At 35.8% G+C, this 48,798-nt stretch carries 57 protein-coding genes; 55 read left to right on the top strand and 2 right to left on the bottom strand.

The genetic code is table 11. The annotated features are described in order from the left end of the window. Positions 1-552: 552 nt before the first annotated feature. The 30 genes from DVG79_RS15105 to DVG79_RS14965 all read left to right on the top strand — a co-directional run bounded on the left by DVG79_RS15105 (position 553) and on the right by DVG79_RS14965 (position 27,467). Complete coding sequence (locus tag DVG79_RS15105) at positions 553-747, top strand: hypothetical protein (RefSeq protein WP_114597421.1); 195 nt, start codon at positions 553-555, stop codon at positions 745-747. A gap of 262 nt (positions 748-1,009) precedes the next feature. Next, complete coding sequence (locus tag DVG79_RS15100) at positions 1,010-1,399, top strand: ribbon-helix-helix domain-containing protein (RefSeq protein WP_158537543.1); 390 nt, start codon at positions 1,010-1,012, stop codon at positions 1,397-1,399. After that, positions 1,396-3,807 (top strand): MobP3 family relaxase, encoded by a 2,412-nt coding sequence (gene mobP3 / locus DVG79_RS15095; protein ID WP_114597420.1) that lies wholly within the window; start codon positions 1,396-1,398, stop codon positions 3,805-3,807. The genes DVG79_RS15100 and mobP3 overlap by 4 nt, the downstream gene beginning before the upstream one ends. 8 nt (positions 3,808-3,815) lie before the next feature. Beyond that, on the top strand, positions 3,816-5,747 hold the full coding sequence (locus tag DVG79_RS15090; RefSeq protein ID WP_114597419.1) for a VirD4-like conjugal transfer protein, CD1115 family: 1,932 nt from the start codon (positions 3,816-3,818) through the stop codon (positions 5,745-5,747). Then, a complete protein-coding gene (locus DVG79_RS15085; RefSeq protein WP_114597418.1) occupies positions 5,719-6,108 on the top strand; it encodes a pilin in 390 nt (129 codons plus the stop codon). The genes DVG79_RS15090 and DVG79_RS15085 overlap by 29 nt, the downstream gene beginning before the upstream one ends. A 1-nt stretch (position 6,109) precedes the next feature. Continuing rightward, the gene (locus DVG79_RS15080) at positions 6,110-6,982 is read left to right on the top strand and encodes a conjugal transfer protein TrbL family protein (RefSeq protein ID WP_064300999.1); all 873 of its coding nucleotides are present in this window, start codon (positions 6,110-6,112) and stop codon (positions 6,980-6,982) included. 8 nt (positions 6,983-6,990) lie between these two features. Further along, entirely contained in the window at positions 6,991-7,341 is a 351-nt protein-coding gene (locus tag DVG79_RS15075) for a hypothetical protein (RefSeq protein ID WP_114597417.1), read from the top strand. A 56-nt stretch (positions 7,342-7,397) separates the two neighbouring features. Further along, positions 7,398-7,997, top strand: coding sequence for a hypothetical protein (locus tag DVG79_RS15070; RefSeq protein ID WP_114597416.1), 600 nt, complete (start codon positions 7,398-7,400; stop codon positions 7,995-7,997). A 2-nt stretch (positions 7,998-7,999) separates the two neighbouring features. Next, positions 8,000-9,844, top strand: a complete 1,845-nt coding sequence (locus DVG79_RS15065; RefSeq protein WP_114597415.1) for a VirB4 family type IV secretion system protein — start codon at positions 8,000-8,002, stop codon at positions 9,842-9,844. 17 nt (positions 9,845-9,861) lie between these two features. Next, positions 9,862-10,035 (top strand): hypothetical protein, encoded by a 174-nt coding sequence (locus DVG79_RS16115; protein WP_156501877.1) that lies wholly within the window; start codon positions 9,862-9,864, stop codon positions 10,033-10,035. Positions 10,036-10,052: 17 nt separating this feature from the next. Continuing rightward, complete coding sequence (locus DVG79_RS15060) at positions 10,053-11,360, top strand: hypothetical protein (protein ID WP_114597414.1); 1,308 nt, start codon at positions 10,053-10,055, stop codon at positions 11,358-11,360. 117 nt (positions 11,361-11,477) lie between these two features. Continuing rightward, the gene (locus tag DVG79_RS15055) at positions 11,478-12,731 is read left to right on the top strand and encodes an SH3 domain-containing protein (protein ID WP_114597413.1); all 1,254 of its coding nucleotides are present in this window, start codon (positions 11,478-11,480) and stop codon (positions 12,729-12,731) included. 19 nt (positions 12,732-12,750) lie between these two features. After that, on the top strand, positions 12,751-15,603 hold the full coding sequence (locus DVG79_RS15050; RefSeq protein ID WP_114597412.1) for a hypothetical protein: 2,853 nt from the start codon (positions 12,751-12,753) through the stop codon (positions 15,601-15,603). Continuing rightward, positions 15,600-16,052, top strand: a complete 453-nt coding sequence (locus tag DVG79_RS15045; RefSeq protein ID WP_114597411.1) for a hypothetical protein — start codon at positions 15,600-15,602, stop codon at positions 16,050-16,052. Before DVG79_RS15050 ends, DVG79_RS15045 begins: the two co-directional genes overlap by 4 nt. Beyond that, the gene (gene cpaB / locus DVG79_RS15040) at positions 16,049-16,924 is read left to right on the top strand and encodes a Flp pilus assembly protein CpaB (protein ID WP_233494620.1); all 876 of its coding nucleotides are present in this window, start codon (positions 16,049-16,051) and stop codon (positions 16,922-16,924) included. The genes DVG79_RS15045 and cpaB overlap by 4 nt, the downstream gene beginning before the upstream one ends. Before the next feature lie 11 nt (positions 16,925-16,935). After that, positions 16,936-17,736 carry an AAA family ATPase gene (locus DVG79_RS15035; protein ID WP_114597410.1) on the top strand — a complete coding sequence of 267 codons (801 nt, stop codon included), beginning with the start codon at positions 16,936-16,938 and terminating at the stop codon, positions 17,734-17,736. Between the two features lie 90 nt (positions 17,737-17,826). After that, the gene (locus tag DVG79_RS15030; protein ID WP_114597409.1) at positions 17,827-19,194 is read left to right on the top strand and encodes a TadA family conjugal transfer-associated ATPase; all 1,368 of its coding nucleotides are present in this window, start codon (positions 17,827-17,829) and stop codon (positions 19,192-19,194) included. Positions 19,195-19,205: 11 nt separating this feature from the next. Further along, entirely contained in the window at positions 19,206-20,123 is a 918-nt protein-coding gene (locus DVG79_RS15025; protein WP_114597408.1) for a hypothetical protein, read from the top strand. A 12-nt stretch (positions 20,124-20,135) separates the two neighbouring features. Then, positions 20,136-20,975 carry a hypothetical protein gene (locus DVG79_RS15020; protein WP_114597407.1) on the top strand — a complete coding sequence of 280 codons (840 nt, stop codon included), beginning with the start codon at positions 20,136-20,138 and terminating at the stop codon, positions 20,973-20,975. A 20-nt stretch (positions 20,976-20,995) separates the two neighbouring features. Continuing rightward, on the top strand, positions 20,996-21,247 hold the full coding sequence (locus DVG79_RS15015) for a hypothetical protein (RefSeq protein ID WP_114597406.1): 252 nt from the start codon (positions 20,996-20,998) through the stop codon (positions 21,245-21,247). Positions 21,248-21,279: 32 nt separating this feature from the next. Then, positions 21,280-21,531 carry a hypothetical protein gene (locus DVG79_RS15010; protein ID WP_114597405.1) on the top strand — a complete coding sequence of 84 codons (252 nt, stop codon included), beginning with the start codon at positions 21,280-21,282 and terminating at the stop codon, positions 21,529-21,531. A 72-nt stretch (positions 21,532-21,603) separates the two neighbouring features. Next, complete coding sequence (locus tag DVG79_RS15005; protein ID WP_114597404.1) at positions 21,604-21,999, top strand: DUF4320 family protein; 396 nt, start codon at positions 21,604-21,606, stop codon at positions 21,997-21,999. Continuing rightward, the gene (locus DVG79_RS15000; protein WP_114597403.1) at positions 21,996-22,592 is read left to right on the top strand and encodes a hypothetical protein; all 597 of its coding nucleotides are present in this window, start codon (positions 21,996-21,998) and stop codon (positions 22,590-22,592) included. The genes DVG79_RS15005 and DVG79_RS15000 overlap by 4 nt, the downstream gene beginning before the upstream one ends. Further along, on the top strand, positions 22,589-23,299 hold the full coding sequence (locus DVG79_RS14995; RefSeq protein ID WP_114597402.1) for a hypothetical protein: 711 nt from the start codon (positions 22,589-22,591) through the stop codon (positions 23,297-23,299). The genes DVG79_RS15000 and DVG79_RS14995 overlap by 4 nt, the downstream gene beginning before the upstream one ends. 134 nt (positions 23,300-23,433) lie before the next feature. After that, the gene (locus DVG79_RS14990) at positions 23,434-23,826 is read left to right on the top strand and encodes a hypothetical protein (protein ID WP_114597401.1); all 393 of its coding nucleotides are present in this window, start codon (positions 23,434-23,436) and stop codon (positions 23,824-23,826) included. 52 nt (positions 23,827-23,878) lie between these two features. Next, entirely contained in the window at positions 23,879-25,507 is a 1,629-nt protein-coding gene (locus DVG79_RS14985; protein ID WP_114597400.1) for a lysozyme family protein, read from the top strand. After that, positions 25,507-26,016: a hypothetical protein gene (locus DVG79_RS14980; RefSeq protein ID WP_114597399.1), complete on the top strand. Its 510-nt coding sequence runs from the start codon at positions 25,507-25,509 to the stop codon at positions 26,014-26,016. The genes DVG79_RS14985 and DVG79_RS14980 overlap by 1 nt, the downstream gene beginning before the upstream one ends. Before the next feature lie 68 nt (positions 26,017-26,084). Beyond that, positions 26,085-26,282 carry a hypothetical protein gene (locus DVG79_RS14975; protein ID WP_026826968.1) on the top strand — a complete coding sequence of 66 codons (198 nt, stop codon included), beginning with the start codon at positions 26,085-26,087 and terminating at the stop codon, positions 26,280-26,282. Between the two features lie 14 nt (positions 26,283-26,296). Beyond that, complete coding sequence (locus DVG79_RS14970) at positions 26,297-26,968, top strand: Fic/DOC family protein (RefSeq protein ID WP_114597398.1); 672 nt, start codon at positions 26,297-26,299, stop codon at positions 26,966-26,968. A 154-nt stretch (positions 26,969-27,122) separates the two neighbouring features. Beyond that, the gene (locus tag DVG79_RS14965) at positions 27,123-27,467 is read left to right on the top strand and encodes a YolD-like family protein (protein ID WP_114597397.1); all 345 of its coding nucleotides are present in this window, start codon (positions 27,123-27,125) and stop codon (positions 27,465-27,467) included. A 37-nt stretch (positions 27,468-27,504) separates the two neighbouring features. Here the strand turns inward: DVG79_RS14965 and DVG79_RS14960 are convergent, their stop codons facing one another. Further along, the gene (locus tag DVG79_RS14960; RefSeq protein WP_114597396.1) at positions 27,505-27,936 is read right to left on the bottom strand and encodes a hypothetical protein; all 432 of its coding nucleotides are present in this window, start codon (positions 27,934-27,936) and stop codon (positions 27,505-27,507) included. Positions 27,937-28,214: 278 nt separating this feature from the next. Between DVG79_RS14960 and DVG79_RS14955 the strand changes: the two genes are divergently transcribed. From DVG79_RS14955 to DVG79_RS14870, 18 genes are all read left to right on the top strand, one after another. After that, positions 28,215-28,634, top strand: coding sequence for a MerR family transcriptional regulator (locus DVG79_RS14955; protein ID WP_114597395.1), 420 nt, complete (start codon positions 28,215-28,217; stop codon positions 28,632-28,634). Positions 28,635-28,710: 76 nt separating this feature from the next. Further along, a complete protein-coding gene (locus DVG79_RS14950; protein WP_114597394.1) occupies positions 28,711-29,577 on the top strand; it encodes an aldo/keto reductase in 867 nt (288 codons plus the stop codon). Beyond that, positions 29,574-30,197: an NAD(P)H-binding protein gene (locus DVG79_RS14945; protein ID WP_114597393.1), complete on the top strand. Its 624-nt coding sequence runs from the start codon at positions 29,574-29,576 to the stop codon at positions 30,195-30,197. The genes DVG79_RS14950 and DVG79_RS14945 overlap by 4 nt, the downstream gene beginning before the upstream one ends. Positions 30,198-30,559: 362 nt before the next feature. Then, positions 30,560-30,952, top strand: a complete 393-nt coding sequence (locus tag DVG79_RS14940) for a flavodoxin family protein (RefSeq protein WP_199505871.1) — start codon at positions 30,560-30,562, stop codon at positions 30,950-30,952. A 16-nt stretch (positions 30,953-30,968) separates the two neighbouring features. Continuing rightward, positions 30,969-32,270: an MFS transporter gene (locus tag DVG79_RS14935; RefSeq protein ID WP_114597392.1), complete on the top strand. Its 1,302-nt coding sequence runs from the start codon at positions 30,969-30,971 to the stop codon at positions 32,268-32,270. Positions 32,271-32,673: 403 nt separating this feature from the next. Further along, positions 32,674-33,231, top strand: coding sequence for a recombinase family protein (locus DVG79_RS14930; RefSeq protein WP_114597391.1), 558 nt, complete (start codon positions 32,674-32,676; stop codon positions 33,229-33,231). 9 nt (positions 33,232-33,240) lie between these two features. Continuing rightward, positions 33,241-34,041 (top strand): ParA family protein, encoded by an 801-nt coding sequence (locus DVG79_RS14925; protein WP_026826935.1) that lies wholly within the window; start codon positions 33,241-33,243, stop codon positions 34,039-34,041. A 12-nt stretch (positions 34,042-34,053) separates the two neighbouring features. Further along, positions 34,054-34,329 carry a hypothetical protein gene (locus DVG79_RS14920; protein WP_114597390.1) on the top strand — a complete coding sequence of 92 codons (276 nt, stop codon included), beginning with the start codon at positions 34,054-34,056 and terminating at the stop codon, positions 34,327-34,329. Beyond that, positions 34,326-35,330, top strand: a complete 1,005-nt coding sequence (locus DVG79_RS14915; RefSeq protein ID WP_114597389.1) for an AbiJ-NTD4 domain-containing protein — start codon at positions 34,326-34,328, stop codon at positions 35,328-35,330. The genes DVG79_RS14920 and DVG79_RS14915 overlap by 4 nt, the downstream gene beginning before the upstream one ends. Positions 35,331-35,468: 138 nt before the next feature. Next, positions 35,469-36,368: a hypothetical protein gene (locus tag DVG79_RS14910; RefSeq protein ID WP_114597388.1), complete on the top strand. Its 900-nt coding sequence runs from the start codon at positions 35,469-35,471 to the stop codon at positions 36,366-36,368. 392 nt (positions 36,369-36,760) lie between these two features. Further along, positions 36,761-38,293 carry a primase C-terminal domain-containing protein gene (locus DVG79_RS14905; protein WP_114597387.1) on the top strand — a complete coding sequence of 511 codons (1,533 nt, stop codon included), beginning with the start codon at positions 36,761-36,763 and terminating at the stop codon, positions 38,291-38,293. A 61-nt stretch (positions 38,294-38,354) separates the two neighbouring features. After that, on the top strand, positions 38,355-39,527 hold the full coding sequence (locus DVG79_RS14900) for a PIN domain-containing protein (protein WP_114597386.1): 1,173 nt from the start codon (positions 38,355-38,357) through the stop codon (positions 39,525-39,527). A gap of 557 nt (positions 39,528-40,084) precedes the next feature. Then, positions 40,085-40,432: a hypothetical protein gene (locus DVG79_RS14895; protein WP_114597385.1), complete on the top strand. Its 348-nt coding sequence runs from the start codon at positions 40,085-40,087 to the stop codon at positions 40,430-40,432. 29 nt (positions 40,433-40,461) lie between these two features. Next, positions 40,462-40,767, top strand: a complete 306-nt coding sequence (locus DVG79_RS14890) for a hypothetical protein (RefSeq protein ID WP_114597384.1) — start codon at positions 40,462-40,464, stop codon at positions 40,765-40,767. Positions 40,768-40,833: 66 nt separating this feature from the next. Further along, positions 40,834-41,229 carry a hypothetical protein gene (locus DVG79_RS14885; protein ID WP_114597383.1) on the top strand — a complete coding sequence of 132 codons (396 nt, stop codon included), beginning with the start codon at positions 40,834-40,836 and terminating at the stop codon, positions 41,227-41,229. Continuing rightward, entirely contained in the window at positions 41,222-41,602 is a 381-nt protein-coding gene (locus tag DVG79_RS14880) for a hypothetical protein (protein WP_114597382.1), read from the top strand. The genes DVG79_RS14885 and DVG79_RS14880 overlap by 8 nt, the downstream gene beginning before the upstream one ends. A gap of 472 nt (positions 41,603-42,074) precedes the next feature. Further along, on the top strand, positions 42,075-42,392 hold the full coding sequence (locus DVG79_RS14875; RefSeq protein ID WP_114597381.1) for a hypothetical protein: 318 nt from the start codon (positions 42,075-42,077) through the stop codon (positions 42,390-42,392). Between the two features lie 33 nt (positions 42,393-42,425). Further along, on the top strand, positions 42,426-42,719 hold the full coding sequence (locus tag DVG79_RS14870; protein WP_114597380.1) for a hypothetical protein: 294 nt from the start codon (positions 42,426-42,428) through the stop codon (positions 42,717-42,719). A 36-nt stretch (positions 42,720-42,755) separates the two neighbouring features. Here DVG79_RS14870 and DVG79_RS14865 read toward each other — a convergent pair whose 3' ends face one another. Then, positions 42,756-43,781: a DUF4062 domain-containing protein gene (locus tag DVG79_RS14865; RefSeq protein WP_114597379.1), complete on the bottom strand. Its 1,026-nt coding sequence runs from the start codon at positions 43,779-43,781 to the stop codon at positions 42,756-42,758. A gap of 626 nt (positions 43,782-44,407) precedes the next feature. Here DVG79_RS14865 and DVG79_RS14860 point away from each other — a divergent pair. From DVG79_RS14860 to DVG79_RS16110, 7 genes are all read left to right on the top strand, one after another. Beyond that, the gene (locus DVG79_RS14860; RefSeq protein ID WP_114597378.1) at positions 44,408-44,623 is read left to right on the top strand and encodes a hypothetical protein; all 216 of its coding nucleotides are present in this window, start codon (positions 44,408-44,410) and stop codon (positions 44,621-44,623) included. Between the two features lie 134 nt (positions 44,624-44,757). After that, the gene (locus tag DVG79_RS14855; protein ID WP_233494619.1) at positions 44,758-45,207 is read left to right on the top strand and encodes a JAB domain-containing protein; all 450 of its coding nucleotides are present in this window, start codon (positions 44,758-44,760) and stop codon (positions 45,205-45,207) included. A 67-nt stretch (positions 45,208-45,274) separates the two neighbouring features. Beyond that, positions 45,275-45,589 (top strand): hypothetical protein, encoded by a 315-nt coding sequence (locus tag DVG79_RS14850; RefSeq protein ID WP_114597377.1) that lies wholly within the window; start codon positions 45,275-45,277, stop codon positions 45,587-45,589. A gap of 59 nt (positions 45,590-45,648) precedes the next feature. Beyond that, entirely contained in the window at positions 45,649-46,230 is a 582-nt protein-coding gene (locus DVG79_RS14845) for a hypothetical protein (RefSeq protein WP_114597376.1), read from the top strand. Positions 46,231-46,535: 305 nt separating this feature from the next. After that, the gene (locus DVG79_RS14840; RefSeq protein ID WP_114597375.1) at positions 46,536-47,771 is read left to right on the top strand and encodes a ParM/StbA family protein; all 1,236 of its coding nucleotides are present in this window, start codon (positions 46,536-46,538) and stop codon (positions 47,769-47,771) included. 18 nt (positions 47,772-47,789) lie between these two features. Beyond that, positions 47,790-48,350, top strand: coding sequence for a hypothetical protein (locus tag DVG79_RS14835; RefSeq protein WP_114597374.1), 561 nt, complete (start codon positions 47,790-47,792; stop codon positions 48,348-48,350). A gap of 195 nt (positions 48,351-48,545) precedes the next feature. Beyond that, positions 48,546-48,683, top strand: a complete 138-nt coding sequence (locus DVG79_RS16110) for a hypothetical protein (protein WP_158537542.1) — start codon at positions 48,546-48,548, stop codon at positions 48,681-48,683. The last annotated feature ends 115 nt before the right edge of the window (positions 48,684-48,798 follow it).

Here is a 48,798-nt window from a genome sequence, read left to right as displayed (position 1 = left end):
AAATTTAAATTTGTTCAATCAATAACTGAATTATTAGAATTTACTTTTATGATATAAAAAACTAAAGAATTAACCATTAAATGCCGATATTTATAGTTTATATTTAAACTAAATATAGTTTATTTAAATGTTTTAAAATGTAGGTAAATGGGAAAATAATTCAAAAAAATGAGATATTAGGTCTTTACAAATCCCTAAATTATCCTTAATCTGATAAAGAAGTCATGGATTATCCATGTAAATCCATCTAAAGTCATCAAAAAAAACAAAGTAATATAATTTTTTACTTTATAGGTGGTGGATTTTAATTTGTATATTATCGCTTTGATAAGTTATGTACTGACTGCATTAACAATCGGCTATCTGTTCGTTAGAGGGACATATTGGATGGTTCAACTCATTTTCGGAAGAATTATAGCGATTTTGAGTTCAACAGTTGTAGGGATCTTTTTTTTGATCTCAATCATTGTGTTTATCAGTTTTGTTAACAAGAGTTTAGAAGCACCAGTTAGTTTCAACGAATAAAATCATTAAAAGTTAGGTCGTGGGATTATGGGGAATCAGCGTTGGACTATAGAAGGATGGGCTCAAAAATTTGGAGTATCCTTACCGAATGATCGCGAAATTGGTGAGTTGCCATCAGCAAGATCAGGTGGAGAATCAATTAATCTTGATCAGATTTACTTACAAGAAAACGTAGCAAAATTGGCCTTAGATCGCTTTGAAAAGAGCATCCGAAAAAACTAAAACCGCACAACCAAATCGTCCCTTAGAAACCAAGTGACGATCCTTTTTTGGACTAAGTTCGGTCCAAAAAAATAGGCAGGATAAGAGACGTGTGCCACGTCTTGTTACAGATGCCAGGCAAAGCCTGTCACTGAGCCAATCTAGCGTGTGCTAGATTGTGTGCTAAAGATGAACCGATTTATAAAATCGTGTGCTGTTATTCATTTGAACGTTTTGATAGGACGGTTTAAGAGTGTGACAGGTGAAGAAGGGAGGTGATGCAGTGAACAAAAGGGTACACATTTATCTTCCTGAAAATGTGGTGGAAGAGATTGATAACTTATCAGAAGAGTTTGGTATTAACCGATCAAACCTGATTGAAAAGGCGTGTCTACAGTACATTGAAAACGAAACGAAAGAGTCAGTAAAAGACTCCATCGTAGCGGATTTAACGAAAGCTCTCGATAATGCACTGGATCCTAAAATTGAACGACTAGCCAAATTATTATCTAAAGGAGCAATCTTCTCAGGGGTAGCACAAAATCTTTTAATCGAGTATTTAGACGAGGCTACTACATTCGATGTTCTAAGCTCCTACACAAAAGCTCGAGTAAAGGCTGTAGATGATCTAAAAAAACCATTTGAGACAGTAATGGGAGGCGGTCTTAAATGAATTCTCCTTTGATAGTGAAGATGCGGTTTAAAACTCCTACAGCAACGAATCAGAAGTTGAATCGTAATTATGCGACGTACATTGCAACTCGACCAGGAACAGTCATGAATAATACAAAAAGCGTATTAGATGAATTTTCACCTGAGACGGCTGCAGGACATGTCAAATATGCATCTGAAAGACCTGGATCACATGGGCTTTTTGGAAAAAGCCAGGATGAAATTATTTCACTTACTACTATTCAAAACGAATTATCAAAGCATAAGGGGATTGTTTGGCAGTACATAATTTCATTAAGGGGGGATGATGCAGCCAATCTTGGATTCGAAAAAAAAGGGGATTGGGAAAGATTCATGCGTGCTACAACCGATCAAGTTTTTAAGGAGATGGGCATCAATAGTAGCAATGGGAAATGGGTAGCAGCTTATCATGAAGAATTAGGACATCCTCATGTGCATCTAATGATGTGGGAGAAAAACCCTTTAAAAGAAGAAGGGAAATTAGATCGTAAAGAAATGAGAAATGTACGAAATATTTTTTTGAAGCATATTGCTAAAGAGGAACGACAACAGCTAAATATTTTAAAGACAATAAGCAGGGACAACATCGGTGAAGTTGCAAAACAGCTTTTAGATAAGAGTGTTCTAAGCCTTGTCGGAAAAGAAAGTGATATTCCAAATGAAATTAAGCTGGATCCTAAGCAACTAAAAACGGTATATGCAGAGTTTAATCAGCTTGCAGAGATGATCCCTACTAAAGGACGACTTGCATACGGATATATGCCTGAAGAGGTTAAAGCAGAATTGAATAACTTCTCGAAGTGGATACTAAACCAGCCACAATTTAAATCTGAAATGGCTAATTATCTTGAAGCCGTTCAAAAGTTAGCAAAGTTTCATTTGAAAGACGAACAAAAAATTGAGGACTCTACGAATAATGCTCTCAAGGACTTAGAAAAGAGACTATCAAATCAAATTTTAAAATCGGTTGATCTATACCGGAAATCAAATCGTGTAGAGGTAAAGCAAAATAACGTACTAGATTTTGAACAGGCACTTTTGAATTCTAAAGCTCCTATTAAGTCTTTAGAGAAACAAGTAACTGAAGTTACTAAAAGTCTTTTACTAGATAAGGGCTTGAATAAAAACGAAATGGTTAAGGTGTTTGAAGAACTGAAAGAAAACGCTGGGATGGAAATAACGCTCAAGGAGTTTCTATCCATAAATAAAGTAGAGGTAACCAATGTTGAGTCTAAAGTAAGTGACTTAGCAATGTATTCACCTTTTCTGAAAGCTAAATTCAATCTTGATGTACCTTCAACAAACTTAAGTAAGAAAGTAAGCATAAACAAAATGGAGTGGGAAATGCTAAAACGATCCTTGGATTTAAAAAGCGAACCACCATTTGAAGTTGTACGGAAATTAGAATTATTAGTTGAAAAAAAGGAACTTACTCAAGCACTTTCAAATATGATTTTGTCTGAACATGACATGCGAAATACGGTGTTCAAACAATTGATTATTATGAAAGAGGCTAATATAGATCCGATTAAGCAACTATCCGTATTAAAAACTTGCTTAGAGAAAAACAACATACCATTTGAATCACAATCTAACTGGATTGACCAACAAGTTAGTAAAGTAGCGACTCAAAAGTTCATGGCCGGACAAAATGTCTGGACTAAGCTCGAAAATGAATCTGGATTAAATATGAAGTATCCATTCTCAAACACATATGAGTTTAGTCCAAACAGGGAGAGCGCAATTAAAGTCCTTCGGGAAGTAGAGATGAAGGTTGATAAGAGTAACCTTGAATCATTATCTCCAAGTCACATCAAGTCACTTCAAAAGCTCATTGATCTTTCAAAAGTGACGTTAGAAAATCCAGACTTGAAGCAACTCCTGGAACGAAAAGGACAGAAAAACCAAACAATTATCAATTTAAATGCTCTTAACGCTAAATGGGAGCTAAAAAACACTGAGCGCACCACTTTAAATAGAGTAGCTACAGTACTCATATCAAGTGGGATGAATGAACAACAAGTTATTGCAGCATTGAGTAAGTGGAATGTTAATACGCAAAGTCAGATTCCCGTGAAAAATATTGAGGCTGTAGTAAAGGCTGTAAACAGCAGAAATTTAGAAATGGAAAGATACGGAGGGAATGTATCGCTTACTAAACAAGAGTATAGATACATGCTCTCAGATCTAAAGTTAAGCGGTCTAAAGGACGGTTATAACTATCCAAAAGAAAATGTACAGATCAGTGTAATTACTGATTTGTGGAAAGGCGCATTTAAAGGGCTTCGAGATGAAATTAACAAATCGGAGTACGAAGCTCAAAGAAGTCTTCGGAGAAGATTGATGAAAGAAAAGAATAACGAGAGGAAGAACTCACGGGAAAGGTAAGGTGATTCATGTTAAAAGCAAAGATATTCATAGTGCTAGCAATAGCAATAGCAGATGTAATGTTTATTCCATCTCTTTTACGAATTCCTGAATACATTGAGAGCAATCCTGTTGAGACTATTAAAAAATGGGCTTCATCAGTTGATCTTATAGAATCCTGGTTTTTAATGCTTGATTCTGAAGTGACGTTGAGACTTTTTATGTACGTTCAAGCACCAGTTTTATTGTTTACACTTTCTCTATTTTTAATGGGACCCATAAAAATAAAGAACGAAAAATTGAAAGGATTAGGTGGACCTGAAGCGACTGGTAAGGGACAGTTTGGAACTGCTCGTTTCTCTACTGATAAAGAAATGCAGAAATCTAATGGTACATGGGTTATGACGAATGGAACTCGCCCGGAATCAGGTGGAGTGGTACTAGGTATGGACACCAAAACCGAAAGAGCATATTACGTTCATGATGCATCACATACTTTACTTTTAGGTTCTACCCGGTCAGGTAAATCTCGTAAATCCTTAATGCCTTCAATTTATGTTACAGGTAAAGCTGGTGAGAGTATGGTCATAACGGATCCTAAAGGTGAATTGTTTAGCCTTACAAGTGGATATCTGAAAAATGAAGGATACAAGGTAATAAAAATTGATTTAAGAGATCCAGGAAAAAAGAGCAACACATGGAACCCTATGCAAACAGTCGTAGAAGCTCTAAATGATCCTGACCTATCGAAACAAGATCAAATGGCCCTAGCGACGGAACGTGCGCGCGATTTAGCTTACATGATTGTATTCCAAAAAGAGCGAAAAGGAGATCCGATTTGGGCGAATGGTGAGCTTTCAGTAACTACAGCACTGATTATGTATATAGCGATTGAAGAAACCAACCCAGCAAAACAAAACTTAATTTCTGTATTTAGATTGTTACGTGATTATGGGCAACCAATTGTTGATCCAGAAACATCTGAAGAATACATTCCTCTTAACAATTTAATGATGGAGCTCAATCATGAACACCCTGCAAGGGACGCCTTCACAGTTGCAGCCTTAGCACCATCTAGGCAACGAGGGAGCTTCTTTAGTGGTGCAGCATCTAATCTGTTATTGTTCTCGGATCCTAACATTGCCTTAATGACAGAGGAGAATGATCATCGTCTCGAAGATATAGGAACAGTAAAATCCGTTGTTTTCTTAGTAATTCCTGATGAAACGACTTCAAGACATTTATTAGCCAGTTTATACATCGACCAACTCTATTCAAAATTAGTAAAAGAAGCGAACCACTATGGCGGAAAGTTACCCGTTCAAGTGAATTTCTTCTTAGATGAGTTCGGGAATATGCCTCAAATTTCAAAATTTGATACCAAAATTACTGTGGCAGCTGGTCGTGGTATGAGATTCACTTTAGCTCTTCAAGATTTGAATCAATTGAAAACAACTTATGGAGATGCTGCAAAAACTATTACGGGAAACTGCTTGGTTTGGATTTTCTTAAGAACGACTGACCTTGATACAGCTAAAGCCATTTCAGAAAAAACAGGTAAGTACACAATTTCGACTAATAGCGTATCTAATAACTACAAAAATTTAGAGCCTAGTGGGACGACGAGTACTAGCTTAACAAGTCGCTCATTACTTTTACCTGATGAAATCGAAAGATGGCCAAGTGGAATGACACTAGTATTAAGATCAGGTCAATTTCCTTCTAAGTTGACTGCTCCTGATATATCAGAATGGTCAGCAATGAAAGAATTTAATAAGCACAAACCAGTAGTCATTGAAAGGAGGAATGCCGAAACTCTACCTAAAGTTATCAAGGTAGTGGAAAAAGAAATGGAAGTCAAAACAGAAAGCGTAAAGAAAGAAAAATCAGCATTAGATCAAATTCGAGAACTAGAAGGAGGAACTGAAGTAGATGAACTTCAAGAAGAACAAGCAAATTAATGTAGTGGGGAACAAGGTTAAAAAGAATTGGAATGCGTTAGTTACTTTATCACTTGCGATGATGGTTTTAGTACTTACAAGTCCTTTGGCAGAAGCTGCTGCTAAGAAAGGAAAAGCTACACCGACTTTATTCTCAAACACGAAAACACTTCTAGGCGATGCAGGTGGATGGATTACTGCAATCGCTGGAGCTGTAGCAGGATTCATCATGATTGGATTAGGTCTTAAATATGCTATGACAGATGATCCAGGTTCACGAAACGAAATCAAAAAACAAATGAAAAATGTATTTATCGGCCTTGCGATCTGTCTATCGGCTGTGTCATTAATTGCGATTATCGTAACGTACTACGTAGCGTAAGATGGGCGGATTCCTTTCAAAAGCAATTAACACGCTATTTGAAGACTGGATTGATGGAGCCATTGATTTTATTTTAGTGTTACTCGCACAAATAGGTGGATCTGGAATAAAGATTCTAGAGATGGATATTGTCGTAGATGCGATCATATACGCTCAAGGAATAGGAATTACGCTTTTATCTGTTGTTGTCGCAAAAGAGATGTTATTCCGTTACATCCTTCAAGAATCTGGTGATGAGGTTGCTGATCCCGCAAAAATACTCATTCGAGTGGTGAAGTCGGTAGCTGTAATCATGAGTGTTCCTTGGATAGTAACCACTATCTACAAGTTTGGAACAACTTTAGCTGTAGATGTAGCGAAACTAGAAGGTGGCGGTTTTGGTAGTCCGGCAGGTAAAGGATCACTGAAGGATATGCTGAAAGCATTCTCAGCATTACAATACTTACCGTTATTTATCTTAGTAATGGTAATCTCAATTGTCATTTTGATGTTTATTATTGTCATTCAAGCATCAATTCGTGCAGCTGAGTTAGCTTTTCTAGCTGTTGCTGGTTGTTTCATGGCGGTATCTCTAATGAATCCCAACAGTGAAATGTATTCATCATGGTGGAGACAACTACTAGCGATATCGCTAGCACAAGCTTCGCAACTATTATTAATAAAAATAGGATTCGAGTCCTTACAGACCATGTTTAAAGGACCAGAAGAAGCCTTACTAGGATTCTGTTTGTTCTTTGGAGTATTGATAGTAGCAGTTAAAGTACCAACGATTCTCAAAGAACATATCCACTCTACAGGTACAGGGAAGATGGGATCAAGCAGTGGTCAACAATTCAGCATGATGGCAGTTTCAAGAATGGTCATGAAAAAATGAGGTGAATCATGAATTTCGATTTAGAAAAGATGATGAACCAACAAACTGAAACAAAATATATCATTCCCAAAAACATTAAAGCTAGATTCGAAATTTTCGGTATAGGATTGCGAGAAATCATCGCAATCCTCATTGCCGGGATAGTTGGACTGGTTATTATTTCAACAGTAGATCTAATTATTGATGTAAAAGGTTTGGTAAAGGCATTAGTCGTTTTAGTTTTTGGTGGTGTTTCATTCTTACTTATTGTCGAAGATCCAAGAGAAGGTGTATCGGTCATAAAGTTTGTTCAATACTATAAAGACTTTCTAAAAAGACCAAGAAAGTATCTATATTCGAAACTCGATAGAGGTGAATAGACATCTTTACATTTAAAAGAAAAGAAGTAACGACTGAAGAAAAAAATAAGCTTGAAATGAACAGCAATAAGCAAAATGCTCAAAATTGGTTCAATATTTCTGATGTGAATGATCAATTGATTTTAAGGAAAGATCAAAAGGTCATTTCACTTATAAGAGTCGGAACAGTAAACATGTCACTTTTATCTAAAACCGAAAAGGACATGAGGATCCGTCAACTTTTTGAGGTCATGAATGGGATTGACACAAGGTATAAAATCTTTTCAATCGCAAGACCCGTTGATTTGGATGGTTTCATCGAACAACTGAAAGTAAAACAATCACAAGAACCAATTGGTATGAAGAAAAGACTATTAAGTAATGCCATGTCACATGCGGCCATTATGGCTTCTGGTGGTGAAGCAGTTGAACAACAATTCTATCTTTTACTCGAAGGAGATATTTCGACGAATCCAGAGTATGAGAAGAATTCATTGATTAGAAGAACAAAGGAGATTGCAGCTAATTTAACTTCAGCTGGATTAGGCGGGCATTTATGTACCAATCAAGAAATCCGAGATCTCTTATTTATTTTTTCGAATCCTCAACAGGCAGCTTATGAGAGAGCGCCACAAGATAACGGACCATATTTTACTAACTATGTGGAGGGTAAGTGAAGATGGCAAAAAAGGTAGAGCAAACATCACCATTGATTGAACAAATTTCTCCAATGGTGATTGAATTTAAGCCGAAAAAAATAGTATGGGGAGATCGCGTAGCACGTACTTATGTCATTACACAGTATCCGAATCAAGTATCGGCTGCATGGTTATCTCGAGTAGCGAATATGGAGGGTGTGACAGTATCGATTCAAATTGATCCTACAGATCCTTTTGAACTTGTAAGAGAAATTAGACGGTCTAGTGGTGAGTTATCTTCTCGACTAATGGAAGTCAAAAATCCATTTGAACAACAACGTACAGAAGACCAACTAAAAGATGTTCAACAGTTATTAAAAGAGATTGATAGAGATCAACAAAGTGTTGTTAATTTAACTACACTTCTTCTAGTAGGGGCAGAAAATGACGAATCCTTAGAAGCCCGATGTAGACGAGTTGAAGCAGAGTTAGCTGCAGGCGGACTTAGAGCACGAACGCCGATTCTTAGACAAGAAGATTGCTTAAAGGGACTTACTCCTTGGGAGATGGTACCGAAAAATATCACAGCAATTGGACAACGAAATATGACCGCCAAAACGGCTGCTGCAAGTTATCCCTTTGTATTTTCTGGATTGAACGACGGTAAAGGGATTTTATTGGGTACGGATACAGCTGGAGGCATTGTGTTAACAGACTTTTGGGTTCGGCAGTCTGACCGAACGAACAGCAACGTTACGGTTATCGGAAAGCCTGGTGTAGGTAAGTCAACCTTAGTAAAGAAGATATTAGCTAATGAATGGGCTCAAGGATCTAAAGTAATCGTAATCGATCCTGAAAATGAATATGGAGATCTATGTAAGAATCTTGGTGGCCAGTATATTGATGCTGCAGGAGATCCAAAAGGTCGCATTAATCCTTTGCAAGTCAGAGCAGTACCAGCTGATGATGACGAAGAAAGTGATCCACTGTTTGAAACTGAAGTAGATAATGGGAAAGCTAAACGTGGACCTTTAGCGCAACATTTTCAGGTTCTCCGATCATTCTTCAGAATGTACTTAAAAGACATGACGGTTTTAGAAGAAGTTCTACTAGAAAGAGCTCTGGAAGTTCTTTATAAGAGCAAGGGTATCACTTGGACGACCGAACCTACATCTTTATCAAATGAAGAATGGCCGACTCTAGAAGATCTATACGAACTAATTCTAGAAGCTTCTAAAACGAATACTGAAAATGGACCGTCCAGTGATGAATCAGAAAAAGAGTGGAAAACTTTAGCGATGCGATTGCGATCAAGTGCAATCGGTGCAGATTCATTTTTGTGGAATGGAGCAACGACAATTAAAGCTGAAAGTGACTTCATTGTTCTCAACATAAATAAACTACTTGAAGCAGATGAACGAACTATGAGAGCTCAGTTTTATAACATCTTAGGATGGGTTTGGGACGAAGTGAGCAGAGATAAAGATGAACGAGTATTTATTGCTGTCGATGAAACATACTTGTTAGCTGATCCAGATCATCCGCAGCCACTTCAATTTTTACGCAACACTTCAAAACGTATTCGTAAACGTGAAGGTGGGTTAATGTCAATTTTTCATAACCTAGTAGATATGTTAGATCCCTCAGTTCAAAGATATGGCCAAGCGTTAATTGATAACCCGGTCTATAAATTCATCATGGGTCAAGGGGATAAGGATATCGAAGCGTTACAAAAGCTCATGTCGCTCTCTGAAAGAGAGGTACAGACACTAGCAGACGGTAGACGTGGGGAAGCTCTATTTGTTGCAGGAAGTAAAAGATTGCATTTGAAAATAGACGTCACTCAAGAAGAACTTGAGTTATTCGGGGCTGGAGGTGGACGTTAAATAAGGGGATGACCAAGATGATGAAGTCAAAGGAACAAGACTATAACTGCTGTATCAAGTTTACGTTAGATCAAAAAGTTGAACTTGAAAGTATCGCTAAAGATTACGGCCTATCAATCACCCAAATCATTAAGGTGATCACTTTAAAAAAATTAAAAGAGTATAAAGAAGCACCTAATCAATTTATCTGATCGAAAGGGGGAGCAATATGTACGGAATAATTTCTAGTCCAGGAAATCATCATTTATTTAAATCTGTAGCTAATGAAGAATTGGTTTTTGAGGCTATAGATCAATTTGGCGATACCGAGTTTCTAAATGCGTGTATAAAAGTCTCGAGAGTAACACTAAATTACGTTTTAGTTGATCTTACTTGTGCTTCTGAAGATGCTCTTGTAAAAGGAATAATCAATATTGTATTAAATAAGCCAACCACTCGAATCATTCTAGCAGGATTTGATCTACAGGTAGGAGATAGAACGCTAGTTTCACTTATAAATTCTGGTGTTTATGATATTGTCTCCCTTCAAGATCCTACTGGTGCAGACTATCAAGAAATATATGAAATGAATCAAGACAAATTAACGGCAGCAATCGAAGAAAAAAAGATTTTAGCTGATGCAATCAGATGGAAAAGTAGTATGGAACGCTCAGAAATGCTTATTGACGATAAAGAACCAGAAGTTGCAAGCAGTTCGAAAGAAATTAAGGTTAAAGAAAAAATTGTAGTCAAAGAAGTAGTGAAAACAAAAGTTATTAGTGTAGAAGCAGACAGCTGGTTTGTAGTTAACCTTACTCGAAGAGCTGGAGCAAGTCTGATCACACAATCTATAGCGAAATATTTAGCTGATTTGGATTTTGATGTACGAGTAACCGAATCTCCTTTTAACAAGCCTACTTTTCTGTACTCTACAGGTGAACATTATGAATTACCAAGTTCCGTAATTGATTTAGAAAGCGATTCGCCCTACCAACCTTATGAGTATAAAAAAATTAAATGGGATCTAAAAACAACATATAAAGAAATCTCTGATGCAGATGTAGATTTTCTGAAGCTACTTATAAAGGTGAGACAAGGTCTTAATTTAATTGATGTTGGTGATAGCTACTTTGAAAGACCACAGATTTTAAAAGATGCTCGAAAACTCATTGTAGTTTTAGAACCTGATATTAATGGACTTTGGGAATGTACAGAACGAAAAAGGCAAATAAATACCTTGAGTAAAAAAGGCATGGAGATTATCTACGTCATAAACAAGTCACATGATCTGATTTCTAATGAATTTGCAAGCAACAATGGATTCGAAAATCATGTATTTTTACCAACTTTGGATCCAGAGATTATTTATAAAAGATCGTTAAAAAGCCAACTTCTTCTAAATTCAACCGATGATATAGATGATGCATTTATCCAAGGTTTAAATCACCTTTCTAAGCTAATGAATATTCCTATATATCAAGATACAAGAGAACCGAAAAAAAGAAGGAAAATCAGAATACCATTCTTAAAAAACTGATTGACCTCATTACCAAGTATAGGAATTTACTTTAGTTAGTTTAATTGGTATCCTATATATAGGAAGAAAAGCGGATAAAAGCATTCAAATGCCTATATCATAGGGAGGAAATGTTTTATGAAAAAGAGTCTATCAGCAGTGATCGCAGCCACAGTATTTTTATCTGGAGTTCCTAGTGTAAGCATTCTTGAGAATGCTCCAGGACAAGTAAGAAAAGTGGAAGCAGCAACATTCAAACAGTTTAAAGGAACGTCTACTGCAGATTTAAATGTACGAAGCGGCCCAAGTACGAAGTACAAAAAATTAGGTCTTCTTAAAAAGAAAAGCGTGGTTACGGTAAAGGGAAGCACAAATGGTTGGTATAAGATCACATACAAAGGTAAAACAGCATATGTTTCAGCAAAATACATTAAAAAGAATGCCTCAGTTAGTACGTTTAAGCAATTTTCGGTTACTACTACTGATACCTTGAACGTTCGTCAGTCTAGATCTGCATCAGGTAAAAAATTAGGTCAGCTAGCAAAGGGAAGCAAAGTTACGGTAATTGGATCCAAATCAGGCTGGTATACCATTAAATTCAAAGGTAAAACTGGTTACATTTCTTCAAAGTATACAAAAAAGGTTTCTACAGCTCCTAAAGTACAATATTATGCTTCAGTTATTCCGACTAAGGCGTATGTTCGTACCGGTGCATCAACTAAGTACAAGGCGGTAGGTTCATTAAAGAAAGGAACAAAAGTAGGCGTCTATAGTACTAGCAATGGCTTCTCAAAAATTTTATTCCAAAAGTCATATGGCTTTATTAAATCGTCAGATATTAAAAAGGCTATCATTTCTTCGAAGCCTAGAGTCCCATCAAATCCTACAGTTCCTACAACTCCTCCAAAAGATACATCCAATAAACCGAGTAATGTATCAGGATACGAGCTGCAGACAGGTAGCTACGCTTTAGCTTTAAAATTTGATGATGTCGATCAAGTGAAAATATCAAATTCATTTTCTTATGATACGAAAGTAAGGGAAACAAAGGCGATTGCGGATGCTCTAGGTGCTAAATCAAACGGATCTGTAATTAATTTAGTAAACACTGTAGATGGGTTTGAATCTTTGGATGATGTTAAAATTGCCTATGATTTTGCTTACGGATCAAAAAAATTCAAAATGTATTATTCTAGCGGTCGTGATTTACGAATCAAAGAGAGTAAGTACATCATGAAACTCATGTTAAAACCATATTTACCTAATGGGTATGAATCCGTAATAAATAAATACTTTGATGAACAGTACTACGGTGGGGATGGTTATGGTCCTTATGACGTCGATGGTTACACGGTTACTTTCAACGCTGGAAGTATTCGTTTTGAGAAATAAGCATATCGGAGGGTTCTGAATGAAGCTGAAGAAAGTATCGCTTATTTTATTGACTATGTTCCTGCTTACAAGCACATCTATTGCAGAAGCTAGTACAGTCAGTGTAGGCGATAATGAACAAAATGCAGTCAACATTCAAGATGTTGAATTTATTGAAAGCAATGGAATGAAATCGTTTTTTGATTCATCAATTAGCAGGACTAAAGGGAAAGTTCCTATTCATTCATGGAAAGACTTAGAAGGCAAAATGATCACATCAGATAGTGGAAAAGTAGTCAAACTAATCGATGCGGATCATAACGGGGAAGTAATCGTTACTGAAAGTAAACAACCTACAGTATTTGCTACTTATCGAACAATCGGAGCAGCTGTTCAAAATACGAATTCTGGTTATTCATCCTTAGCGATTCAGGCATGTGGGGATACAGACTGGCTATCATACGTAAAAAGTATTGGTGTACCTACAGTCTCAAACAGAATAAGTGGCAAGACATACAACCTAAATCCGAGTCTTTCACGGAAATATAGATTATTGATTTATGGAACGCCTAAAGATGTCAATGACAGTAGTTATGGAAATGATTACTCAGGTGGCCAGTGGCGATATCTTGGTTATTCTCGCTATGGTGGACTAATGATTAACGAAGACTATCCTGAATATATCGGTATCAGTAAATTTGATGCCGATCTATTCTTGAAGTCCGAAAATTATGCAACACGAGTTAAGTATGCTTATGCAATGAAAGATGTTTTTTACTCTCCAAGAGGAAGTCTCTATGATGAAGCAGTTAAAACCATGGGTTATTTTTCTTGGTTAGGAAAAAAGCTACTCGATTATAAGGCTGGATCTTGGTGGTTAAAGAACGAAGATGAAGCTAGAATTCGCATTCAAAGTCTGCGGAGAGGGTATGAGGCAGGATTGGCAGTTACTCAGTACAGAGATCCAAATTCAGGTGTGTACTGGTATCAAGCTTATATCGTTAAAGCGTTAGACTTCCCTGAATGTCCAGAACCAGATATGAAAGCAAATTCTTTAACGGCTTCTCGTTCATCAAACAATGTCAATTTGACATTTAAAGTTCAAAACGCTTCACCAGATAAACAAATTGTAACTTCGAAAGTAGCGGTACCGTGGACTGTAAGATGGAACTTTGATGGTATTGATGCAAAGGGGAAAGCTGTTTCAAAGAGTGGAACGCTCTCAACGGCAACATTGCCAAAGTACGGTAAATCATTCCCATACGGAACAGTGTATAGCAAGTCTTACGGGTTTAATCCCAATATAACCACGACATGGGCGGGCGTGTTTAAGTTCACCGCAGAGTTCAATCCTAATGGAAGTAAAGACATGACGGAGGAGAATTATGCTAACAATAGTGCTAGCACTAGCTTAAGTTGGAGTCCTAAAAGCGTTCCGCCACCTAAACCAGGTACATGCCAAATTGAAGATATAGATCCTCCAGAATATCGATATGACTATGAATTGGATTTATCGGTTGAACGACTTGAAACCAAAACTACGGACTCTAATGCAGCAACTACAACACCGATTTCCGTTTATAGAGCAAGCTACGCAGCAAATCGTTTAAAAGCAAAAAATGCAATTAACAAAGACTTATCTTCAAAAAAAGCTACAAAAGCAAGTCAGGAATTAAAAAAAGCACAATATCAATCAGAATTAGTTTCTTTAAATAAGAAATTGGCGGATGCCAAAAAAGGTGAAGAAGTAGAAAGTTGTGTAATTGATGGTAACGGTAAAGAACAATGTACTACTAAAACAGTCGTAAACCCTGCTGAAATCAATGCAGCACAGGCAGCAGTGAACAACAAACAGACACAAATTAACGATATGGAATGTGATATTGGTCAAACCGATCAATGGATCGACCACTACGAAAAAGAGTTGGATGAGGTAAATGCTGATGAATCTAAATACAGTAGCACTAAACCAAATCTAACGCTTAAGGTAAATAACGAAGTTAAAGGAGAAACACACGTCTTACTAAAAGAAGGTGAGCGAAAAACAGTCAGCTTATCTTGGACAGTAGAAGATGAAGCAACTGTAGTAGCGGAGATTAACGAAGATGGAACATATGAAGAGTATGTTGATGGAGTAGCGGAGATTAACGAAGATGGAACATATGAAGAGTATGTTGATGGAGTAGAGGATGTTTATGCAAACAACGTCCGAGAAACAACAATCTATACACCTTCTAGAGAAGTTGGAATGTGTGGACCGACTTCTGAGGCAAGTGGACCAGTAGTCACTATAAGCGATTCTGTATTAGGAGATAGAACGTACACAGAGACGCTTAAAGGATCTATAAACAGCGTCTTCCCTAAAAAGTTAAGGGCTGGATATGGATTTACGTATACAGTCGATACTGAGTACTTTAATGAATACAAACCTTTATATAACGGCACTGCTAAGAATGCAGCAGTACAGTATGGATACTCAGCTAGTGGATTAGACTCTATGCAGTATCTTGAACGAATTACAGACACTGGTCAATTTGCTAGATTCGTGCCTAAAAACGTATATGTATCTAAAAATTCAGGAGTAGTTTTTGATAACAATAATCCAGCTCAATCTTCAGAAGAATTGATTAACGGTGGTCGAAAATGGTATTCGGACTTCGAACAAAAGGATGGCAAATATCCATTTGAAGTGAATGTAGGTCGTGGAGGAATCAATGAACTAGGACTTTGCTTAACAAGCGAAACAGAAATTAAAGGAACGGCAATGGATGATTTTGTACGAAGATCAGTTTCCCCTAGTAAACCGTTTCCTGGAGGAAACGGTTGGGATTGGATAGGAAAAGTAAGCTTATTGAATGGTCTTGAAGAATGGATTGTAGGAGGCAAGCAATGAGTAAAATGGGTTGGTTTGGTATAGCTATTACTCTATTTATTATTTGTTTCGCTTTTCAAATCGATACAACAGTACTTAATGCAAGCATGATTGATAATCGTGATGCTGTTAAGCAAGCTTCTGAAGCATCGATTCAACGTTCTATTAACAAAGGAACTTTACGTGTCACTGAAAGCGTGGAAATCGATCCAGTCGCTTTCAGTGATGAGTATGAAAAATTCTACAAAGAGAATGTCGATTTTAATTATGAAGGAAGTACTAGGAATTTTAGAGTCGTAAAAGTAAACACCTCTCCAGCAATGGTTGCAGTTGAAGGGGAGGTAACGAATAAATCTACTTTCAAAAGGACGACCGAGGAAAAAAATGAAGACATTAGTCTGTTATTTAAAAATGTCGTCATTTATGAGTCAAAGAGTAAAGTGAAGATTCCAGGAGGTAACGTAGAGTGAAGAAGTTGAAAAAACAAACCAAACGAAAAGTTGTAGCAGCTGCTCTTTCTGTAGCAGTTGTAGGATCGATGTATGCCTACAATGCTTATGCAGTCGAAACGGCCGTTAATCCTATGAAAGTGGCTTTAGTAAAAGAAGATATTCAACCCCATACGAAAATCACTGAAAAAATGATTTTTGAAAGAGAAGTACCAGCAAACGCTATTCCGCCTAATGCTTTCATAACAAAAGAACAAATTGTTGGAAAGTATACAACCGAAGGTTTTGGGATATCAGAGAACAGCTTCTTTTTAAAAAATAATGTCAAAAGTAAAAATGAATTACCAGATGCAGCAATACTATCTCTTGAAAAAGGTGAAGTAGCTTTTCCACTTCTAGTTGATTTAGAAACAAGCTCAGGGAACTCAATAGTACCTGGAACATTCGTTGATTTGTATTTCTTGAATATGGAGGGGTCTCAAGGAGAACTTATGACGGATAAGAATGAGCAAAGTGTTCTTTTCGGAGGTCTCTTCCCTCAAGTTAGAGTGACAAGCGTTAAAGACGGGGAAACTAACGATGCGTTTCGTGAAGAACAAGATTCGAATGGAGAAACTAAAGAAGTTAAAAGTGCTGCTAGATTATATACGTTAGCTGTCACACCAGCTCAATTACAGTATTTGAATCGAGCTAAGAAGTTAGGAACAATTATGCCAGTAGCTTCACAGAACGTTGAAGAAGGAGATAGTAAAAAAATTAAAGCATCCTTTAATGAGGTATCCGATCAAACTGTAATTTTAAAATACATTGAAGAGAAATCAAAAAATAAAATTAGTGATCATGTAAAACAGCAGCTTAATTTCGGAAGAGAATTTAATTCAGTAAAACAATAAGGAGGATTCTAATGCCAACGATAATCTCATTTAGAAGTGTAAGTCGTGGAGCTGGAGCATCTACCTTAGCAACTACCTTTGCTAAGGAAACAGCAAAATTAAAAGCTAAAGTATTGTTTATTGAAGCGAACTTAGTAAGTCCGTCACTCGCAGTAAATACAGGGTTTACGCACCCTACAAAGAACTTTCTAAATCTAGTGAATCAAGGAAGTAATAGCTACAAAATTACTAACTATATTGTCACTAAAGATGATATGGATAAAAAGACATCTAACCAACTTTGGGGAATGGATTTGTTATCTGTACCAAAGTCTCAAGGGAAGTATGATCAAGTAAAACTGGAAGATCCTAGCTCCTGGATAGAGAAATTTATGAGTACTCTCAAAGAGCTAACATATGATTATGTTGTTATTGATATCCCAACTGAACTTGATGAATTTACATCCTATCCCATTATCACAGGCTCTGATCAAGTCATAAGTGTAGTAGAAGGCAAACCAAAATCATTAATGGAATTTAGAAACGAGAAGATGTGGCTACTAGAGAACAATTTATCGTTTGAGGAAACGTTGGTTATCAATAAACATGAAAAAGATTATCAAGGGGACATAGCAGAATTTATCAACGAAATGGCATATCTTCCTATTCCATATGATCCTTTTAGAGTCAGAGAAGAATGGTTGCTTAAAATCGGAAGTGATTTAATTGATTTAAAAATTCAATCGTTACAAGCTTCTTTGGGTGTTCAAGGAGTAGGTTATGTAGAAAAACCTAAAAGTCCAATCAGAAATCTTTTAAGCTTCGTTAGATGATTAAAGGGGTGAATCAAAATTAGCACTAAGATTGATTTAATCAAAAATAATAATGATGAAAAGTACGATAATAAAATCGACTTTTACGCAATGTCTTATGCAGACAAGCAAAGTAAAGCAAAGCTTCTAGGTGAAGCAGAGCAAGACTTGATAGATGAGTCAGTTGAAAAACTTAGGAAGTATCTGATCGAAACTAATAAATCATTGTTAGAGTCCTCTTTCTTAGATCGAGAAAAGCGTGACAAATTAAGTTCCAAGATATCTGAATACATTCAACGAAACAGTATTGCAATTCCTAATATCGAACAGCAAGAGTTAGTCAGTACAATTCTTGATGAAATTACAGGCTTTGGGATTCTCCAACCACTTATTGATCGAGAAGACATTACGGATATTTTCGTAAATGGAACAAAGTCCATTCGTTATATTGGACCAGAGGGAGATACGTTATTCGTCGAACCTCTTACAAATGAAGTTATTACCTTTTCAAGCGAAAGCGAAATTCTAAGATTAGCTTATCGTTTGGTTAACGTCACTGAATCTACTTTAACAACTGCTAAACCTTATACAGATACTGCATTACCTAGACTTCGATTAAATATTATGAAATCAGATATATCAGGAATTGGTACATCCATTTCTATTCGAAAGAGTTCTAGCGAGTTGAGGGCTACTCGAGAACGTATGTTAGAGACTAATCAGGCTTCGGCTGAAGAGTTGGATTTCTTTAAGGCAGCTGTTCAAGCAAAGTTGAAAATATTAATTGTAGGAGGTACTGGTACAGGGAAAACGGAGTTTATAAAACATTTAGCTCAACATATACCTAATAACGAAAGAACTCTTGTAGCTGAAGATGATCCAGAATTGTTTCTTCATGAACTGTATCCTGAAAAACACTTTTACACTTTCGAATGTCGTATGACTGGCAATCCAGAAACAGATATTCCCTACAGCATCGGTTTGAAATTAGGCCTTCGACAACATCCAAGGAGAATTATTGTAGGGGAAAGTCGTGGAGAAGAAGCAATGCAAATGGTTGAGTTTTTTGAATCGGGTCATAGTGGCTTCACTTCTATCCACGCTGAAAGTAGCGAAGAAGCTCTTCAACGCTTGAAGAAAATGTGTCTTCGATCTGGTGTTAATTTAAGTGGGGATGACATTCTACAATCTATCGCTGGTGCATTTGATTTAATAATTGTTATGGAGAAACTAGAAGATAACAATCGATATATAACTCAGGTATCAGAAATAGAAGGATATGACTATCAAAAAAATCGAGTGACATTAAATGATTTATTCTTATTTGATTACAAAAAAGAGAATTTTGTATTCAATGATCTAGGTGGGGTCGAACAATTAAATGGTGTTCACGAATTAAAGAATAAGTTTTCGCATCGACTCAAACGAAAAATGTCACGTTCCCTAGCAGAACCAAAGCTAATTGAAAAATTGATATGAAGAGGTGACTAATGAATTTATTGTTCACTGTATTTTTAATCCTTCTTATCTACACTTTTATACGTGTAGTTTTTCAACCTAGGAGTTCTATATCTGAACTGATGATTGATAAGGATAATAAAGTACAAAATAATGAAAATGTGGGTGGTTTCAAGTTTTCAAAATTCAGCTTAAATCCTAAAAAGTTAAAACAAGAGGCTATCGAGTACGAGTGGAACTTAAACACAGGTAAGTGGCTATTAATATCGCTAGCATCAGTAATAGTAATATCTTTATTTTCATACTTCAGTTTTGGAAAAGAAGAGTTGTTATTACTATTCGGTCTCTTGGGGTTCGTAGTTCCACGAATTCTTTTAAATCAAAAAAAGCGTAAACATCGTGTTGTCTTACTCGATCGATTATTAGTTTTTTTAAATGCTTTTACTTCTACACTATTGGTTACTCACCAACCAGTAAAAGCATTAAAAGAAATCAAAGAATTACAGCACCACACGGTACAAGAAGAAATTGAAAAAATTATTATTAATCTTTCCTCTGGAATTGGAGTGAAAAAATCATTTTCCGGGCTAGTAGATAAGTATCCATTTAAAATGCTCAGTTTTTATGTAGATCAACTTGAAATAGCAATTGCTGATGGGGGAGATGGTACCTATAAAATATTAACCTCTGTAGTCAATGATATAGAGTCTGAAAAAACCCTTATTGCTAAATTAAGAACAGAGCTAGTTAAAGAAAAGAGAGCTTTTTATCAAAACGCTTTATTTGTTTTATTAATGCCATTTGCTTTCAACTTCATGCCTAAAATGGCTGAAGTACTTACTGGAACTCTTCCAGGGAAAGTTGTTATCACTTTTAATTTCCTAGCTGTTATTGGGATCTATCTCATCGTCAGAAAGCTAGCGAGTTTTAACCCGATGGCTGAACGATAAGGAGGACATATCTTGGAAATTTTCATAACGCTAATTTTGTTTGCGCTTGTAACCTTCGCTTTGTATTTTATTTTGACTCCGAATAAAGGAATAACAGCTTCAGATATTCTTTTGGAGGGGGGTGATAAGTTTCAAGAGAACAAAGATGAATTATCAAAATCAAGACGAAGTAATGATAAAAAAAATCTGGATTTACAAAACAAGCTCCTGATATCTGGAATGAATATGACAGTGAAGAAATTTAAACAGACTAAAATTTTATATGCAGTTTTATTTACTACAGCCTCTTTAGTCTTTATGACTATGACCGGATCATTGTTATTTAAAGTGATGGCATGTGTTTCTCCTTTGTTATATATCTATCCTGATTATCAGTTGAAGCAAAAAATTAAAGCAGCTACTTGGAAACGAAAATTAGAATTACCAGGTTACTTAAAAATTGTTGCAACCTTGCTAAAGAATCATACGCCCTCAAAAGCAATAAAAAAATCAGTGGAGTATGCCGGACCTTATTTGAAACCATTTGTAGATGAGCTAGCAATGGACTTAGAAACTAGGCCGGGGGACGACGAAGTTTTAAAGAAATTTGCACAGAATCTTGATATAACTGAGGCGCATACGTTTGTTATTGCAATTAAACAAGCGTCCGAAGTAAACAAAGAGGGCGCAATTTTAATTTTAGATGACCAAATAGAAGTCATGGATAAACTACGTCACGAAAACTACAACTATTTGATATCGACTAAACCTCTAGCATTCGCAAAGTGGAACTTTATTGTAGTTATGCTGATTTTACTGTATCCGTTCGTCATCGTATATGTAACGTTCACAGAAACAATGCAATCAATGTAAAGCAGAATGGAGAGAGAAAAATGAATTTAATGATCATCTTAACAGTAGTCTTACTAATGGTAGTGCTAGCTAAAGCATTGGCGCCAAAATGGGTTACATCGGAAGTTTCACAGAACTCTGCAGATAACGGTATGTGGACTGTAGGAGTAATCTTCGTCGGGATTATGGCTGTAGGGTTAATTTACGCAGCACTTCAAACAGCGTACACAAATTACGGTACACGATTAAAAGATACTTCAACAAAAGTAGATCCAACAACTTGGGGAAAATGATTTAAAACATAAAAATAGAATGGAGAGAAAAAATGAATTTAATGATCATCTTAACAGTAGTTTTACTAACGGTCGTGCTAGCAAAAGCATTGGCGCCAAGATGGGCTGCATCGGAAGTTTCACAGAACTCTGCAGATAACGGTATGTGGACTGTAGGAGTAATCTTCGTCGGGATTATGGCTGTAGGGTTAATTTACGCAGCACTTCAAACAGCATACACAAATTACGGTACACGATTGAAAGATACTTCGGTCAAAGTGGATCCATCAACATGGGGTAAATAATTTTTTAGGAGAGCAGAGAGAAGGTATTGTACCTCCTCTCTTGCTTTTAAGAGTAAGAGGAGGGAACTATACGTGCAGAACACTGCTGCAACAGCAATTTTCATCACACTTCTACTTGTTCTCACTTTGCTAATTCCAGAGGGATTAATGATGAGTAATGAAAAGACAAACCTTCAAAACTTGGCAAATGATGCAGTAGAGTTAGCCGAAAGACAAGGTGGATTCGATTATGAGTATGAAGGTGTAAGACATTCAATAATTGGTCAAATAGAAAGTCGAATGAAAAGCGAGAATTTAGAAGGTTATAAAATCTCATATACAAAAGGACCTATACAACATAACGATTCACTTTCATTCGAAATCGAAGGAACATATCGTTATGAAATTTTTAATTTAATTGGCATTACTAATATGGACTTCCCTTTACATGCTAAAAAGAATGGAGTAAGTGAGGTGTTGTTCAGATGATAAGACCACCACTTCAACATATGGATCTAAATGAATTGTTAGGCATTCTCACAATAGAAAGATTAATAATTATTGTCGCGATATTGCTTTTCATTAGTTACGTTGCCGCAAATTTGTACACAGACATTAAGTATCGAAGAACATCGAATTTTAAACACGCAGTATCACTTGTAGCAGGATTGTGTTTTTTCAATTACATGCATGAAGGAAGTTTTATCATTTTAATCGTGATGTTAATTAGTCTGATTTTCGGATTAATTTTAGAAAAGATGAAAAGCTCAAGTCCAGGGGATACAAAGATGTTTGTTGTAATGAGTGTATGGATCGCTTCATTTGCTCATGAAAACCTCATTCAGCAAGCTTTGATTTTTTGTATCGTAACGTATGCCTTTCAACTACTATTTGCTTGGATATCTTGGATTAAGAAAAAAGGCTTTAAGAATGCAATCAGAGAGCAAATAGAGCAAGTAATCATGTTACTTACGCCAGGCGCCCCTTTAGGGAAAGAAATCATATTCGAGAATTGGCCGGGTGCTGTTAATATGTGTTTAGGAGCAATCTTAACACTATTGGCAGGGGGATTATTAACATGAAAAAAGTATGGACTACTGAACATTTAAGGAAGGAAAAACATAGGTGGATTCAGTCATTCTGGATTTTCGGTTTAGGAGTAGTACTATCCGTCCTTTTAAAAATTTCCACGTTATTTTTACCTGAATTACAAAGAGTTATGACGTTAAAAATAGCTGACTGGATTCTTTACGGAGTAACCGCTTACGCCTTAATTTGTAGTTTTATGCATGCATATATACTTGGGAAAGTAGATTTTAAAAATGAAGGAAACGAATTTAGAAAACGTTTAGGAATAGAAAAACTCAGTTTTACTAAATTGAACGATGAAAGTTACGAAATGCACCATAAATTGTACTTAAGAAAAGAAATGAAAAAAATGCGTAGAGATGGTCTTACCTCAGACGAAATAACAAAGAAATGGAAGAAACAACTCGTGGAAGATTTTAAACGACTCGAGTCGTTTATAAGAGAAAAAGAAGCAAAAGGTGAAGAAGTGTTCATACACACCTATACACATATCAGAATGTACAAAACTTGGATTAAAATAGCCCGAGATGCAGGATTATTTTTTGAAGTGATTGAAGACAACAATCAGAAACCAGTAGGATTTAAATGGCGTGAGTGGAAAAAAGGTGTCTATCGTACAAGTGGCAAGAAAGCGAAAAAAGACTCTATTCCAAAAGCAAATGAGTGGAATAAGTATGTCCTGACCTCTAAAGACCAATAAAGACGCATTTTTAACTACCAATTATTGGTTCGTATTGCATCTTTATATCACTTTGTGACATTATGAAGTTAGAAAAGTCTTCTTCTTCATAACCTGTACACGAAGAAAATCTTTAGAAAGAACAGGGATGCTATATGCCATTTAAAACATTTGCGGTACGCAATGAAGTGATCCTACCCATCCATTACCTTAGAGGTTTAAGCAAGTTAAGAGAGCAGGAAATGGGATGGAATGAAATTTTTGATAACGGTCTTGGAGTGGTTAAAGAAATCAAGGAACGAAATCATAAAATAATTGCCCCACCAACAACCGGTGTACGAAAAGAGCGAATGGGACATGATTTTAAAGATGGCGTTTTTGATGAAATGAAAGTATATGCAAAGCATTTTGGCTTAAAACAAGCAGAATTGATTGAGCTATTTGCCTGGATATACTTCTCCACTCAATTTACTGAACAGGAAAAAGAATTCTTCCGATTAAATGAATGGATCTTTTATGTCGAAAGTGATTCTGATACTGAACAGTAAATCTTTACTTCGATCCTGCAGCTTAATAATAATTAGCTGAGGAGACGACTTTATGATGCTAAAAATTAAACTGGCTTCTTTTGCACTTAAGCATTGGAAGGAGCTAGCGGGCGCAGTAGGTGTAATCTTAGCGATTATTCTTACTGTGCCTTTTCTTGTCTTTACAGGTTTTATGCCTGGAGGGGAGGAAGACAAAGTTAAGGAATATGCGAACGTAGCTAGTGAATTCGGTATAGATTGGCAAGAACTCATTGCCTTTGATATGGTACGTTTCGACAATGATTTAGATAAAGGTGATCCAGAAGAAGCAGCACTGTACTTTATAGAGTTAAGTGTAGAGAAGCTAGAGATAGAGAATGTTAAGTGTGAAAAGAAAAATAAGAAAGGTGAGTGTATTAAAGGTGGAGGAACTATAGAAAAAGTAATATCGAAAAAAAATTATAAAGGGAAGAATCAAATTTTATCTTTCATAAAAAATAGTGGAGGCAGTACAAAGAATATAGCAGAATCGCTAAGAGAAATTGGGGCTAAATCCACTTATAGAGTATCAATGTCTTCACATGGAATAGATGAGGCTATGGACCTTGCAAAGTTTACTAAAGTGATGAAAAGAGACGTCAAGCGTATTCTGGATAGTGGGATGCTCATGGAGATGTATCCTGATCTTCAATCAGTATCAGGAGGAATTGGTCTTTGTATTGGTGACGTAGCTCCTGGAGGCAGTGCTAAAGGCGTTACAGATAACGTAAAGGGCTATAAGTCCCTTATTGAAAAATATGCAAAGAAATATGGTGTAGAACAGTACACAGGATGGCTCATGGCCATGATGCAACAAGAAAGTTCAGGGATGGGAACGGATCCACTGCAATCTTCAGAAGGACCGTATAATACGCGATATCCTAAAGGACCTAATGGTATTCAAGATGCTGAATACTCAATTCAGGCAGGTGTACAAGAATGGAAAGCATCGATACAAAAGGCTGGCGGTGACATGATGATCGCAGTTCAAACCTATAACTTTGGTGCTGCTTTCCTACCTTGGATTAAGTCACACGGAAACAAATATACACTTGAGAAAGCACAAGAGTTTTCTAAATACTGGTGTTCGTCACATCCATCTCAATTAGGATGTAATGATGGGGTACACGGAACACCTCAACACGCCTTGATGGTGTTGAAGTATTATAACAACCCTGGTAAAGCATCTTGTGATTCAATGGGTGGAGATTTCATTGCGGGTAAGGGGGATTTCATTTCACCTATGCCAAAAGATACCTACACTAAAGGTACTTGGCACCAATTCAGATCGCCAGCCTGGCATGCAGGTGTTGATTTGAACGTTCATTCTTGGGCAGATGAAGGGAAAATTGGAATCTATTCGATTGCTGCAGGCAAAGTAACTAGATCACAATACTCATCTTCTTACGGAAATGTCGTTTATATCAAGCACAAGGTGAAAGGAAAAAGTTTTGAGTCGGTATATGCTCATTTAGCCTATACGCCTTTGGTTGAAGAAGGAATGAGTGTCAAGCAAGGTCAAAAGATCGGAATGGTAGGAAATACACCTGGTGTTCCATGGTCCACTTTCCCACATTTACACTTTGAAGTGCACTCTCCAGCTTGGACTGTCGATAAAAGGAATGCAATTAATCCAGAACTAGTAGTAAAGGGGCTGTTTTGATGGGGTACAAACGTTTTATTTTGATTTTAATCGGTACGTTTATTGTGACGACTACCTTAATCATTACAGCTGCAGTAAAAATTGGTGACATAAGACATGAAAAACAAGAGGTTGAGACTGCTAATAATGAGTCTCAAGAGCCCCTCTCTACATTTTTACATGAACTTCCTGAAGTGAATGTAAAGAGTAGGGCTGAAGAGTTCGGAAAATCGGTCGTAGATGGATATTCTTTATTTAGCTACTTCTCACCTGAAGCCTTTGGAGTAAAGGGAGCACCTGAAATAATTGAAGGTCCAAATGGAGAGAGCCCAGAAGAGATGGATCAATTAATTATGGATAAGGTGAAACCGTACGGCTTCGTGAAGGAGTATAAGATAAAACAAATAAAGGAGGTTGAGAGTAATACTGAAGTTTTATTTGAATTCACTACGGCTAAAGAAAAAAAATATGAGGTAAAGCTTTTATATAACGATAAAGGTTTAATAATCACTAAAATAGTCACGGATTAAGCAATAAACAATCGTGTTTTATAGTTATTTATGATATAATTAAACTATAAAACAAGGAGGAAATATACATGAAAAAACTCCAAAATGCCGATAAAATGCTTGAACTATTACCAGGTTTTTTAGCTTCTTCTGCAGCAGAAGGATTGCCAATCGAAGAAGATTTAGTAAAGAAAATCAAAGAGATGTTGTCACTAGGATTAGATCCTACTGAAGAAATTGATGCTTACTATGATGAAAAATTAAAAGAAATATCTTCTAACACGTAAGGGGAGGGAACACATTGAGCACAGATCCTTATTCTCAAGATGGTGTATTGAAGAATAAATTTGGCGAAAAAGATCCTAGAAAGTTGGAGATTTTAGAGAAGAGGTCTACGATTCGTGGATGGATTAAACTACAAAACGAATTGATAGCTACTCCGAATTTAAAGCTAGATGCTTCTTTGATAAAAAAGATTCATAAAAACTTATTTGATGATGTATATGATTGGGCCGGTGAGTATAGAACGGTGAACATCGTTAAAGGAAAAACGATGTTTGCTAATGCTCTGTATGTACCAGCTGCACTTGAAGATTTAGTTACAAAGCTAAATAGGGATATCACCTCGAAATCTATTACGTCCAATAACGTAGGTGAAAAATTAGCTTATTATTATGGTGAACTTAATATGATCCATCCGTTCCGAGAAGGGAACGGACGTACACAGAGAATATTTATTGAAAAAGTAGCAGATAAGCTGGGTTACTCTCTCCAGTTGGAAAAGGTAGACTCTAAGAAATTACTCGAAGTAACGATTGAGTCAGTAAATGGAACTGGAAAACCTCTAAAGAAAGTCTTTGAAGAGGTGATTGTAACCAAACACTTTAAGAGCCAATCTGAGCAACCACATATAAATAGTAAAAGTATCACTTCAACAAATGTAACCAAAAACAATTATGATTTAGAAAGATGAATAAAAAATAGAATTAAAGACAAAAGGCTAAGTCGAAACTTCTTTTGAAGTAAATGACTTAGCCTTTTTATTATGAATAATCAAAGGGGTGTTTTTAGTCAATTAAAAAAGGTTATTATAAGAACATACATTCTTATTTTAAGGAGGTCGTAAAATGTACAAAGATCGAGGTAACTTAAAGTGGATACCATTTCTCATGCCGGAACATAAAGCATTGTTATATGAGTACTATAAAGAAAAGCAAAAGATCTCGATGCCAGAGCTGGATGATCAAATGTTGTTTGTTTATGAGGAAGTAATCAACGAGGCATTGTTTAATGGTTATCAAATAAGTGTGACGTATTATGATGATGTTTGCAGTGATATGAAATCCTGTAAAGGTCATGTTCAACGGATAGATTACTTTGATAAATGTGTTAGCTTGATCGGTAAGAAAAATTTCGTAGAAAATATACCTTTCAAAAAAATTGTAGGTGTAGAACTAGTGAGTGAAACATAAAAGACCTTCTATAATAGAAGGTCTTTTATGTTATATATTATCGGTTGATAGGTAAGACTTCATTTGCTTTGATTTGCATCAAATCAACTTTTTCTGGAATTATACCTACAATTTGATCAGAGAAAATAACAAATTCATTGACATTAATAATACGATTTTGTGCAGTCAAGATTTGAGCGTCTTGTAAATAAATAACTTGTTCTTCATCAACTTCTGTATCGCTATTTTCAAAATCAAACAAACCTGTAGCTACATTCATTATTGTAAGAGCATGTGGATGGCCAGCTATTGCTTCTGCTATTTTATTCATATCATCAATCTTTAAAGGATGTAAATCGCCAATTTTTCCTACTACGATTGAATTTGAAGTGAAATACGTTAAGTACTCAGCATTCTCATTTTCATTAACAGTTGTAATGGCAGTTTTAGCAAAAGTTAAATTTTTAATAAAACTAGTTTTAGCAGACATATAAGTGACCTCCGTGTTTTCGAAATATTTTTCTAAATTAAATTATACTACATAATAGTAATCAAAACCTTTTTATATAAAACGGTGGTTTGATGTTTAAAAAGATAAAAGATCATAAAACTTTCTATTCTTCGAAAGATATAAAACATTCTTTGAATGGGCATATGAATAAAGAAATCGACCTTATAAGAATGCCGTTTTTAATTACAACTATGGTCTTGCGTTGGAGTTAGGTCAAAGGTTTATTATGGTTTATGAAAGGTAAGGAGGGATAATCGATGAATATCCAAAAGGCAGCTAAAATGTTTGATTTAAGTGTGGATACACTTCGTTATTATGAACGAGTAGGTGTTATCCCACCTGTTCACCGAAATGCTAGTGGATATCGTGACTATAAGACAAACGATCTAAATTGGATTTATTTAGCTAAGAATTTGCGTAGTGCCGGATTAACAGTTGAATCCTTAATTGAGTTTGCCCAGTTGGCCGAATTAAGGAAAACGCAAAATGTAGAAGAAGCTCAGAAGCAGATTTTATTTGATCAGTTGGAGGAGCTGGATAAAAAGTTATCTGTAATGCAAGAAGTGAGGGAGTTACTCGTTTATAAAATTGAAACGTATGACGAGCATATTGCAAAATTCAAGACGGGTGAAATGTCAGCAGATCAAGCCGAAAAATTGTGGGAGTGGAAAAAATAAAACGTTTCCCTTGCTATGGACTTAACTCGAAGGTTTAGGATAAATAATGTAATCGAAATTAGAGGAGGACATCAACATGCAAACAATCAAATTAAATAATGGCGTGGAAATACCACAATTAGGGTTTGGCGTTTATCAAATTCCATTGAATGAAACAGCTGAAGCAGTTTATCAAGCAATCAAAGTAGGATATCGTTTAATCGATACGGCTTCTATTTATGGAAATGAAAAAGAGACGGGCGAGGGAATTAAACGAGCAATTGACGAAGGGCTTGTTACACGCGAAGAACTTTTCATCACCTCTAAGTTATTTATTTTACAAGCACCGGAATCTAAAGCAACTGAAACGATCGAACACTCTATTCATACTATGGGGTTAGACTACCTTGATCTTTATCTTATTCACCAACCGTACGGTGATGTTTATGGAGCATGGAGAGCAATGGTTGCAGCACAAAAAGCGGGTAAATTGCGTGCGATTGGTGTTTCAAATTTCAAAGCAGCTAAGATGATTGAATTCATTGGGCTGAATGAAGTGAAGCCTCAAATCAATCAAATTGAAGTGAACCCTTGGAATCAAAGAATGGAAGATCAAGAATGGCATGAAAAATTTGATGTACAAGTAGAGGCTTGGGCTCCTTTTGCAGAAGGACTTCACGATCTATTCACAAATCCTGTATTAGCAGAAATCGGAGAACAGTATGGCAAAACTATTGGACAAGTTGTGCTTCGCTGGTTAATGCAACGAGGAATTGTCGCACTGGCTAAATCTGTCCGTCCGGAACGAATGGCTGAAAACATTGACATCTTTGATTTTGAACTTTCAAAAGAAGATATTGAAAAAATAGCTGCCTTAGATATGAAAGAATCAGCTTTCTTTGATCATGATGCGCCACAACAAGTTGAATGGTTTATGAATCGTATGGTGGAAACGGAAAAATGATAAAAAATATCCTAATCATTGGTGCAGGTGGACAAATTCCAGAAGTGTTGATACCACTATTGCTAGAACAAGCTGATCTAAACGTAACATTGTTTGGTCGGCGGGCAACTAGTCTATCCTATCCGGCCGTGACAAAGATTTCTGGTGATGCAGGGAATGTATCAGAGTTGGTGAATGCCATGAAAAACCAAGAAATTATCTATATGAATTTTGATAATAAAAAAATAACAAGAGCAGTCATTGAAGCCATGCATCAAACTGGCGTTAAGCGTATTATTCAAGCCGGTGTATTAAGCGTGTACGGCGAAGTTGCGGAACCTTTTGCCACATGGAATAGTCGAATGATGGGCGGATCGGTTGCTCATAACCGTGGAGTAGAAGCACTTGAAGCAAGTGATTTAGATTACACGTATATGCGGATGACTTGGTTATATAACGGCAAACGAAAGGATTATGTCGCAAGTCCAAAAGGCGAACCATTTTTAGGCGCTCAAATTACAAGACAGGCGATTGCTCAATTTATTATCGATAATATTATAGGTGAACGAAACGATGTCCGAGCAAGTATCGGATTATGGGAACCTGGATCAGAAAATAAACCGAAACCTGATTTTTATTGATGGATGTAAAACAATCAGTAAGATGAATAGAAAAAACTGTGACATAGTCCATTATTGTACTATGTCACAGCCTTTTTATAGAGGTGGAAATACGGTACAAAGGTGGCGATTTAGATAATTAAGAAACAATACATTTTCTTGCTAATAACAGTTGTATGCGTCATTATCTTTGGGGTCATTCTTCTATCAAAAACAATAAATGAGAAGGAAAAGGAAGGAACAACTATAAAAAATTCCAAAACATTGATTGTCTATTATTCAAGGACGGGGAATACTAAGGCAGTTGCTGAACTTATCAAAGAAAAAGTGGGGGGGATCTCGTACAGATTGAAACAAAGGAGGAAAGACCCACGGATTACAGAATGGAAGTAGAACAGAATGCACAAGAACAAGAGGTTGACACCCTACCAGAATTAAAAACAACCATTCCTAACTTTGAGAACTATGATCGTATTTTTATCGGAACGCCCACATGGAACATGGCTTTACCTCAATCAGTAGTTTCATTTTTAAATGGTTATAATTTCAAGGGGAAAACAGTGATTCCATTTAACACAAATGGCGGTTACGGTCCTGGCTCAACCTTTAGACAGATAAATGCCGGTACTCAAGGAGCGAAAGTTCTAGACGGATATACTGTAAAAGGGGGAGAAGAAACCAACGGGATCATACTTGCAATTAAAGGTGAAAATAAAGCAAAGGTATCAAAGGAAATCGATGTTTGGCTAGAGAAAATCAAACAATTAAAGAGATAGAAAGAAGTTAGAAAAGTTGAATACAGAAAAATTTGGGGCCATCTTACCAATTACATTACTATCTTACTTTTTAATATTAATGGATAACTCGATTATCTTTACTAGTTCAGTTGAGATGGGAGAAAGCCTGGGCTTGTCTGCCGCAGCGCTCTCCTGGGTATCGAGTGCATATACGCTCACATTCGGAGGCTTCTTACTTCTAAGTGGACGGCTTTCTGATTTGTTTGGAAGAAAACGTGTTTTTTTGTTTGGGCTGTTCATCTTTGGATTCAGTTCACTAATCATAGGTCTATCAAGAACACCTGAGATGGTGATTGCGATGCGTGCGATTCAAGGGATTGGTAGCTCGATTATTGCACCTACAACCCTTGCCTTGATCATAGATGCGTATCAGAACAAGATGAGACAGCGTGCTATTTCTTATTATGGCGCAACAGCAGGAATTGGTTCGAGTGTCGGTTTATTGGTTGGCGGTGGATTGACTAGTTTGATTTCTTGGCGGGCCGGTTTCCTGATCAATGTACCGTTCACGCTTCTTCTGTTTTTCTTAACTGTAAGGTACGTAGAAAATTCAGAACGACAAAAAGAACGCATTGATTATTTAGGTAGTTTATTATCAATCACAGGGCTAATTGGTATCATATATGGATTGGCAGAAAGCAAAGGTGTATTCGTCATTGGCGGTATGTTTATCTTAGGCTTATTCATCTTATGGGAAAGAGGCACTCCATATCCCATTTTGCCATTATCTCTCTTTAAAAATAAGATACGATCTGGTGCCTATGTCACACGGCTTCTATTTATGATGGCAATGTTGCCATTCTGGTTCTTTTTGCCGCAAATGATGCAGAATCAATATGGCTTTTCGGCCTTACAGTCGGGTTTGGCATTTTTACCTCTGACAATCGTCAATTTTATCATAGCCATGCAATTACCACGATTAATCTCAAAATTCGGGAATGGGAAAGTTTTGCTTATCGGTGAGGTGATATTAGTAACTGGGTTGATTTTACTTGCGTTCTCTAATCCAGCCAATGGTTATTGGCGTACTATTCTCATTCCTATGCTGATACTGGGATTGGGGCAAGGACTGATTTTAGCACCGGTCACCTCAGCAGGCGTTCATGAAGCGCCAACTGAACTGGCTGGTATTGCGAGTGGGGTTACAAATACCATGCATCAAATCGGAGGACCGATCGGCTTATCTTTAATTCTCTCGACTACTAATGAGTTTTCTAACAAAATTTGGTTCATGACGTTGTTTACACTTATTTCTATACTGGTGGTTTCTATTTTTGTGACTCAAAAGAAGTATTGATTACTTTCGAACAGAGCAAAAATGATTAAATTAATAATTAAGAAAAAAACCTACAGTTATTGAAACTGTTACCTATATGACAAAAAGATGAACTAACACTTCACCTCTAGGGGAGAGAACGCTAAAAAAGCAATCTCTCCCTTTCAATTTTTCAAAATCAATTTAAAAAAGTTAAATACTGATTTTCTCTAGAACTGAAAATCAAAAAAACATTATATAAAACGGTCGTTTAATATAAAAAAGCAACATACCGATAAATTTAGTATAATAAGCAGGAAAGTCTTATATTTTCTCGTATATTAATCAACATCTATTTATTAAGTTGATTTAACGTTTTATATAAAAAAACCTCGCTACGAGATCGTTGTTTGCTCGAGCAAACAAAAAAACAGGAGGTGTCTAGATGGCGAGCATTGGATATGTCAGAGTATCGACCATTGAACAAAATTTAGAGTTGCAGCTTGATGCAGTTAAGGCGGCCGGCTGTGAAAAGATTTTTGAAGAAAAGAAGAGTTCAGTAAAAGAACGTCCCGAGTTTGAAGCTTGTTTAAATTATTTACGTCCTGGAGATACCTTGGTTGTCTGGAAATTAGATCGTTTAGGTCGTCAAACTAAAAAATTACTCGAGTTATCAGAATGGTTAGAGGAGAACGGTATAGGACTGAAAATACTTACTTTAGGCGTTGATACAAATACACCAGCTGGTAAGCTGTATTTCACGATTATGGCAGGTCTTGCAGAAATGGAGAGGGAATTAACAATTGAGCGAACTAAAGCAGGATTAGCTGCAGCAAGAAGTAGAGGGAGAGTCGGTGGTAGAAAACCGATTGATCAATCAGTCATTGATAAGGCTAACATGATGTTTGAGGCTGGAATGACTGTAAAGGACATTTGTAATGTCTTGCCACTCAAACCACCTACGTTCTATAAGTACCGCCAAAAAAAAGCTGAGGAAGTATGAGGTGTAATGATGCCTGGAGAAGTAATTGCAGTCATAAGTAATAAGGGTGGGGTATTGAAAACCTCCATGACGACAAACCTTGCTGGTCAACTCTCTTTAATAGATAAAAAAGTCTTAATCGTGGATATGGACATACAATCAGATGTGGCCGTGACGTTTGGTCAAAACCCGGATCTGTTAGAAGAAGATGTGGAGTTTTCTTTATATGATGCACTCATTAAAGGTGCCGATCCTAAAAAGGCGTTAGTCAGTGTTGATAAGAATATCGATCTTCTAGTTACAAATGATGATATGCTCTCATTTGAATTCGATGTATTGTTAGATGCAAGACAATTTCCTACACAAAAGCGATTTTCATTACTCAAAGAAGTGATTGAAAAAATTAAGATGGATTATGATTATGTATTAATCGATACACCAACAAGTTTCGGTTTAATACAAGGAAACATTCTAGTAGCGTGCCAGGATATGATTATTCCATTCCAACCCGAAAAATATGCTATGCGATCATTACAGAAAACCTTGAAGATAGTGAATGATTTTAAGAGTCAAATGAATCCTGAGTTACGTGTGCGAGCGATTGTCCCTACACTAGTAAATCAAAGAACGCTTTTACATAGAGGGATTATGGAGCTACTACAAGACTATGCAATGAACTCAAAAATAAAGGTTACTAAAACGTTTATACCGACAACAATTGAGTTTGCTTCTAGTGTTGGTTTTGATCAAAGACCATTGTCTCTAGCAGCTCCTACTTCTAAAGGCGCAAAAATATACAGTGAATTATTAAAAGAATTGAAGCTTGGATAAGGAGACTATGAAATGAGTAATAAAGAAAGAAAGCTAAAGGGTTTTGATGAAGTTGCTAAAGATCCATTTGATAACACTAGCAATAACAATAGTGAAAATGTGAATAATAGTACTCTTAAAGAAATCTTGAATGCTAAAAGAAGTAATACAGTATATACAGGATTTTATATCGAAGAAGATCTATCAAAAGTTTTGAATAGTCTTCAACAAAGAGGGCAACGGGGAGTAAAGTCTGCTACAGTAAACCTTGCTTTAAGAGAGTTGTTTAAGAAAGAGGGCTACTTATGAGTAATAACGGTAGCACAGGTAGAGAACTTTATTCGGAAAGAATGTTTCCTACAAGTTTTGATGTATTAAGATATGAAGTGATACCAGAAAAAGCTAGAATTCAAATTTTTCAACACTTTAATAATTTAATCGATGAATTACCCTCAAAAAATGAACCGTATGTATATCGTGATGCAATTTTTAATAATGCAATGAAAGATATACTATTGAGACGTGGAGTTTTAGATTATGTAGAACTTCTACCTTCAGGAGTTTATTCAAATGTAAATTATCTTAATGGTGATAATAATCTTAGCAAAATAAATGCCTTACTAAGTAGAGTTGAAAAAGATTTTTTCTTGCTTCTTATTTTTGCTGATGAAAAAGATTACTTATTGATTCTAGATTTAATTGAAATATTATCTTATTGTGTTGCTGATCTTTATTTAAAGTCTTCATCTGAAAAGATAGATCAAGCTATTAATAATGTGTTCAGAAAAAACGGTATAGGATACGAATTAGTCAAAAACCAAATTATTCACAAAGGCAACGAAGTTGTTCATAAAGAAATCATCAGACCTTCTTTGAACTTCTTATCCGATTCAGGTTACTCTGGTGCAAATGAAGAGATGTTACAAGCCTTTTCCGAATTTAGAAATAATAATTTTAAGGGTGCTATTCATAATGCTAGTAAAGCCTTTGAAAGTACGATGAAGATAATTATAGAAAAAAATAACTGGGAGCTAATTAATCCGAATCCTCGTCAGCCAGTGCCTTCTTTAAATAAGGCGACAGCTCATGTGCTTATTGCTACAATTGCTAATCACTCGCAAGTTGAAAGTTTCCATTCAAATGCATTGAGAAACTTAAGAGATACGTTACAAACGTTAGCAAACCTAAGAAATAGCCACACAGGTCATGGGCAAGGATCGGTAGTTACTGAAACCTATATACGACACTGTGAATTTGCTTTGCATACTGCAGCTGCAAATATTCTGTATCTAATTAAAACATTCGACTAAAAAAAGAGGCTAAAAGCCTCTTTTTTTAGAATTATATGCTAGCACTAATGCTATTGCTAATAGTAAAGGATTTTATTTTTTGTTGTTTATTTTGTAGGTATTTGTGATATAATTAATCATAGTAAGAGAGGTGATTGTATGAAGCGTTATAATTTTTATGTATCAAAATCTGTTAATAAAGATTTCCAGGCGAAGAAGTTTGGGCGACAAGGTAGCAAGCAACTTCGAGAAGTTCTTGATAAAGGATTGGATAAAGCTCAATTAATTAAATACATTCGTGACAATAAAATGAATGACAAAAACGATGTAGAAAAAGAAATTAAGTTACTAACTTTAACTGAATTTCAGAGTAAAGAAATTGATGATCTTTGTGATAGTTTAAAACAGATGGGTTTAAATGCTAACAGATCTACAATCATCGAATATCTTCTTACAGTCTTAGAACCTAAAAGGCAAAAAGAATTAAAAAAGCGCATGTATTACGTACCAAAAGATATTTTAGAGTTATTGGATGTAGCTATAAAAAAACAAACTACAACGTTAAACTCTAATGGAACCTTTGTTCGAAGAAAAGACGAGATCATTCGATTTATAGATGAAGGTCTTTACAAGCCCTTAGAGAGTTTAAGAGAGTATGAGTTATACAACCATTGGTCAGATGAGAAGCATCAATTACAGCTTGTTTTAGACATAGATACTGATGAATATATTGGAGAACAATCTGTTCGACTGTTTGGGAATGATGAATCCAAGGATCGGATTAAAATTTTATGCGATGTATTCAGACAGTATGTTAAATACACTGAAGAAGACACTATGAGTAAAATTAGAGAGGTGAAATTACTAATGCATAAAGCAATTGAACGCTCTGTTGATCTTGTAGGATGGAATGAATCGAAAGAAATTCTTAATGAAGTTATGGAAGTATACGAATTAGAGGGAGGTCAAACTATGTATCCGACAGGAAAAGAAGAGTTGATTTATCCAGGACACGAATCAGAAGTGGAATACAATACTGATAACACTGATAAAAAATAATCTTGTTCTGTATAGCATTTCCGAGTATTGTTAATGTAATGCGAATAATTATGGAATATTTTTTACAAAGGAAATTACAAAAGAAACGTTTTCTGATATATAAAAGCTAAAATTGAATAAAGGAAAAGGACCTGAATCAAAGATTCAAGTCCTCAGAGAACATGCATACCCACTCAATTGTCTTTGGCCGGACGGGAGATGAATTTGCTGTTCTAATTAACATACTTATGACCTCATATTAGCATGCTTAAACATGTCTGACAAGGTTATAAGTATAAAAAGCGTGACCTCCAATATACGGGTGTGCATGTTCTCTGTTGCTTTTACTAAAAATCAACGGGAGCAGCATACCCTTTTTGTGTGCTCTTCTTACTAGTTGGAGGAGAAGTCTGATGAACTCGAGTCTTTCTAAAAGTCCTGTAAGACAGCATTCGTATTTAGAACAAGAAGTTCTAGAAACTATTTTCGGTCGTGGAATTGGATTGTACGATAACTATGCCAATAACGTACCGAGATCTATCAAACAGAAGTGCGACTTTGAGTTGAAAACTCAAGGGAGTATACGGGTTGCTTACAGTAAAGAAAGTATTTTTGACCTCTCTTTAGGAGGTCAAGATATTGCACGAAGTATCCAGGGTGTTTTGCACTACCATAACAATAGCCACACTGGAGTAACCCATTTCACTCCAAATACATATTATAAGGCTGTAAAGCCATCTGACATAGCAGATGAAAACTTAAGACGAGTTAGAACATTTGGTTTTGATATCGACCAAAAAACGTCGGTACAACAAATCTTGTTTGCTTTCGAAGTAGCAGGAATCCCATGTAAGCCGACGTTAATTTTAAAAACTCCAAAGGGAGTGCAGTTTTTTGTTGTGTTCGCAAATAATGAAGCTTGGTATGGTTCAACTGCGGCTGTTCAATATGCAAAAGCCATTGGAGAAGCAATACGCTCTTCTTTGTATGAACAAGGATTACAAATTGACTTGAACAATTCACTTTTTGGATGGGCGCGCTTTCCAAGAGAAGAAACAATTATGTACTTTGAAAAGGAAAACGTTTGGTTTAAAGATGAAGCTACTGAATGGTTTAAAGAATTAGGTCTTAAGCGTGGTAATGCAGCAGTCAATGGATCTTGGTTAACTAGTAAGGCTGGACGTGCTCTTTGGAATATGGACGAAAAAGGAACTCGTAACATGGCAGCGTTTGAATTAAGTGTTATGGCTAAGAGAGATGGATATGAGTTACAGGAAACACTTTTGATGATGAAAGAGCGAAATGCAGTAGCTACCTATCCTATCGGTAACAAAAGACTTGAGAAAGCCGTAAAAAGCGCATATAAGAAAGATTACTTTGTAAGACCAGATGTAGTTGAAATGATTTGTGGTGTACGTCCGCAGTTACGTGGTTACTATAAACACAAAAAATCAAAAGAAGAACGTGCTTATGAAAAAATAGAAGAGCTTGTAGAACGTACTATTGATCACCTTGAAAAAAGGTTGCCCGTTGGGGAGGGGAGTAGTCTATCCATTAGTGCCTCACAACTTGCAGAAGAAATGAATCATGAAAAAGCACAAGTCAAAAGTTTGACTCGTGCTTTTAAGAAAGTCTCAAAATCTAAATTCATCATTCGTAAAAAAAGAGATTTAAAAGGTAATGTAATGAAAGGAAGATACGCTGGATTTGTTATCTATCGGACCCAGGACTTCATGCTGCAGATCTCTAAACAAAAGAAGAAGATTCAATTACCTGGAGACACATATAATGCATTTTGTGCATTAGAAGAAACAAAAGAATACACTTCGAAATTAATGTGTCAATTGCCAAAACACTTAGGAACCGTATCGCGTTCTTGGGTACTAGGAGAAGTGTATAGATTAGGTATATTCCCGGGTCCTGGTTTATGGTGGATAATGGAATGATGTATGTTCAGGTTTATAATATGTTTGGTAATTGAAATAACATCTAGGAGGATTATATTAAATGATTATTTATATTGACAGCAACCTTTTGTATAGTGATCCATATCTATCTTCAAGTAGATCAAGGGCTATTCTAAATAAGGTTAATGCAACTGGTGGTAAGCTGAAAATTCCATTAGTAGTGCATGCAGAAACACTAAATAATTTGTTAAAAGAGGTATCAGAGATAAAAGGATCGTTTTCAAAAAATGTAAAAGAGATATCCAAAATGTTAACTGGTAGTGGTCTTCTTGAATCTATGGTTATTCCTTCTTTTGAGGAAGAAGATATTAGAACAAGTTACCAGCAACGCTACCAAGATTTGATTGAAAGTGGTTATGTTGAACTTATAGATCATAAAGCGATGAATCCAGAGGAATTAATTGATGATTTATTATATAGAGCATTGAATCACATTAAACCTTTTGCAGCTAAAAAAGAAGAATTTAAAGATGCGGTAATTTGGAAAACAGTGATAAGCGATATTATTAATAATAAATATTCAGATTGTATATTTTTAACTAATAATACTAAAGATTTTTATAATGATGATAACTCAATTTTGCATGACGATTTATTAAAAGACATTCCAGATTCAGTATCCTTAATAACTTATAAAAGTATGAATGATTTACTTTCTTCTGATGAATTTACTTTAGAACAGGGAGTGCGTGATGGTTCAGTTGTTACATCATCATTTGCTACATCTAGAGAGCTAATGAAAAAATTAGGTGAAGTTATCGGTAACATTAATAAAGATTATTTGCTAGACAAATTAAGAAATGAGTATTTGGAAGATGTTCAAAGTGATTTAATGTTGATATTTGATCATCTATCCAATGAACCTGAAGGTTTCGAAAGTTACTTTCCGCTAATTGCTAAAGACCTTACTCGATATCTCAAAATGCGAGTAGAATCAAATTATTTTATGGATCACGTTGCTTTAGATATAACAGATCTAAATAATTATGAAATTATTTTTGATCCTAATAGTAGAGAGGATATCGTAATTGTTTGTGATTTAATTGTTGTACCTAAATTAAAACTCTTAAAAGATGTTTATGCAGAACGGGAACTTGAAACAGCTAAATTAAATATTAAAATGTCGTTTGCGATTGATATTGATGAAAAATTATCAGAATTTAATATTTCTTTTTGTCTTCCGGTAATTTACAAAGAACCTCCTTTAGATTAGGGCTCATAGAAGGTCCTGTAGCGCATATACATGCTGACAGGACCTAACTACCGCTGATGCCTACTCCGGCCGATAACGACGTTTCCTAAGCGCCACTGGGCGCTAGGATCCGTACGTTCCTGTCCATCGTTTAACGGCAGCCACGGAGCGTAAGATCAAGATCAAATGCGTTATGCTAGCACTAGTGTTAACGCTAGCATTAAAAAGAGGAAGTCCGGCCAACGCCGGACGAGAACATTTTTCCGATTTGCCCCTCGGAGCGTACACTTCACTGACCAGGGCTGGCGATGTAGGACCCGAGCCTCCGCTTCGCTTCTCGGGATCCTCCAACCCCTAGACCTGGACTCCTCATCAAGGGACAAAAACTTTGTATTATTCTCTGAAGATCGGAGAATAAAAGTTTTCTCAAGAGCTCCCTTGACACGTCGTAGGCAGCGAGTGTCCGCATTCGGTGTCAAATCGGCAAAAATAAGCCTTATTGAGGCTTTTGACGCCCCGAGGAGACAAAGACGAAAAAAACCAAGTTCGAAAACATCAAAAACGAAAAGAGGAAAAGCATGAACCTTAAAAAGCTATCAAAAGATTTACAAGATGAAATCGAAGAAATTTACAACATGACGTTCACTTACGAAAATTTATCTCAGATTCATGTTCGAGAAGTAGACAGAAGTAAGGAGTGTGGAAGTATAAAGCTAATGTACTCTGACATTAAAAACGAGACAGCTTCTACATTGGATTATCAGTACGACGAAGAAGAAGAGACATTCGAAAGAAGACTAATCGTAAATTATTTAGAAGGAGACTGGTCCACTTTATTAGATCAAAAGTTAAAAGGGATAGATCCTGAAGACCTTTTAAATGACCTTAAATCTGTATTTAGTTTAATGACACTTACCCCGTACTAAAATCACTTATCTAATTGGAGGAAAACAAAATGATGCATGCTACTGTTACCGTAGGAATGAACACTAAAAAAAATAGTAAGTCGATTCAAAGAAAGCAATATTTCACTTTACCACATCAAAAAGAAATGTTTTTCAATGCTTTAGAGAGCTATGGTATTAACGATCAGATGGATCCAGTAAATTTAGAAATTAAAAAAGAAGATGTGCTGATTGAGAAGTGGTCCAATGTTACAGTAGACTATCGTGATTTAGAAAAGCTAAGTAAAGACGTGTACTGCTCTTCTTCGCTAAACGAAATTACCGAACATCTCGAGATGTTTTTAGAAAGTATTTAACGTTTATCAAAGTATTAATGCTAGCAATAGCGCTAGCATTAATACTAATTTTAAGGAGGTTATTATATGAGCGATTCAATTAATTTTAAGGTTTTTGTAGGGCTAGATATAGATATCGAAGTGAGCAAGCTTCAAACTTATATTCATCCAAACTCAAGTAAACTTCAGATTTTGCAAGGGCTTCAAGAAATCATTAAAGAAGAGTTAGCAGCTGAAGCAAACTGTAACGTAAGCAGTCCAGGTCCAACTATAATGCATTTCTATGATACTCATAACGAATTAGAACATTTCACTGATATTCTAGAATCGCCTAGCTCGACAATATGCAATCTAAATAAGGTTAATCCTGACTTATATCCGGTTCTAAAGCATTTATCAGAGTGCGACGCTATGATAGAGATTGAAGATCCAGAGGATCCATATATGGTGACTTTAAGTGAACAGGAGACTGAACATGAATAATACAACTTTGATGAATATCATAAACAAATTATGTACAGAGACAAATAATAGTAGAGAACGTCGGATAAGCGTTTCCGTACAATTAGGTGTCCTTAGAAATGCATTTGGTTTAAAGAACGATGATCACTTAAAAACTAAAAGCGATCACCGTCTTCAACCAGTTTTGTCTCAAAAGGAAATTAAAAATGAGGCACTTTGGTATAGTGAAAATTTTCAGCTGCAGCAGAAAAATAATCAACACGAAAAGCTAAGGGAAACGTTTGTAAGTCTTTTAGCAACAATCGATGCAATTGAGATCTTCGACAAGGATTTAGCACTTAATATCAAAAGTGAATTGAACACAATTCTCCGTACTGGAGCAACAGTTAGGTAAGTCGAAATAAGAAAGGAGAAAGTAGCTTTTGCTACATTTCTCTTTTTCTTCGAAAGGAAGTAATACTACGTATTACTATTAAATTGATTTTTCGCACGCATCGAGCGTGCGTTTTATTTTGGGCTATTCGTTTTCCAGGATGATGTTTCAAAAACAAAAGCATAGGACCCCTGTTCTTGTCACGTTAGTTCACTATGATTTTGTGGCAAGGGTGAAAAATAAACCCTTCATTCCATGATTTACAAGAACCAGGAAACTCCTCGACCTCATGCGTCGTCAAAAATTCTGATAGCTACGCTAGATTTTTGACTCCTCTGATCCCCGGAGTCTCACTGAACCTAATAAATATTCCAATCAGTTACGCTAAAGCGTATTTTTTTTTGCACTTTTCCTTGCCAAAAAATCATCACGTTCACTCAACAGACTTCGAACAGGGGAGATGGTCCTCGAATTTACAAAAGGAGTGAATCATATGTATTCGTCGTTTGAACATCTAAGAAGTGAAATTTCGCAAAAGCTCATCTATGAATATGGAGGAACTGGTTATCATGTCGATAGAAAAGGTAAAAAAATCTCAGTGAATTTTTTAGGTAATGATTATCTGTTTCATGTCACAGATTTTATTCTTGAATCAAATAGTAAAGTGAATGTCATTGATGACATTTTTAATTGGGAGCTTGAGCGAGTAACAACACATCAATATGAATCAGTATCAATTGATAATGTTCAAGAACTCCTTATTAATATTTGGACAAAAGAGAAGAAAGGAAGAACTGATTTACTAGCGTAAGTGCTAGTAAATCAGTTCTAAGGAAAACACACTATGAATCTATTAGAAGTCAGATATATCATCGGGAATGAAGAAGTAATTGAAATACAAACTGAAGAAGATTTTCTTCAGTTTGTAACTCAACTTTGTTGGGAGAAGTTTCAGTGGACGCCTTTACTAGAAATTTGTGATGGTGTAATTTTTCCTCACTCAGAGACATGGGGAAAAGATTATTATTCTAAAGATGGTAATGAAGAATGGCTTCAACAAAATATTGATATTGAGAATGACTCTGATGAAATATTCTTTGAAAAATTGAAAAAACTTTTAAAAATTAACTCAAATTAAAAATAGAGAAGACAAACTTTAAAACTAAAAACACTTTTAAAGTTTGTCTTTTTCTTGGTTAAGAGCTATGAAAAATTTTAATCCTTGTCCAGTTACTCGATACACTAATGAAACTGAGCCATTAGAGTGTGTTGTCATAATTGAATTAACTAAATGATTTGAACTTAAAAATCCAATTAAATTTTGTGAAATGTAATATCTCAATACATCATCTGGAGATTCACGATTAGTAATACCTGAAAAAATTTCTTCCTGCACCTGGGCAATTTTGAGGACGGATAGCATATCAGTAAAGGAAACACTTAATCCTGTATAGGGTGCTAGTTCTCTAGCAGAAACCATGGTCAATGAAGCTACATCCATCATACTTGAAAATTTTATGTTGGATTCTTTCAATATGGATTCTTTCTCAGGATTAGACGAACGGTTAAGAATGTGATTTTCCTCCATTAATACTCTGGCCTCGTATTTCAAAGTAGCTATTGTACCTTTTAATTCTTCAATTTGTCGCATCAATGAAAGATTATCAGCTGATGGTTCATTACTTCTAACCCATCCATCAATATTGGAATCTTTCTCAAAATTTATCAAAGACCCCATAACAGCACCGTCAATTTGATAAATGCTGTCTAAATATCTTACAATACTACCTGTTTTAGTTTGTTCTACGAATGCAGCATGTTTTTCTATATTAATAACTTCACGAAAATCATCCATTGGACGATCGAATTGATTAAATTTATCTTTAATCATTTTGTCAGTTAGAATCAATGTGAAAATCGGCATTTTTTTCTCTAAAGCATATTCATATTCCAAATGAGTGTAACTTTTTTGAGAAGCCGGATCTAAAGAACCGTAACGTCCTCCTAGAATAAGCAGAAACACGTCTGATTCATCAATCCACTGTCTAATTACCTTCATCTGATCTTGATTATTTGCTTTGAAAAGTTCCATTCCAGCAGGTATATGGTTTGAATCTAAAACAGCTGTTACAGCTCGTTGTCGTTCTTCAATCAAGTCTGTATAAGTAGATGATATAAATACTTGAAATTTCTTTTTCAACTGGTCTTCCTCCTAAAAGTTCATACTTTAAATAGTAACATTTATTGACTACAGATATTTAAATATTTGGGCTCATAGAAGGTCCTGTAGCGCATATACATGCTGACAGGACCTAACTACCGCTGACAGCCTGCTTCGGTCGATAACGACGTTTCCTAAGCGCCGAGGGCGCTAGGACTCGTACGTTCCTGTCCATCGTTTAACGGCAGCCACGGAGCGTAGATCAAAGTCAAAAACTTTAATGCTAGCACTAGCGTTAACACTATCATTAAAGAAGGAAGTCCGGCCAACGCCGGACGAGAGCATTTTTCCGATTTGCCCCTCGGAGCGTACACTTCACTGACCAGGGCTGGAGATAGAGGACCCGAGCCTCCGCTTTGCTTCTCGGGATCCTCCAGCCCCTAGACCTGGACTCCTCATCAAGGGACGAAAACTTTGTATTATTCTCTGAGAATCGGAGAATAAAAGTTTCCTCAAGAACTCCCTTGACACGTCGTAGGCAGCGAGTGTCCGCATACGGTGCCAAACCGGCAAAAATAAGCCTAGTGAGGCCTTTTGAGCGCCCCGAGGAGACAAAGGCGGAAAAACCAAGTTCGAAAACATCAAAAACGAAAAGAGGAAAACCAATGAAAAAAGTTCAAGAGATTACAGTCTTAGGATTTATCAATTATTGTTTGAAAGCAGATTATGAATCACTAAAACAGTATTTATGGTGTACTCAAGAAATATCTGAAAACGAAGAAGATTTTTTAGACAAGATTGAAAATATGCTTAATCTGATTGCTGAAGCAAAGTTAGATGGAACGTTTTTCTTTATCGACGAAAATGAAATAAATAACTAATTTTAGTTTAAAAATAGTGTAAAATTTTACTTTTGGTGTTATAATAGATATAGGAGGTGAGGGAGGGAAAGCTTGTAACACCAAGAGTTCTACCAAATTCGAAGACATAAAAAACGAAAAGAGGAATGTCATTTATGATGCTAGAGTCAGTCGTAGAAGTAGTTAGAATTGTTCAAGAAACTAAGGTTCGAAAAGGACGAATTGCTACTCCGATTAGTAGCCCTAACGACGTCGCTAATTTAGCTTCGTTTTATATCGGTGATGAAGATCGCGAAGTTCTACTAGTAATCGGTTTAAGTACCAAGAATAAAATTAATATGGTTAACAGAGCGCATATGGGATCGCTCAGTTCTTCGATTGTGACGCCTAGAGAGGTTTTCAAACCTCTTATTCTCAATAACTGTGCTTCATTTGTAATCTGTCATAACCATCCGAGCGCCGATTTAAGACCGAGTCATGAAGACATTCAGTTAACTAAACGATTTGCTGAAGTCGGGGAATTGATGGGCATTAAATTGTTAGACCATCTGATTGTAAATAATGAGACAGGCTTCCTTTCTTTAAAATCTGAAAGATTGTTCTAATAACGAACGGTGAGGAGTAAAATCCTCACCATCCTATTATTACAAAAGACAAGGAGATGACGAAGCAATGAGTAAATTAACTGTCGATGAATATATGAAGATGCACAACGTAAAAGATCATCATGTGTTAAACGATTTAACTAAATTAGGAAGTCCCTTGATTGAACTAAAAACATACGGTGAATTCTATGATTCATATGGAGAATCAAAAACAAAAACGGAACGTCTTTTTTACTTAACTTGTAAAACAGCTAAAGGAATTATTGAAAATGTTGTTGCTACCATGAGGTCCGAATTAGAAGAATGGACTTACGATGAAACCTGGTTAGTGTATCGGATTGCGAAAGATCGAAAGCTTTTAGTTTCTGAAAAAATGATATAAGGAGACTTTCCGAGGCAATGCCTCGGAAAGCTTTATATTAATAGACGGGAGACATGGAAATGAAGACTTGTATTTATTGTGGTGGGAAGGTTGAACTGTTTTCAGGTGAAATATACAAATGTTCATTTTGTAACGTCAATCTTGGCCCGAATAGTCCCTATGGTGAAGTAGGGGAGGACGGTTCTCGACCTCAAATAAGTGGGTTTAAGACAGGAATTATCTTGAGAGATGAAGATTATTTAGCAGAATTAACAATTAATGAATTATTAAATACAATGACTTTAAGCATGATTTACTCTATTTTAAAGGAAATGAGACTAATCCGTTCTGATTCATATCTCCTTTTAAAAAATGCAAAAGATTTTTTGAAGGAAAATAGTAATAGTTTAACAGCAAAAAAAATACTTGAGTTCCAAGAGTCAATTGCTTCTCAGGGAGAAACTTATGAGTTTTGGACAAGAAAAATGTGGATGGTTGAAAATGTTTGTATAAAGAAATTTGGTTACTGTCCTGCAGCTATTCAAGAAAGGACTTTAGATCAAATGGAACAGACTACGATTAAGTTATCCAAACGATCTATGAAGATCAATAATACTACAGCAAATGTAAATTACGTTTCACGTGAAACCGCAATTTGTTAAATGCATGAAATGGTATTGTTTTTAAGTTAATTTTGTTAAAATGAATACATGAGGAATTAAAGCTCTTTTCGCTTTAATTTTTTCGAATTTGGTTAGAGTATTCTTGCGGAAACAAGAATACTCTTTTTTTAATGTAATTTTAATTTAATTTTAGACTTAATTTAAACTAAAATTAAAATTATTTTTAGTTTAAATTAAACTGAATTAGTGTTATAATTTACTTGTAAGCGAATGAAGGCTATTTAATAGTTTAAAAAAACTATTGATAGTTTATTTTTAAACCAAATTCGAAAGGGGTCATTTATATGACATACTCACTAATTACAGGATTGGATACTGGAAACACTAGCACTAAGACTAGCTATATTGATTCGAAATCGGGTGATATTGTATCTTTTCCGATTCCTTCAGTAATTGCTCCAGCTCCTCCAAGTGTGATCGAGTTACATACTGAAGCAAATAACCATAAGATTAATCCAGAAGAAATGTTACACGTATATATTGAAACAGACTCGCTTGAACAGCATCAAAGAAAGAGTTACTTCTATGTTGGTCAATATGCTATTGATAAAGCAGACATGCAACAACCACAAATCGATACTGACAAACATAATAGCTCTCTTCATAAGATTGTGTCCTTAACGTCATTAGCTGTTGCAGCCTTAAAGGATAATATTGCAAGTCCTGAGAATGAAATCGAAGTTGAAATCAACTATTCTGGTGGGCTTCCTATTGAGGAACATAAAAAAGTAGGCCAGAAACCCTTAGAAGACTTAAAGGGGAAGCATAAAATTCAGTTTTTAGATGGTCCTGCTAAAGGGAAGACAGTAGTATTAAATATCACAGGTGGAAAGCTTCGGGTTGAGGGGGCGACTAGTGGTGTTTCCCTATCATTCGATATTCAATCTAATGAGCTTGTTGCTACAAAAGACCAAAATCTCCTGACTTCACCTGAAGCGAATTATATTGTTGCGGATCTTGGAGCTGGTACGTTAGATGAAGCCCTATATGAAAACAGTCAACTCAATAAAGTAGCATCAAGAAACGTTAATCTTGGTACTAACACATATGTTGATCAGTTACTTGAAAAAGTGCTTGAACTACCTGAATTTGAACCGATTATTGAGGCGTTGAAAGCAAACAATCAGGATGGTAAACCATACCGTACTCGTGAAGAGTTCATGAAGCAAGTGATTTATCCAGGTGTAAAACTAGCTGTTGAAGGAAAAACACCTAAATTTACTGTATCGTGGGGACGCAAACGAAACATTGACTTTACTAAGCAGACATTAGAAATAATGGAAGCGTACGCTTCAGATGTAATGAAAGAAGTAGATTCTTACTGGAGTGTTAAAGGTGTCAACGCAGAGCACTTCTATTTAGTTGGTGGTGGCGTTCTCTTTGGATATGAATTCTTTAAAAATGAAGAAGATATCAAGTTACCGGATGCATCTATCATCTGGGAATCACCTTTCATCACGAGTCGTGCTTACTTGATCGCTAACTATTTTGAACAAAAACTAGCAGGTGCTGTGAATTAACTAGGGGAGTGAATCGATATGGCAAGATCAAAAAATCATAAGCCTGGTCTATCACCAGGAGAAGGTTTGACGTACACACCTAGTAACGATGCGACTTATACAGAAGCATTTAACGATTACTTGAAAAAGCGCAATATTAACCGAAATCAGGCAATTGGAGAGCTTATTACAATAGCTCTCCAAACGCTTAAGGATTCATATGATTTACCAGATCCAACAGCAGTACACTATATGAATAATCAAGTTCCGATTTATCCGTCACCGAATTTAATAAATCGTTCTCAGGAGCATCCTAAATCTACATCTAAAATCATTGAAGAAAAGCAAGATAATGCTATCAATCCCTTAAAACAAGAGGTTTCCAGTGAAGATATTCCCTTAGAAAAGGCGATTGAGAACAAACGAAAAGTACTATCTGATTTCATTAATACTGTTTCTACTGAAGAAAGTACTAAAGTTAGCTCTAGTAATAAGGACGAACAAATTGAGCCTACTAAATCTGAAGAAGTTCAAAATGATCCAAAGAAGAATAGTACAGATATAAATAATCTTGCTCTTATGTTGAAGGGTATGGAATAAGCTTTTACAAGCAAAGAGTTTTATGGCTCATAGAAGCGTCTGTAGCGCATTTCATGCTGACAGCCGCTAAATCTACCGCTACTGCCTTATTCAAGCCGATAACAACGATCCTATACGCTTATAGCGTAGGATTCGTATGTTCCTGTCTTTCATTTGACAGGCAGCACGGAGCGTAAGAGAGGAGAACAGTACTACATGGGAGTTGTTATTTACGCAGCATCAAGATTTACAAATAAAAAGAATACTGTAGCAAATAAAGTCGATTCGAATTTGCTGGAGACAATGTTTAAACAAATCGAAGAGATTAAAAAAGTAGAACAAAAGAAATCATAAAAAAACGCTTATAGCGTTTTTTTTTTGTTCAAAATAATAGATCAATCAAGGTTTTTCAATTTTATTGTGATTGAACATTATAAGATCCAACTAAAAATAATTATTTAACAAGTAC

Source organism: Exiguobacterium sp. RIT594 (assembly GCF_003339585.1).
GTDB lineage: Bacteria > Bacillota > Bacilli > Exiguobacteriales > Exiguobacteriaceae > Exiguobacterium_A.
This window is presented reverse-complemented; position numbering and strand designations above follow the sequence as displayed.

What these genes read in the sequence shown, in the direction of transcription:
- DVG79_RS15105 (WP_114597421.1), top strand. Translation starts at nt 553, where the DNA reads ATGGGGAATCAGCGTTGGACTATAGAAGGATGGGCTCAAAAATTTGGA.
- mobP3 (WP_114597420.1), top strand. Translation starts at nt 1,396, where the DNA reads ATGAATTCTCCTTTGATAGTGAAGATGCGGTTTAAAACTCCTACAGCA.
- DVG79_RS15090 (WP_114597419.1), top strand. Translation starts at nt 3,816, where the DNA reads ATGTTAAAAGCAAAGATATTCATAGTGCTAGCAATAGCAATAGCAGAT.
- DVG79_RS15085 (WP_114597418.1), top strand. Translation starts at nt 5,719, where the DNA reads ATGAACTTCAAGAAGAACAAGCAAATTAATGTAGTGGGGAACAAGGTT.
- DVG79_RS15080 (WP_064300999.1), top strand. Translation starts at nt 6,110, where the DNA reads ATGGGCGGATTCCTTTCAAAAGCAATTAACACGCTATTTGAAGACTGG.
- DVG79_RS15075 (WP_114597417.1), top strand. Translation starts at nt 6,991, where the DNA reads ATGAATTTCGATTTAGAAAAGATGATGAACCAACAAACTGAAACAAAA.
- DVG79_RS15070 (WP_114597416.1), top strand. Translation starts at nt 7,398, where the DNA reads ATGAACAGCAATAAGCAAAATGCTCAAAATTGGTTCAATATTTCTGAT.
- DVG79_RS15065 (WP_114597415.1), top strand. Translation starts at nt 8,000, where the DNA reads ATGGCAAAAAAGGTAGAGCAAACATCACCATTGATTGAACAAATTTCT.
- DVG79_RS16115 (WP_156501877.1), top strand. Translation starts at nt 9,862, where the DNA reads ATGATGAAGTCAAAGGAACAAGACTATAACTGCTGTATCAAGTTTACG.
- DVG79_RS15060 (WP_114597414.1), top strand. Translation starts at nt 10,053, where the DNA reads ATGTACGGAATAATTTCTAGTCCAGGAAATCATCATTTATTTAAATCT.
- DVG79_RS15055 (WP_114597413.1), top strand. Translation starts at nt 11,478, where the DNA reads ATGAAAAAGAGTCTATCAGCAGTGATCGCAGCCACAGTATTTTTATCT.
- DVG79_RS15050 (WP_114597412.1), top strand. Translation starts at nt 12,751, where the DNA reads ATGAAGCTGAAGAAAGTATCGCTTATTTTATTGACTATGTTCCTGCTT.
- DVG79_RS15045 (WP_114597411.1), top strand. Translation starts at nt 15,600, where the DNA reads ATGAGTAAAATGGGTTGGTTTGGTATAGCTATTACTCTATTTATTATT.
- DVG79_RS15035 (WP_114597410.1), top strand. Translation starts at nt 16,936, where the DNA reads ATGCCAACGATAATCTCATTTAGAAGTGTAAGTCGTGGAGCTGGAGCA.
- DVG79_RS15030 (WP_114597409.1), top strand. Translation starts at nt 17,827, where the DNA reads ATGTCTTATGCAGACAAGCAAAGTAAAGCAAAGCTTCTAGGTGAAGCA.
- DVG79_RS15025 (WP_114597408.1), top strand. Translation starts at nt 19,206, where the DNA reads ATGAATTTATTGTTCACTGTATTTTTAATCCTTCTTATCTACACTTTT.
- DVG79_RS15015 (WP_114597406.1), top strand. Translation starts at nt 20,996, where the DNA reads ATGAATTTAATGATCATCTTAACAGTAGTCTTACTAATGGTAGTGCTA.
- DVG79_RS15010 (WP_114597405.1), top strand. Translation starts at nt 21,280, where the DNA reads ATGAATTTAATGATCATCTTAACAGTAGTTTTACTAACGGTCGTGCTA.
- DVG79_RS15000 (WP_114597403.1), top strand. Translation starts at nt 21,996, where the DNA reads ATGATAAGACCACCACTTCAACATATGGATCTAAATGAATTGTTAGGC.
- DVG79_RS14995 (WP_114597402.1), top strand. Translation starts at nt 22,589, where the DNA reads ATGAAAAAAGTATGGACTACTGAACATTTAAGGAAGGAAAAACATAGG.
- DVG79_RS14990 (WP_114597401.1), top strand. Translation starts at nt 23,434, where the DNA reads ATGCCATTTAAAACATTTGCGGTACGCAATGAAGTGATCCTACCCATC.
- DVG79_RS14985 (WP_114597400.1), top strand. Translation starts at nt 23,879, where the DNA reads ATGATGCTAAAAATTAAACTGGCTTCTTTTGCACTTAAGCATTGGAAG.
- DVG79_RS14980 (WP_114597399.1), top strand. Translation starts at nt 25,507, where the DNA reads ATGGGGTACAAACGTTTTATTTTGATTTTAATCGGTACGTTTATTGTG.
- DVG79_RS14975 (WP_026826968.1), top strand. Translation starts at nt 26,085, where the DNA reads ATGAAAAAACTCCAAAATGCCGATAAAATGCTTGAACTATTACCAGGT.
- DVG79_RS14965 (WP_114597397.1), top strand. Translation starts at nt 27,123, where the DNA reads ATGTACAAAGATCGAGGTAACTTAAAGTGGATACCATTTCTCATGCCG.
- DVG79_RS14960 (WP_114597396.1), bottom strand. Translation starts at nt 27,936, where the DNA reads ATGTCTGCTAAAACTAGTTTTATTAAAAATTTAACTTTTGCTAAAACT.
- DVG79_RS14955 (WP_114597395.1), top strand. Translation starts at nt 28,215, where the DNA reads ATGAATATCCAAAAGGCAGCTAAAATGTTTGATTTAAGTGTGGATACA.
- DVG79_RS14950 (WP_114597394.1), top strand. Translation starts at nt 28,711, where the DNA reads ATGCAAACAATCAAATTAAATAATGGCGTGGAAATACCACAATTAGGG.
- DVG79_RS14945 (WP_114597393.1), top strand. Translation starts at nt 29,574, where the DNA reads ATGATAAAAAATATCCTAATCATTGGTGCAGGTGGACAAATTCCAGAA.
- DVG79_RS14940 (WP_199505871.1), top strand. Translation starts at nt 30,560, where the DNA reads ATGGAAGTAGAACAGAATGCACAAGAACAAGAGGTTGACACCCTACCA.
- DVG79_RS14930 (WP_114597391.1), top strand. Translation starts at nt 32,674, where the DNA reads ATGGCGAGCATTGGATATGTCAGAGTATCGACCATTGAACAAAATTTA.
- DVG79_RS14925 (WP_026826935.1), top strand. Translation starts at nt 33,241, where the DNA reads ATGCCTGGAGAAGTAATTGCAGTCATAAGTAATAAGGGTGGGGTATTG.
- DVG79_RS14920 (WP_114597390.1), top strand. Translation starts at nt 34,054, where the DNA reads ATGAGTAATAAAGAAAGAAAGCTAAAGGGTTTTGATGAAGTTGCTAAA.
- DVG79_RS14915 (WP_114597389.1), top strand. Translation starts at nt 34,326, where the DNA reads ATGAGTAATAACGGTAGCACAGGTAGAGAACTTTATTCGGAAAGAATG.
- DVG79_RS14910 (WP_114597388.1), top strand. Translation starts at nt 35,469, where the DNA reads ATGAAGCGTTATAATTTTTATGTATCAAAATCTGTTAATAAAGATTTC.
- DVG79_RS14905 (WP_114597387.1), top strand. Translation starts at nt 36,761, where the DNA reads ATGAACTCGAGTCTTTCTAAAAGTCCTGTAAGACAGCATTCGTATTTA.
- DVG79_RS14900 (WP_114597386.1), top strand. Translation starts at nt 38,355, where the DNA reads ATGATTATTTATATTGACAGCAACCTTTTGTATAGTGATCCATATCTA.
- DVG79_RS14895 (WP_114597385.1), top strand. Translation starts at nt 40,085, where the DNA reads ATGAACCTTAAAAAGCTATCAAAAGATTTACAAGATGAAATCGAAGAA.
- DVG79_RS14890 (WP_114597384.1), top strand. Translation starts at nt 40,462, where the DNA reads ATGATGCATGCTACTGTTACCGTAGGAATGAACACTAAAAAAAATAGT.
- DVG79_RS14885 (WP_114597383.1), top strand. Translation starts at nt 40,834, where the DNA reads ATGAGCGATTCAATTAATTTTAAGGTTTTTGTAGGGCTAGATATAGAT.
- DVG79_RS14880 (WP_114597382.1), top strand. Translation starts at nt 41,222, where the DNA reads ATGAATAATACAACTTTGATGAATATCATAAACAAATTATGTACAGAG.
- DVG79_RS14875 (WP_114597381.1), top strand. Translation starts at nt 42,075, where the DNA reads ATGTATTCGTCGTTTGAACATCTAAGAAGTGAAATTTCGCAAAAGCTC.
- DVG79_RS14870 (WP_114597380.1), top strand. Translation starts at nt 42,426, where the DNA reads ATGAATCTATTAGAAGTCAGATATATCATCGGGAATGAAGAAGTAATT.
- DVG79_RS14860 (WP_114597378.1), top strand. Translation starts at nt 44,408, where the DNA reads ATGAAAAAAGTTCAAGAGATTACAGTCTTAGGATTTATCAATTATTGT.
- DVG79_RS14855 (WP_233494619.1), top strand. Translation starts at nt 44,758, where the DNA reads ATGATGCTAGAGTCAGTCGTAGAAGTAGTTAGAATTGTTCAAGAAACT.
- DVG79_RS14850 (WP_114597377.1), top strand. Translation starts at nt 45,275, where the DNA reads ATGAGTAAATTAACTGTCGATGAATATATGAAGATGCACAACGTAAAA.
- DVG79_RS14845 (WP_114597376.1), top strand. Translation starts at nt 45,649, where the DNA reads ATGAAGACTTGTATTTATTGTGGTGGGAAGGTTGAACTGTTTTCAGGT.
- DVG79_RS14840 (WP_114597375.1), top strand. Translation starts at nt 46,536, where the DNA reads ATGACATACTCACTAATTACAGGATTGGATACTGGAAACACTAGCACT.
- DVG79_RS14835 (WP_114597374.1), top strand. Translation starts at nt 47,790, where the DNA reads ATGGCAAGATCAAAAAATCATAAGCCTGGTCTATCACCAGGAGAAGGT.
- DVG79_RS16110 (WP_158537542.1), top strand. Translation starts at nt 48,546, where the DNA reads ATGGGAGTTGTTATTTACGCAGCATCAAGATTTACAAATAAAAAGAAT.